This is a genomic window from uncultured Thermosynechococcus sp. (genome assembly GCF_937958135.1).
Taxonomy (GTDB): Bacteria; Cyanobacteriota; Cyanobacteriia; order Thermosynechococcales; family Thermosynechococcaceae; genus Thermosynechococcus.
The window spans coordinates 1-56,458 of sequence record NZ_CALGOG010000005.1; the positions used below are offsets into that span (position 1 = coordinate 1).

The following is a 56,458-nucleotide window of genomic DNA, read 5'->3' on the forward strand; positions in this document are numbered from 1 at the left end:
GTGAACCCAGCCCATCCCCAAGCGAGTGATACACCGCTGGAAATCAAAGAGACGCCCTTTCGCACGATCGGTGCTGCCTTGGCCTGGGCGCAGAGGCGCGATCGCCCCACGGACATTTACATCCACGGCGGCATTTATCGGGAGGCTTTGGGAACAATTCAGCAGCGGCAAACCCCCCTGCGGCTGATAGCTAAGGCGGGCAATCCCGTGATTTTGCGCGGCAGCCAACAATGGTCAGACTGGCAAGAAGTCTCTACCACGCCGGCAGTGACAATCTACCGTCACCCTTGGACCCTGGCTTGGGGATTCTCCGGCAACCCTTGGACGGATTACGGCGTTGATCTGCCCTTGCTAGCGCAGCGGGGCGAACTGGTTTGGCGACAGGATCATCCCCTGCGGCAGCAACTCCGCTTCGAGGAATTGCAGGGGAATGATTTCTATGTGGATGAGAGGGAGCAGCAACTGTATGTGGCCTTGCCAAGGGGCATCTCGCCGAGCGAGCTAGAGGTGGCCGTTCACCGCGAAGCCTTGCGCATCCTAGACAGTCGTCTTATTAGCTTGATCGGGTTGCGCTTTGAACACTATGGCGGCACCTTTACCCAAGCAGTGCGCATTGAACGCAGCCGTGAGATTCTGGTTCAAGACTGTACCTTTTGGGCGAATAACTGGGGCGGGCTGGAAAGCCACCAGAGCGATCGCCTGCGGGTGGAGCGAACCCAGTTTCTGCAAAATGGCTGGCGGGGCATGGCGGGTGTCTATCTACGGGACTTTACGGTTCAGGAGGTGCTAGTTCAAGGGAATAATTGGCGAGGGGCTTGGGCAGGATTTTACACTTGGGATGCAGGGGATAAGTACTTTCACCTCCGCCGAGCTGTCTTTGAGCGCTACCGCGCCGTTGGGAATCAAGCAGCAGGTCTGTGGCTGGATACTGACAATCAAGACGTGCAGATTCGGCGATCGCAGTTCGTTGGCAATGCCGTTGTTGGTCTTTTTCTAGAGGCAGGCGCAGGACCAGTCACCATTGAGGACTCATTGATTGCCTATAACTACAGCGTTGCCCCCAACTACCTGCAGACCCCCGGCATTTTTGGTTGGGCAGCGGCCCATGTCACCCTGCGCCGCAACTGGATTTGGGAAAACCAAGGGGCACAAATTGGGGTGCGGGATCCTTCGCCCCGCACGGTGACACTGCCCGAAACAGGGAAAGAAGTCACAATTGTGTCCCAAGATTGGCACCTAGAGGGGAATTGGATTGGTAGCCACCAAGAGCAACTGCTGACTACCCTCAAGGGGCAACCTTTTTTGCAAACCCTGAGATTGCAGGATAATCACTGGTGGAGTGAGGCTCCCTATCCCTTTCGCATAGAAGGGGAAAATATCAATTGGCACCAGTGGCAGAAACAGTACGGCAATGCCAGCGATCGCTGGCTCACCCCCTAAAGGCGATCGCGCAACTGATTCACCATCGCTTGGGCAGAGGCCTCATCAACAAACATCCCCAGTTGAATCTTGGTTTGCTTGCCATCCCCGACCAAAAAGGCATCGGGCACGAGAGCTTGGACTTTTTCTAGATCAGCAGGTTCTTTGTAGGGAGCGAGGACATAGTAGCGACCATTGGGCATTTTTTCGACAGAGAGTTGTATCCTTTGGTCAGGTTCAGCCGAGGCAGGGGTGGGAGAGGCACTCGGCGAAGGACTCTGGGCAGGTTCCAACTGGGCAAGGGTACTACGATTCACTTCCGGAAATTCCCGCGCGGTCATATCAGGCCCTACGGGCGGTGTCGGTGCTGGCGATTCAGGAGCTGGACTGGCGGGGGAGGGCAATTCGCTGACAATCGGGAAAGGCCGGCGGCTAAACCACCACAGGGCCGCACCACTAAAGCCCGCCAAAATGCCTACCACAATTAACCAGCGTTGCACCAAATGTTGATTATTGCTCTCGCGCCGCTGCAACCAAGGACGCTCTCGGTGTTGCCGTACCTGTTTGAGCAGCTCACGGGTGGAGGGAAAGGGAGACTTTGTTGGGTTTGGCGTTTGGGGGACAGGGGGATCACCGGCGTAGGATTGGGGCAAGAGTTCTGCTAAATCTGTGGGGTCAAACGCGAGAAATGGATCAGGGAGCACCTCATTTGGGCGTTCATCAGCGGCCGGCGCAGTTTCTGAGGTTACCGCCAAAGAACCGACAACGGGAGGAGCGGCTGATGACACAGGCTCTGGGGTGGATGCGGCAGGGACACTCGGTTCTGGGGGCGTTGCCGTTTTCGGAACAGGTGGGGCTTCAAAGGGGGAGTGGGTCTGTACCATGCGATGGCAGCGATACTGGGTGAGTTCTGCCTCTAAACTAAGGTTGAGGACAGCCAAAGCCGCCTGCAAACGTTGGCGATCGAGGGTGGCAGAGGTCATGGCAATCGCTCCGAAATCAGTGCCCAACAGTCCCTTTCCTTAACGCACCGCGCCGATGGATTATGCAGCAAACTGTGCAGGTTCGCCAAAATGGCACAAACGCCCGCTATTGAGTGTTTGCATTCCCGCCTATAACCGTCCCCAAGGCCTAGGGCAAGCCGTGCGCTCAGTGGTGGCGCCCCTGCCCCGCGAATACCATAGCCAGGTGGAGATAGTGATTACCGATGATTCCCCTGCGCCAGCCGCAGTTGCAGATCTACTTGCTTCATGGTCAGGCCGCTGGAACTACCAGCATAATCCGCAGCGCCTAGGCATGGTGGCCAATTGGAACGCGAGCTTGGCCAAAGCCTCAGGGGAGTTTATTCTGCTTTTGCACGATGACGATTACCTCCTGCCCCAAGGAATCACCACCATTCTGCAAACCCTCACCCAGTACAGCCGCCAGTTTGATGTCTTTCTTTTTGGGGTGCATTTGGTGGATCAGCAGCAGCGTTGTCTGCGACGGCAGATGCCACGGCAGCAAAAATGGCTCTCCCCGGCGCAAGCCCTTAGTCAATTGCTGCGGCATTCTTCATTTGTGCGCTTTCCCGCCTTAGTCTGGCGGCGATCGCTCCTCGACGAGGTCGGCTATTTTGATCCCGCCTACGGCGAAGCCACAGACCTCTATCAATGGCTACGCTTCTTTGCCCAGAAGGGAGTTTATACTGTTCCCCGCGCCACTGCTGCCTATACGATTCATGATCAGGCCCTGACAATGGGAATGTTTCAGGCCGAGACTTTGGCCACCCTGGGGCGGATTTTTACAGCCGCTGCCGATTTACACCTTCTCTCACCCCAGAAACTACGGCAGTGCCAGTGTGACTTTTTTCACCAGTTTATCTTGGCGGGAACTTGGCGCTTTTTACGCCGACGGCAGTGGCAACGGGCACAGGCAGTGTACCGGCTTTTTGAGCGGCCAGAGGTCATCGCATTGGGGCGATCGCCCCGCTGGCAAGGTTTGCGTTGGCTGTTTGGCAGTTGGCTTTGGTTGCGAGCACTCTTGGACTAACTGAGGTTGACCGCCCACCGCACATAGGGAAGTCGAGCTGCGACTTCATGAATTTTGTCACGGTTCGCCAAAAGTTGACCACAGGCATCCCATTGACCTGAAATGAACATTTGCCGCGCACTTTCTGCCATCGTTAGGGGAATGACTCGATCCCCTGCTGTCAGGGTTCGTGTGTGCAGATCAAGGGTCAGTTCGGTACTGGGCTGATCCTCCAAGAGGGTTTGCAGCGCTTGGATCTGTTCGGGGGTACTTGTCAGACAAGGAATTCCTATGGCTAGGCAGTTCCCGGCAAAAATTTCGGCAAAGCTTTCGCCCACAATGGCTTGAATCCCCCAACGGGCAATCGCCTGGGGCGCATGTTCCCGACTGGAGCCACAGCCAAAATTGGCATTGACGACTAGAATCTTTGCTCCTTGGTATTGGGGCAGGTTAAAAGGGTGATCTGACGCCCGGCGATCGTCGGCAAACACGTGTTCCCCTAGGCCGTCAAAGGTGACACAGCGGAGAAACCGTGCCGGGATGATGCGATCGGTATCAATATCGTTGCCCCGCAGCGGGAGGCCACGACCGATAATGCGTTCAATCTTACTCATAGGCTTATCTTACTGGATTCCGCAGCTTGTAAGGGCGGGCTGGGGAGAATTGCCCTGGAGCAAGTTACTCAAGAGTAAAGTTGGTGGTTGAGCATGGGGCCAGGCAAAGGCATGGCGAAAGGCTGCTTCTTGGCAGGCTTGCAACTCCTTGAAGTTGAGGATGTCGTGAGTGAGCAAGTTTTCGTACTCAAAGGGCAGCCGCACATTGTGCAGACCGGCATTATCGGTACAGATGGCCACATCCACTCCCGCTTCAAAACAGCGCTCAAAGACCAGCCGCAGTTGCGCGTAGCTCTCAAGCGTACCCGTTTGAAAATAGGTTGTCGGACACACTTCTAGGCATTGACCTGCGGCGGCCACTTCTTTGAGCAGCTCTGGATAGCGCAGGGGAATTTGAATACCATGGCCAATGCGTTGCAGGTATGGCAGCAGTTGGGGATAGCAGCCATTCACCGTTTCGTAGAGGTGGCCGGTGGTTTTCAGGCCGCGATCGCGGGCATAAGCATAGAGTTTAATAAATTCCGCCATGCGATCGCCATAGACACTATCCCCCCCCGCCAAATCAATGCCGCAGACAAACTGGGGAAAACTCGCCGCCAGATCCACAATGGCACGGTTGACCGCATAGGGGAGTCGCGTGTGCATGCAGAGAATTTGGCTCGTGACAATGGGGTACTCCGGCACTTGGCAAGCCAAACCCACCGTCTTCACAATGTCCGCCATCTGCTCAATGCGCTCGCTCTCAGAGCGCTGCGGATCCGTGCGCAGATAGGGAGTATAGCGCAGCTCTAGATAAGCCAAGTTTTCAAAAATATAGGCGCCGCGAATTAGACGAAAAATGAAATAGGGCAATGCCTGTGGTGTTTGCACACTCTCCACAAGGGTGTGGAGTTCGAGGTATTCTTCCAGGGACTGGCGGGGGCGAGTATAAAAGGTTTCAAAGTCCTCGTAGTTGGGAAAGCGATCGGCGAGGGCGCGATCGTTCCGCTGAAAATACCGCCAAAGAATCCGTGGTACAACTGAGCCACCCAAATGCCGATGTAGTTCTGCGTACAGTGCCATACGTGCTCCTTGAACTGGCCAAAACGTCACCAATACCCAAGCCGGCCAGAGGGGTCCATGTCCACACCTCAGCCATAGAAATCGAAAACAGAACAAAAACAGCGATGAACGCAGCAAAGAAGGGTTAAATTATTCCAATGTTAACAAATTTTACAAAGATGGCGCAGGGAACGAGGGGCGCAAACGCTAGGATCATCTCGATCTTCAAATGGTTGGGTATCGCAAATGTGGCTTTTGCAACGGCGAGGACGGTTGCCCTATGCTCTCTCAAGCGGCAATGTAGTCACAATTGCTTTAGAACTATACCGTCATCAGGGCAATCGCTATTTTCTTTTGAGCCTTTTTGCCCATGCGTGGTTTTTTTTGCTCACCATTGCCGCCGTGCTGATCGGGGCCGTAGCGCTAATTATGGGTGGGCTTCTTGCTAGGACGAGCAATGATGTTACTCCGTTTCTCTTAGGCGCAGGCATCAGTATCCTGGCGGCCTTGCCCTTGTATCTTTTTGGTTGGGCACGACTGATGGCCGGTGGTGCGCTGCTTTCTCGCCGTATCTATGCCGTTCTCACTGCCCTTGAGGAATCAGAATCGGAAGCCCGCCGCCGCATTTTTCCAAACATGCTGAATTACTTGCTGGCCACGCTGATTGTGGGTTTCATTTTGCTCATAGTTTACGGGGTCTTGGGGGCGATCGGTTACTTAATCTATTTGGTCGGTGCGCCTTTAGTGCAATTGCTGGCGCAGAATATCCAAACTGAACCCACAAGAAACCTCTTCTTCTTAACTTTTTTGCCGAGCATTCTGTTACTGGTGCTCCTTGCGTTGTTGGTGATTGGCTACTTCATGGCACGGCTCTCCCTTGTTGATGTCGTCTTAGCCCTCGAACCCGGTTGTACGCCCCTCAAATCTGTTCAGCGCAGTTGGCAACTGACCCAGGGACAGGCGTGGCATACCCTAACGGTGTTCTTTGTGGCTTCCCTTGCCACGATTCCCGCGAATCTCCTTGGCAGCCTCATCAACAGCGTGGTGATTATTCCCGTCGCTGGCCTGTTTGTAGCGGTTTTACTCCTGCCCCTCTGGCAAGGGATCAAGGCAGTGCTCTACTGGGATCTGCGGGTACGCAATGAAGGAGCAGCGTTTCAAGTCCGCCCTGAGGCAGTAAATCCCCTGCGCTGGTTGCGACGGGTTACACTACGCACACCCGAAAGTATTGAGTTGGACTTTGCCCTTGGGGGAATCGGTAGCCGGATTCTAGCTTGGCTCATTGATCAGGTGATTCTCTACACAGCACTTGTACTCTTTTCGCTGGCTGCAGGGTACCTCTACTTTTATGCCCTTTACCCGTGGCTGATTGAGGTGCTACCCGCCGGTGGTCAAAGTATTGGAGCTTGGAGTTTGGCTATTTATCTACTTGTGACGTTTGCCCTCTACAACGGCTACTACATTTTCTTTGAAACCTACTGGCAAGGGCAAACCCCCGGCAAGCGCTATGCAGAAATTCGGGTTGTTCAGGATAATGGCCGCCCCATTGGTTTGCGGGAAGCCACGTTGCGCAGTCTGCTTCAGCCTATTGATTTTGCTTTTTTTGGTATAGGGGCATTCCTAGTGGCGTTATCTCGATCGGAAAAACGCTTAGGAGATATGGTGGCAGGTACCCTTGTGATTCAAGATGAACAAGCAGTGCGGTTGGCTCCTAAAGCTACACCCCTTCAGCAATCACAGGCGGCTTGGGTACAGGAGTTGCGATCGCTCGCCCACTGGGAACAGATGACTCCTGAACACTATCTGCTGGTACGGAACTACCTCAACAGTCGCGATCGCCTGAGTCCTGCAGGTCGCTATCAAGCGGCTCAAGAGCTACGCCAACAATTAGAACCCCTGTTGCTGCCAACATATCCTGCCAACTGGCCTACCCTCAGTGCCGAGGATTTCCTAGAAGGTCTATACATTGCCTATCGTCAACGATACCAGTCATCCCCCTAGTGTGAGGCCGTTATGCGCTGGCTGCTGACCCTTAGTTGTAGTCTGACCCTTTTGGGCGCCTTTCCCCTGTTCATGGGTCGGGCGAGTGAACCGACAGTTCAGGCTGTTGCTTCTCTCCCTCAACGCTATCAACTGCTGGGGTTATCCTTTGAAACGCCCCTACCGTTTTCGCCGCCCACCTCATTTGGTGAAAATGGCGTTGCTGTGGTCTATCCCGCCAACGCCCTACCGGGAGAGCACAAGCTAATGGTGGCCTTAATGAGCTTACCTAAAACAAGCGAGGTGCTGGGGGGTCTCTCGGATCAGGAGTTGCGCAGTTGGCTACGGTTTACTCAAATGGGTGGCTCCCTCTCAGCCGCTTCTGGGCGGATTGAGCGACAGATTTTGGGGCGGCGAGTAGGTGGTGAAGTGTTTTATGATCCAACCCCTCGACCGATGCACCAAGAGTTATATTTAATTCATCTCCAAGGAGGGCGGCGGTTGGCTCTCCTCTTTGAAGCGGAAGATCAAGTGCCCTTGCCTGTGCTGGAGCAAGTCTTTAACCACGTGGCAGCCTCGCTGCAGGAATTACCCCCGCGATCGCGAGAATGGCAACAGAGTTTTGAAGGGGGGAAACATCCTTGAGCCTAAGGGCATTCCCCCAACAGTTGAAATGACCGGAGATTTGCCCTGTAGCCCAGATTGCTGGCAGCGCCGCAACGGAAACCCTGCGGGTCAATTCTCTCCATTGGCGATCGCCCGCGGCTGGGTTGGATCATCAGCTCCATACCCAAGCCCCCCTCTTGCCCTGGATTTAACGGAAATTTTCCGCGTGTTCCTGGTGGACAGGGTTGTCATTGGCTCAACGAACCGAATGCAGTGGCACTCCGGCAACTCCTTTGAAGAAGCCGAGATCATGGGTGGCTGAGGGATGGGGGTCTCCGCCAGTTTATTAACTTTACGAAGTTCGTAAGGGTGAAACTCCAAAGCACCCAGTAACGAATTACGCCGTTCTGCAATACCTACGCTAACCATTACCGGCTAAAGCAATCAACGACCACCACGCATCGCCGCCTTGTCCTTAAGCTGCCGCCGGAACTCGAAGAAGCCCATCTCAGCAATGGACTGCGACAGGGGCCGATTCTTCAGCATGCCGCGCACATTCAGACTCTCGACGCAAATCCTATCGAACCGGCGCGTGAGAGCGGACGTGAACCATGCAACCGCACCGGCCTCCTCGCCTTCTCAGGGTGGATTTTTCTTTGCCGACGGATCTATTCAGATGGACAAACCCTTGATTTTTGCGTCGAATCCGCCGGAGTTGCTCTGGGAGGGGGTTTGAGCATTTTTAGTCATCTCGTAGAAAATAATTTACCCCCCCTTGCAAAGGATCCCTCGGAACAGGGGGTTGCAATCCGCTCAGGGAGAGGCTCTATTAAAGATGCTCTTGCTTTCCTTCGGGGAAGCTGATTAAAGGGAAACTTTTCTCCTTGCCAAGAATGGCAAACTGCGGTGCTAGAATTGTAAAGCCTTGCTTTTTGCATCTGTCAAAAGGCCATTTGTCCGAAGGGAGTTGACCGCAATGATTACCCGCAACTACGAAACGCTTTACATTATTCGTCCCGACGTGGGCGAAGAACAACTGGAACAAACTATTAACCAATTGCGCACGTTTTTAGAAGAACAGGGCGCCACGAAGCTGAAGGTGCAAAATCGCGGTAAGCGTCGGTTTGCCTACCCAATTAAGAAACTGCGGGAGGGTTACTATATCCTCATGACCTACACTGCTCCTGGGACAGCGATCGCCCCCCTAGAACGCGCTATGCGTCTCAATGAAAACATTCTCCGCTTCATGACGATTGTCCTAGAAGCAGAGACCGCCACCGAAGAACCAGAGGAGGAAAATCCTGTTCTCGCCCGCGCCTAGGACAGCACACTGACTGCAACTCATCTGCAAAGGGGGCATCATGGCACCATCTTCCAGCTCTTGGATGTGCGATGGCGTACCTAAAAACGGTAAGGCCTACCCCCATGCCGGTGGTGCCCACCCACCCCATGAAAACTTCGGCCCCGATTGTGTGATATGTGGACTGCCCCGTGAGGCCATGAATCCGCTGAGTGGTACTGGGGCAACTGGGGCGGGAAAATCGAAAGTGCCGTTAGTTTCTGTGGCCCTTGGGGTGGCCTTATTATTCGTGGGGGGCATCGGCTTTCTGGGGTATCGCATCTTTGTGGGCAGCCGCAACGGCAATACTTTACTTCCGACGGCAGGCACCGGCAGCGGCAACCAATTGGTGAGCAAAACCACTGCTCGCAACACGGCCTACATCAGTCAAGGGGAGCGCATCCTCATCAGTGAGCCGAATCCCCAGCGAGCAGCCCTCAAGCAGGAGGCAGCCCTTGCCTTTGATCGGGGAGATTGGGCACAGGCGATCGCCAAGTATCAAGAACTGGTGAAGATGGATCCCAATGATCCAGAGGCACGGATTTATCTGAACAATGCCCGTGCCCGCCAAGCCGGTACGCCGATGACGCTGGCCACCGTGGTTCCCATTGGCACTAGCCCCGACACTGCCAAGGAAATCCTGCGGGGAGTAGCCCAGTACCAAGAGCGCTTCAATGCCGCTGCCCCTAGGCGTGCTCTCGAAGTTGCCATTGTCAATGAAAACAGCCCTAACGGCGTGATCAGTCTAGCCGAGGATTTGATCAACAGTTCCATCCAGGGGGTACTGGGTCATGGCACCGATGCCAATAGTCGGGCGGCTTTACAGGTTTATGAACAAGCGGGGATTGCCGCCCTTTCTCCCCTGACCACAAATGTCACCCCCCAAGGGAACGGCAAGGTGCAGGTGCAAACCCTTCCTCTGAATGAAAAAGGGCGGCAACTGCTGAATACCTACCTTGACAATGCAGCGAATACCCTTGCCGAAGCCGCCGCAAAAAAAGTGACCAATGCTAAAGTGGCGGTGCTGTACAACAGCGATAGTCCCTATAGTAATGAGTTAAAGACCAAATTGGTGGCAGCCTTACCTCGGTTTGGTGCGCAGGTGGTGCAACAGATTGATGCAGCCGCTGCTGGCTTTAATGCCAAGACAGCGATGACTACAGCGCAGCAAGCGGGAGCCAATGTGGTGATTTTAGCCATGAGTCGAGCACGGGTGAATGAGGCTGTTGCCTTTGCTATTGCCAATCAAACCCAGACAACCCCTGTGCAATTGTTTGGGAGTGATCAACTCTATAGCCCGGATTTGCTGATCAAAGGGGATAGCGCCATCAACGGCATGATTTTAGCAGTGCCTTGGAGTACTAACCCCGGTGATCCTTTTGCTCAGCAGGCTGCCCAGGCTTGGCGGGGGCAGATTAGTTGGCGTACAACCACTGCCTACGATGCAACGCAGGCGCTAGCTCAAGCAATGACCCAAGGGGGCGATCGCGCCAGTACCCAACAACTGCTTCGCCAAGGAGTGCAAATTCAGGGGGAAACCGTCAGTGGGACGTTTGATCGGGTTCCTCTGGTTCAGGCGGCACCCGGTCCCAATGGCCCCAAGGGGTCCAACTACCAGTTCAACGCTCTCAGGAGCATCTAAACCTCTTCAAGAATGCTAAGCTATTGCCCGTTGGTATTTTAGGAATCTCCATGACTGCAAAAATTGGCATTATCGGCGGCAGTGGTCTCTACAAAATGGACGCCCTTACCGATGTCGAAGAGGTGCGCTTGACCACTCCCTTTGGCGATCCCTCCGATGCTTTTATCTGCGGCAAGATTGCTGGGGTTCCTGTCGTCTTTTTGGCGCGCCATGGCCGTGATCACCATTTGCTGCCGACGGAGATTCCCTTTCGTGCCAACATCTATGGGTTTAAGTCCCTGGGGGTCGAGTATCTGCTCTCTGCCTCGGCGGTGGGTTCCCTACAAGAACAGGTAAAGCCCCTCGATATGGTTGTGCCAGATCAATTTATTGACCGTACCCGCAACCGCATCTCGACGTTCTTTGGCGATGGCATTGTAGCGCATGTTGGTTTTGCCGAGCCGGTATGTCCTGCCCTGGCCGGCATTCTGGCGGATGCGATCGCCGATCTCAACTTGCCCGATGTCACTCTCCATCGTCAGGGCACCTATGTGTGTATAGAAGGTCCTGCCTTCTCCACGCTAGCAGAGTCCAACCTGTACCGCCTGTGGGGCGGCACTGTTATCGGCATGACGAATCTACCGGAGGCCAAATTGGCTCGCGAAGCAGAGATTGCCTATGCAACGCTGGCGCTTGTAACGGACTACGACTGCTGGCACCCAGAGCATGACTCGGTAACGGTGGAAATGATTATTGACAACTTGCAGCGCAATGTCAGAAATGCCCAAGCCATTATTTGCGAAACCGTCAAACGTCTTCATGCCAATCCGCCTGCCTCTAAAGCCCACCGTGCCTTGAAAAACGCGATTCTCACTCCCCTTGACAAGGTACCCGCCGCAACCAAGGAGAAACTCCACCTACTCTTGGCAAAGTATCTCTAGGTTAGAGACTCTCAGCCCCTCTGATCACTGTCAAACCCAAGGGGGTTCCACAGTTGCGGATAGGTGGTCTTGGGACTGAGACAGCGACAGCGGCTGAGGGCAGTGGCAAGGTCTTCGATCTTAATCGGTTTACTGATGTAGTCATCCATGCCCGCCGCAAAGCAGCGCTCGCGATCGCCCGCGAGGGCATTCGCCGTCATGGCAATAATCCAAGGGCGTTGACCAGGAGGCCATTGGGCACAAATGCGTTCAGTGGTCTCAAGACCATCCAGCTTGGGCATTTGCACATCCATGAGCACAACATCATAGGGGCGCTGTTGGAGGGCTTCAAGTACTTCGAGGCCATTGGCTGCCACATCGGCACGGTAACCCAGCCGCTTGAGAATATGCAACGCCACCTTCTGGTTAACAGCATTGTCCTCGGCCAGGAGAATCCGCAGCGGGAAGCGACTGCCCAAGGTGGGATCAATGCTTGTTGTTGTCAGGGCAGGCTCACTTGCCGATTCCCTGCTGAGGGTCTTAATCAGAGTTTGACGTAGGGTGAGGGGGCGGATTGGTTTGGGCACGTGAGCCGTGATCAATTCCTTGCGGCTAGCGGTCTGCAGCCAACTCAGGGGAGTGAGCAGGATAATAGGCTGTTGCTTGAAGCCATCCCCTGATTGCAATCGTTCTGCCAACTGAAGCCCCGTCATTTGGGGCATATTCAAATCAATGACCGCCAAATCCCACTGGGGCGGTGCCTCCAGAACGCAGTGCGGATCACCATACCCGACAGGAATCATACCCCAGTTTTGTAGCAGTGTGCAGAGATTCTCACGGCTGGCCGCATTGTCATCCACAACCAAGACATGCTTGCCTTCTAAGGCAGGGTGAGCCGCCGGCGGCACATAGGGTTTTTGCCCTTGGGCGAGGATCGTAAAGGTAAATGTTGTGCCCTGACCCTCAACACTCTCAACACACATATCGCCGCCCATCAACTGACAGAGGCGCTTGCTAATGACCAGCCCTAACCCGGTACCGCCATACTCGCGTGTTGTGGAGGCATCCACTTGGCTAAAGGGTTTGAAGAGCCGATCTAGGCGATCGCTGGGAATACCAATGCCCGTATCCTGAACTTGAAATTGGAGAAAATCCTTACCCTCTTGCCTGGCCACTCCCACATGCACCACCACTTGGCCTTCGTGGGTAAACTTAATGCCATTGCCCACCAAGTTCACGAGAATCTGCCGCAGCCGTGTCACGTCCCCTCTGATTTGGGCAGGAGTTTCCGGCGTACAGGTGTAGAGTAACTCTAACTCCTTCTCCTCGGCTTTGCTGGCCAATAAACTCAGGACGTCCTCTACACACTCGCGTACATCGAAGGGCTGCTGCTCTAGTACCAACTTGCCCGATTCAATTTTGGAAAAGTCAAGAATGTCGTTAATAATCGTTAATAATGTCTCACCGGCCTGGTGCAGGGTTTGCAAAAAGTCCCGTTGCTGCTCATTGAGGGGCGTATCTAAGAGCAAGTTGGTAAAGCCCAAAACAGCATTCATCGGTGTGCGGATTTCATGGCTCATGGTGGCCAAAAATTCACTCTTGGCACGGTTGGCGAGTTCCGCTTGCAGGCGCGCCTGTTCAAGTTCTTGGTTTTGCTGCGCCAGCAATTGTCGCTGCTGCTGTTCGTGGCGCAGGAGTTCCGCTTGGGCGATCGCAATCCCTACTTGAGCGGCCACCGCCTCTAGAAGTTCGATTTCCTCAGGGGTCCACTGTCGCCGGCGATCGCACTGGTGCAGGCCAATAATGCCGTTGGGCACTCCTTTATAGGACGTACGAATGGCCAGCATGGACTTGATTTCAAACCGGCGGCATAGTTTCTCTGCATTGGCTAGGAGAGGATCTTGGGTCACATCATGGGAAACAACGGCGGCATCACTTTCTAGGACTTTCAAGGCGTGGGGGTTATTTTCCACAGGAATATTCACCCCTTTCATTGAGGGGTAGCCCGGTTGCAAATATTCCGCCACATCGGGAATACACGGCGGTGGTCCCGGCTCGTAGCGGTGAATCAAACAGCGACTGACCCCAAAAGCACGACCAATTTCGATGACAGTTGTCTCAAAGATGGTTTCTGGATCGAGGCTCTGGCGAATCTGTTCGGTGATTTGATTCAAGAGCAATGCCCGCTGCATTTGCTGCTGTAGTTGCTGACGCTGGCGGGTCTCCTGTTCGAGCAGTTGCACTTGGGCAAGGCCAATCCCCACTTGGGCCGCTACGCTCTTGAGCACACTTTTAATAGCCTCTGTCCATCGTCGGTGGCGATCGCACTGGTGCAAAACGAGTAACCCATTGGCTTGATTGCGATAGGCTGTGCGAACAATCACCGCAGACTTCACACTCAGGGCTTCGCAGTACTCATGGAGGGCAATCAGGCGATTGTCGGTAGTGACATCATCGCAGCTAAAGACTTCGTCCGAGGCAAAGACCGACTCCAAAAATGACCCCCGTATCTGTGCCAAATCAAGGTCGCACTCATTGACGGAGGCCACCCCCGGCGCACAATACTCCGCCACCAGTTCCATGGGTGAAGGGGCATTCTCTTGATACACAAATAGGAGGCAACGACTGACATTCAGGGCTGTCCCCACCTGCTGGACGGCTGTGCGACAAATGTGTTCGCGCTCGATTTGCTGGCGAATTTCCTCGGTAATACGGTTGAGAATCAGCGTGCGTTTTACCTGCTGTTGTAAAAAGAGCTGTGCCCGCTGCCGTTCAGTGACATCACTTTGAATGCCGATGTAGTGGGTAATTTCACCAAATTCGTTATAAATCGGTGAGATGGCAAGCTCGTTCCAAAAGGGCTGGCCGTTTTTGCGGTAATTGCGCAGAACCACCCGGCAGGATTGGCCTTTTTTAAGCGCATTACGAATTGCTTCGGCCCCCGGTTGATGGCGATCGCGCCCCTGAAGAAAGCGGCAATTTTTGCCAATGACCTCCGCCAAGCGATAACCGGTGATGCGTTCAAAGGCAGGATTAGCATAGATAATGGGATTATCCGGTTGGCGGTAGTCGGTAATTACAATGCCATTGGTACTGGCAATAATCGCTCGCTCCCGCAGTCGCAGTTCCGCCTCAATTTTTTTCTTGTCGCTAATATCAATGGCCAACTCCAAGAAGCCAATGAGTTGCCCTTGACCGTCATGAATGGGGGTGACAGAAAGGGATACAGGAAAGCGAGAGCCATCCCGTCGTATCAGTGTCCACTCCTGCCGATCTGCCAAGTCTCGTCGTGCCCGTGCCACGAGCGTCTCAAACCCCCCAGGGATGGATTCCCCCAGTTGGGCACTTAAAATCTGAGCGTATCTTTCCAGCTCTTGGGGATCATGGAAGCGTTCCGGAGTGGCTTGACCCGCTAATTCTGAGGCAGGATATCCCAGCCATTCTTCGGCAGCTCGATTCATGAGCGTAATGATGCCATCCGGGCGGGTAACAATGATGGCGTGATTACGACTGTTAAAAATAGCCTCCTGTAGGCTACTCAGCCTCTGGATATGGGCTAGGTGCTGCCGGGTCACCTCCAAGTGGCGGCGAAGCTCCAGTTCGTTGACGACTTGCCGACCGAGGGTGCGCAAGGTTTGCTGTTGAACTGGTGTTAGCTCACGCGGCTGGTAGTCCACCACACAGAGGGTGCCAATGCCGTAGCCACGGGGAGTTATTAAGGGCATCCCGGCATAGAAGCGAATATAGGGTGGCCCTGTGACAACGGGATTATCGGCAAAACGTGGATCAAGACGGGCATCGGGGACAATCACCAACTCTGATTGCAAGATCACATGGGCACAGAAGGCAATGGAGCGGGGGGTTTCACAAATCTCAATGCCCACTTTCGACTTAAACCATTGCCGCTCGCGATCAATGAGGCTGATGAGAGCAATGGGGGTTTGGCAAATGGCTGCTGCTAAATTGGTAATCTCATCAAAGATTGGTTCCGGAGGCGTATCTAAAACTCGATACTGCTCAAGGGCACGTTGCCGTTCCGGTTCATTTGCTGGCAATGGAGCAGCAGGCATAGCCCAAAAGTCCCGCCTTTTCGTTGCAGAAAGTCTTCTCCCATTATATGAATTGCCTAGGGTCTCAAGAGAATTCTCTCGTAGGCGGCAAGTCCGCCCTCTCTCTCTGAAGGCGGTGACAATAAAAAGGGTGTAGAACCCCTGCCTACACCCTCGCTGAAATGACTAGGGGCAGTGTGCTCTTAGCCTGCCCACCCCTTGGCCGCCTGATCCATCACATAGGCAGCCACATCCCGAATTTGCTCCTCGGTGAGACGACCGCCAAAGGCCGGCATGGCGTTTTTACCGTGCTGCACTTGGTAGATAATGGCCTCCTCGGAGTACATGCCATATTGCTCAAGCGCTTCTTTTTTCAAGGTTTTGTTAGCCATCACCACATTGCCGCCACCCATATGGCAGGCTGCGCAGTTGCCGCTAAAGACCTTAGCGCCGTTGGCCAAATTAGCCGCGAAGGCGACAGGGGTAAGGCTGACAAATAGAGCGCTGGCGATCGCGAAAATGCGCATGAGTAGCTTTTTCAAGGGAGTTCTCCTTTCCTAGAATGCGTCAGGGTCTGGGTAAAGTGCCAAAAATCAAGGGGTGTAAGACTCACCAAAAGTTAGTGTAGCAAAGTTCCCAATCTAGGGGGCGCTGTCTGGAAAGCGTTCTACGCCCCAACCGGGAGCCACAGCGGCTGCTCGCAAAATAAAGGCAGCTAACGCCTCAAGCTGTTCCGTCGTTAACCAGTCCTCACTTACGCGGCGGCAGGAATAGCTTTCTTCACTGCCATCGTAGGACATGGGCGATCGCTGGAAAGCAACGAGGCTGGCAATCGTATCCCGTGGCGGTGTTGCCCCCTTTAGATCTTTTAGGGAAAGTGACACCAAAGGATTGGGTAACGTGCTGCCACCGACATGACAGTTTTTGCAGTTTTCCTCAAAGAGCCGCTTGCCACGGGTCAGATCCGCTGCTGTGAAGGTTTTGGTCTCACCGCGATCATTGAGGGGTAATTCAACCGTGTCCGTTACCTTGAGGTATTGGATCACATAGTTATCTACCCCGGCGGCTGCCAGTGCCGTTGCCGGCGCGATCGCCCAGCCCAGCAGCAGAATCAAAAGACCGCCGCAAAGCCAGCCGAGAGACCGTTGCCAAAAGTGAGGTTGGTACATGGGTATTGGGAAAATCCTTGTTATGGGTCATCAATAATAAACTTTGCCACCGCCCCATTTATCCCCCAAGATTTTGGGTTCAACGAGGATGTAGCCGGCGATCGCCCCCAAGTCTTTCTCCGTCAGGTTGCGCATTTTCGGGAAAATGTCGGCACTGCGCAGACTGGGGTGAACCTCCGCAATTTCTTGCTCACCGTCGTAGGTGGTGGGGTTCTTCATGTAGTCCACTAGGCCTTCAATGGTATCCCGTGGCGGCGTGGCGAGGGCGAGGGTTTCTGTGCGCAAATCCAAGCTGGGGTTCGTTTTGGTGATCCCCCCCACATGACAGGAGGCACAGGCATACTGGAAGAGGCGCTTACCCTCTAGGTATTGTTTTTCCGTCAGCGTAATTGTTTTGCCCTCACTGTTGAGGGGAACGGTCAAGACTTCAGGGGTCAGTTGAGCGGCCAGTGCTGTGCCCGTGGCCAGTTGCCAGAGGCAGAGGCAGAGAGCGACCGCAAGCCAAACGCATTTTTTTAACATAGTTCTCCCAATAAGCAGGTCTTACGATTGCGGTGTGTCTGGTTGATCCTTGGTGGGGACAGAGTTCGTTAAAGCCAAAATAATGGCTTTGGCATCCTCAAGGGGCAAGCGTGTTTGCGGACCGCTATAGCGAATACCAAGGCGATCGCACCATGCACAGACCGTTTCGACCGACACGCCGTAGTCCGCTGCCAGATCGGCGATCGCAATATCCACGAATCCCATGTTGCCCCTCCCCGCTTGGGATCAAGACCAAGTATCATTATCATGCCATTGCGCAGCTTCTTTACCAAAAAGCCACCCCTTTACAAAGACAAGTACCGGCACGGCGTACACTGTTGATGTGGCCATTAGATGGAGTTGTCCATGAAACGAGTCTTGGCAATTATCCTAGGGGGCGGTGCCGGCACGCGTCTCTATCCCTTAACCAAGCGTCGAGCCAAGCCTGCGGTTCCCCTTGCTGGCAAGTATCGCCTCATTGATATTCCTGTGAGCAATTGCATTAACTCCGAAATCAACAACATTTACGTCCTGACCCAATTCAACTCCGCCTCCCTCAACCGCCATATTGCCCGTACCTATACCTTCCCCGGCCTGACGGGCGGCTTTGTCGAAGTCTTGGCAGCCCAACAAACTCCAGAAAATCCCAACTGGTTTCAAGGCACCGCCGATGCCGTGCGACAGTACCTGTGGCTGTTGGCTGATTGGGATGTTGATGAGTACCTCATTCTTTCGGGAGATCACCTCTACCGCATGGATTACCGGCTGTTTGTGCAGCGTCACCGCGAAACGGGTGCTGATATTACCCTCTCAGTGTTGCCCGTGGATGAAAAGGCCGCCTCTGGCTTTGGCTTGCTCAAGGTAGATAGCACAGGCCGAGTCATTGACTTCCGCGAAAAGCCCACGGGGGATGCTCTACGGGATATGCGGGTGGACACAACCCGTTACGGGCTTAGTTTGGAGGAAGCCCAGCGCAAGCCCTACATTGCCTCGATGGGGATTTATGTCTTCAAGCGGCAAGTACTCATTGATTTGCTAGAACAGATGGCCGATGCCACTGACTTTGGCAAGGAAATTATCCCCGCTGCTGCCCGTTCTCATCTTGTCCAGACCTACGTTTTTAATGGGTATTGGGAAGATATTGGGACGATTGGAACCTTCTACGAAGCCAACCTTGCCCTCACCCAACAACCGCAGCCGCCCTTTAGCTTCTACGACGAAAACGCGCCCATCTACACCCGTCCGCGGTACTTACCCCCCAGTAAGATGCTGAGTTGCACAATTACGGAATCCATTATCAGTGAGGGCTGCATCCTTAAAGAATGCCAAGTCCACCGTTCCGTCTTGGGGGTGCGATCGCGAGTGGAATCGGGGTGTGTTATTGACCATTCCCTGTTGATGGGAGCAGACTACTACCAAGATTCAGCGCAGCGCCACCAGCTGACTCTGCAACACAAAATCCCCATCGGCATTGGTGCCAACAGTGTGATTCGCAAGGCAATTGTGGATAAAAATGCCTGCATTGGCCACGATGTCAAAATCATCAACAAAGACCATGTTGAAGAATCCAACCGTGAGGATCAGGGATTTTATATTCGCAGCGGTGTCGTGGTGATTCTGAAAAATGCCGTGATTCCCGATGGTACCGTTATCTAAACCATAAGGAAGTTTGAATTGGCAAGCGGGGAAAACCTGTGTAGCATATCAAAAGGTAAGGTTGAGCATTCACCCCTTTAGCGGAACTTCCATCTATGCCCACGATAGAGACTCGCACAGAACCCATGGTCATCAACATGGGGCCGCATCATCCCTCCATGCACGGGGTTTTGCGGTTAATGGTGACCCTGGACGGCGAAGATGTCATTGACTGCGAGCCGGTGATTGGCTACCTCCATCGCGGGATGGAGAAAATTGCCGAAAACCGCACCAACATCATGTTTATTCCCTACGTGAGTCGTTGGGACTACGCCGCAGGGATGTTCAACGAGGCGGTTACTGTCAACGCTCCCGAAAAGTTGGCGGGGATTCCCGTACCCAAACGCGCCAGCTACATCCGCGTGATCATGCTGGAGTTGAACCGCATTGCCAACCACCTGCTGTGGCTGGGTCCCTTTTTGGCGGATGTCGGTGCCCAGACGCCCTTTTTCTATATCTTCCGCGAGCGGGAGTACATCTACGATCTCTTTGAAGCGGCGACAGGGATGCGCTTCATTAACAACAACTACTTCCGCATTGGGGGGGTAGCTGCCGACCTCACCTATGGCTGGGTGACGAAGTGCCGCGACTTCTGTGATTACTTCCTGCCCAAGGTGGATGAGTACGAGCGCCTCATCACCAACAACCCCATCTTTGTACGGCGCTTACAGGGGGTGGGCAAAATTAGCCGTGAGGATGCCATCAATTGGGGGCTATCGGGGCCGATGCTCCGTGCCTCCGGGGTGAAGTGGGATCTGCGCAAGGTGGATCACTACGAGTGCTATGACGACTTTGACTGGGATGTCCCCGTGGCCACAGAAGGCGATTGCCTTGCCCGCTATATTGTCCGTATTCAAGAAATGCGCGAATCGGTGAAGATCATTCGCCAAGCCTTAGATGGTCTTCCCGGTGGCCCCTATGAAAACCTAGAAGCCAAGCGCATGCTCGAAGGCGCCAAGTCAGAGTGGAATAGCTTCGACTACCAGTACCTTGGCAAAAAGCTTGCCCCCACGTTTAAGATTCCTAAAGGAGAGCACTATGTGCGCGTTGAATCGGGGAAAGGGGAACTAGGGATTTACCTGATTGGGGATGACAATGTCTTCCCTTGGCGCTGGAAGATTCGGCCACCGGATTTTAATAACCTGCAAGTGCTGCCCCAGTTGCTGAAGGGGATGAAAGTGGCGGATATTGTGGCTATCCTTGGCAGTATTGACGTGATTATGGGATCTGTTGATCGCTAAGAAGTGCACTGCAACTTTTGATGCCACAAGGGGAGGCAGCGATGGCTGTACAACTACCATTCTTCACCTCCACAAACTTCAGCGGCCTTTTGAGTAACCGGTTTTGGCAAAATGCATGGCCACTGCCGCCCCAAAACCAACTGAAGCGAGGTGCGCTGGTTCCAGATGGGGAATTACCCGCTGTAGGGCTAAACGCGCCTGTTCGCCTTTCGGCTGTGTGGCAAGAGCAGCCGCTGCTGCTGGTGTTTACTCGTATCTTTACAGAGCATCAATACTGCCCGCTGTGTTATCCCTATCTCAAGGCCCTAAATGAAAACTATGAGACCTTTCAAGGCAAAGGGGTGGCCGTGCTGGTGGTGACTAGTACTGATGCCCAGCAAAGCGAGAAAGTTAAGGCAGAGATGGGCTTAAAGATGCCTCTACTCTATGACCCCGGTTGCCACGTCTTTCGTCAGTACCGCACCGGACAAGCTTTGGGGGCACCGCTACCTGCGCAGTTTCTGATTGATCAAGAAGGCAAGCTCCGCTACAAGCATCTCTTCTCATTTCTAGAACCCAATGCCCCCCTGGAGCGCTTGTTTCAGGAAATTGATGCCTTAGCCAATAGGGCAACAGTCACCACAGCAGCCTAGGAGGGATCAAAACTCGCTAGGATAGAAGGTGTCTCCTTGGGGCTGTAGCTCAGTCGGATAGAGCGAGCGCCTCCTAAGCGCTAGGCCGTGCGTTCAAATCGCACCAGTCCCGTTCTTTCCCTTAAAATAAAAAGCAAATCTTTTTGATGTTAGTTTTGCATCTGTGGTAGAGCGATCGCCCCCGAATTCTCTCCTAAGGGAACTTCAAGGCACAATTGACGACCTTGAGGACTATCAAAGTGCCCTGAGCTATGAGGCCGCCAAGCGTGCCCTGGAAAAATTACTGTTTGAATGCAAGGCGACTGGAACCGCAAAAGCCCCCCTCGCCCGCGCGATCGCCGATCTCGAAGAAATGCTCCACAAGCTCCACTATGGTGTGGTGCAAATTGCCGTCTTTGGCATGGTGGGGCGGGGAAAATCCTCCCTGTTAAATGCACTGCTGGGGGAACCCTACTTTGCCACAGGCCCCATTCATGGGGTCACTCAGGAAGAAGCCAGTGTCCTTTGGCAAATCTCTGAAGCGCAGCGGGGCAATCCTATTCGCCTGATCGATACTCCTGGGTTGGACGAAGTCAACGGCGCAGCACGGGAACAACTAGCGCGGGAGGTGGCTGCCCAAGCGGATTTGATTCTCTTTGTGGTTGCCGGCGACTTGACCCGTCTCGAATACCAAGCCCTCAGTGAATTGCGGCAGGCCGGAAAGCCAATGATTCTAGTCTTTAACAAAGTGGATCAGTATCCGGAGGCCGATCGCGAGGCGATTTATATTAAAATCCGCGATGAGCGTGTTAAGGCACTCCTTTCCCCCGAAGAAATTGTCATGGTGGCAGCAGCCCCCCTTGTGCCCCAAGTGCAGCGGGATAGCCAAGGACGGGTTCAGGTGAAAATGACCGTTGGTGCTCCCCAGGTGGAACCCCTAAAACGGAAGATCTTGGAAGTGCTAGAGCGAGAAGGAAAAGCCCTGATTGCCCTCAATTCCATGCTCTTTGCCAAGAAGGTGAGTGAAGAATTGGCCCGCTACAAGCTGGCCTTGCGAGATCAGGAGGCCAACCAACTGATTTGGAAAGGGGCAGTGACCAAAGCCTTGGCGATCGCCCTCAACCCCATCACCGTGCTGGATATGGTCAGCAGTGCCGTCATTGACCTGACGACGATTCAACTGCTCTCGCGGCTGTACGACATTGAACTCACGGATGCAGGCGCCCAGGATCTGCTCCAAACCATTGCCCTTGCCATGGGCAGCATTAGCTTAGGGGAATTTGCTGTCAATTTGGGACTGAGTTCCCTCAAAGGACTCTTGGGATTGGCTACACCCATGAGCGGTGGCATTGCCCTGGGTCCTTACCTCTCCGTGGCCATGACCCAAGCAGGGATTGCCGGCTTGTCTTCCTACACAGTGGGGCAAGTGGCCAAAACCTACTTTGCCAACGGTGCGGGCTGGGGGCCTGCAGGACCCAAAACCGTTGTCCAGCAAATCCTCAGTCAACTGGATCAGCGCCATATCCTCAATCGGCTGAAGCTGGAAATTCAGCAGCAGTTATACCCCAGTGGAGTGGTTCCTTGGGCAAGACGGGCTGCCCCATAGGCGGCCTCCGTGTGAGGCGCAACGGCCACCGGCACCCCTAGGTATTGCTGACGCAGCGCTAACCATGCTCGATTGCGCGCACCCCCTCCCGCTGTCCAGACCCGTTTTAAGGGTGACGCCCCCAAACGCTGTAATTGCCTATAGCCTTGGGCTTCAATGCGACTCAGACTTTCAAGGAGTCCCTGCAGAAAGAGGCGAGGGTCGTCGGGGCGCGGCTCTAGGCGAGGCTCTAGGTGGGGATCGTTAATGGGGAAGCGTTCGCCCCGCTTCAGCAGGGGATAGTAGTCCAAGCCGGTGGGCTGATGGACATCTATTTGGGCACTGAGGCGTTCCAATTCCTCCGGGCTAAAAAACTGCGCCAAAATTGCTGCACCACAGTTGGAGGCGCCCCCCACCAGCCAGCGATCGCCCAAGCGATGACTGTAGATGCCGGTTGCTAAATCCTCTACCCTAGAGGCACTCAACAGCTTCAGCACAAGGGTTGATCCCAAGGATGTTACCGCTTCGCCCACCTCAGAGGCACCACTGGCTAGAAAGGCAGCAATGCTATCGGTGGTACCGGCACACACTTGGCACTCTGGAGACAAGCCTAAGTCCGTTGCCGTCACCTTTCCCAGAACCGTACCGGGGGGAACGACCTTAGGGAGGAGGGGCCGTAACGGCGCAAGCGTCGGGTGGTTTAACCAATCAGGGTAAGCTTCCTTTGCCGCGTCATAGCCCAACTTTAGAGCATTGTGCCAGTCGGAAATGCCCAGTTGACCGTGGAGCAAAAAGGCCAGCCAGTCCGCTTGGTGTACCAAAACAGCACTGGCGCTTGGGTAGTGGCTTTGGAGCCACAACAGCTTGGCGAGACTACTCGTCGCACTCAGGACAAGGTGATCCGCGGCTAAAATCTGCCGCAGCGTTTGAACATGAGCTTGGGCGCGATCGTCGTTGTAAAGGAGAACAGGTGAGCAGGGTTGCCCCTGTGCATCACAGAGGAAAACGGTGCCAGAGGTGGCATCAATGGCAATCCGCTGAATTTGCTGCCGAATGGCGCTTGGAATATCCAAAGTCAATGCCCGCAGCGTCGCTGCCCATTCTTGGGGCTGATCGGGTTGGTGAAGCGGACGACGGGAGGTGGCCAGAATGTTCCCTTCAGGATCAATGGCGATCGCCCGCGCCCCTGAGGTACCAAAATCAATCCCCAAGGTGGTAGTCATACCGATAATTATTGCAGTAGCGTAAAGAGATTGCTATCCAGCTCATAACCAAACATGGCAGCCATCCCCTTAACCTTTTCAGCCGCAGGATAGCCCTGTCCCTGAAGCCACTGCCAAAGGGTAAACACTTTAGTCATTACAAAAATATCCAGGGCTTGGGGGTTGAAGATAATGCCCTGCTGCGGATGAAATTCGTGGGGCACGAGCATTGCCCCATAGCGCACGAGTTCTCCCGCCGACCAATCCAGTAAGTAGGGTAGCCATGGGTAGCAGACATCGGCACGAATGAACCAGAGGCGCACGGCCGGCAATTCCGAAAGTTCTAGATCAGGTTCATCCGCCGGTCGGGGATAGTCAATCTTAAAACGCAGCGCTTGGTGATGAGCTAAAAGTCGCTGTTCTGCAATCAGGGGATTAAGGACATGGTGCAGGGGAGATAAGTCCAGACGATCAATCTGATCTGGTGTTAACTCGATCGCGATCGCCACTCTCTATCTCTCCCCAGCGGCCAGTTATTTAGAGAACCTGCTGGACTTCCGCAATTTCGGGAATGGATTCCTTTAATTTACGCTCAATGCCCATGCGCAGCGTCATCGTCGAACTGGGGCAGGAACCGCAGGCACCCTGTAACCGCAGCCGTACCACCGGCCCTTCAATTTCCACAAGTTCGACATTACCGCCATCGGCCATCAAATAGGGGCGGAGTTCATCAAGGACTTTTTCAACGTTTTCTTGACTCAATTCAAGGGTTGCAGCCATTGTTACTGTCCTTGGCATATCGTTCACATTACTCCTTAGTTTAGCATTGAGAGGGGCGATCGCCCCTTGGGAATTCCAAGGGGTGCCAATGGATCTGGCTCTAGGGAAATCTCTTAAACAGTGTTAGGAACAGTAACGCTCAGGGATACAATATTAGCTTGGTGAACTGCACGGTAGGACATGATTTCCAGTAATGATTTTCGCCCCGGTGTAAGTATTGAGCTTGACGGTGCCGTTTGGCGAGTCGTTGAATTTTTGCACGTCAAACCTGGGAAAGGCTCGGCCTTTGTGCGTACAAAGCTAAAGAATGTGCAAACGGGCAACGTGATTGAGCGCACATTCCGCGCTGGCGAGACTGTTCCCCAAGCCACCCTTGAAAAACGCACGATGCAGCACACCTATAAAGACGGTGAAGACTATGTCTTTATGGACATGGAAAGTTATGAAGAGGCTCGCCTCACCGCTGCACAAATCGGCGATCGCGCTAAGTACCTTAAAGAAGGTATGGAAGTCAATATCGTTAAATGGGGTGAGCAGGTTCTCGAGGTAGAGCTACCCAACTCCGTGGTTTTAGAAGTGGTGCAAACCGATCCGGGTGTTAAAGGGGATACCGCCACCGGTGGATCAAAACCCGCCATTGTCGAAACCGGTGCCCAAGTCATGGTACCGTTATTTATCTCCGTAGGTGATCGGATTCGCATTGATACTCGCTCAGATACGTATCTTGGCCGCGAATAGGAGTAATGGGTGTGGAGCTTGACCTCAACCAAGTGCGCGAACTGCTGTTAATGTTTGACCAAACCAGCGTCACCGAACTCAACCTTAAGAGTGGTGAACTGGAACTTCAACTGCGCAAGCGTGAGCAGATCAGCAGCAACCCCGCTGTGGTTGTGGCTCCAGCTCCCCCCTCGGCCACCACATCCACGCCTGCCCCTGCTCCAGAGCCGACGCCACCCCCTGCCAACCGCAAAACTGTGGATATTGTGGCGCCAATGGTGGGAACATTTTATCGTGCCCCCGCTCCCGATGAACCCCCCTTTGTGGAAGTGGGGGACACAGTCAAAAAAGGCCAAGTGGTTTGCATCATTGAGGCCATGAAGCTGATGAACGAAATTGAAGCCGAAGTCAATGGCCAAGTGGTGGAAATTCTGGTGCAAAATGCTGAACCCATTGAGTATGGCCAACCCTTAATGCGCATTTTGCCTAACTAAATATCATTTTTTTCGGCAAGAGAGGCAGATGCTAATTGCAAAGATATGTTAAGGATTGAGGAGTTTAAGGCCAATAATTCAATGCTTTCAAGCCTTTGTGCTCTTGCCGAGACCCTAATTGAAAAATTAGAATCTAGGAATATCCACCACCACTGCCCGACGAGGTTGGCCTGTGCAAGCAACTGGAGCATACATTCTTATTGATACCCTATGCCGTCACGGCGTTAAGCATATTTTTGGCTATCCTGGTGGAGCAATTTTACCGATTTACGATGAACTTTATCGTGCTGAGTCCGAAGGGAGGATTCAGCACATTTTAGTGCGCCACGAACAAGGGGCAGCCCATGCCGCTGATGGCTATGCTCGTGCCACAGGCCAAGTGGGAGTCTGTTTTGGCACTTCAGGACCAGGGGCAACAAATTTAGTTACAGGCATTGCCACGGCCCACATGGACTCCATCCCGCTGCTGGTGATCACCGGTCAAGTGCCTCGCTCTGCCATTGGCACCGATGCCTTTCAGGAAACAGATATTTTTGGCATTACGCTGCCCATTGTCAAGCACTCCTACGTCGTGCGCGCCGCCAAGGAGATGGCACGCATTATTACCGAGGCAATCTATATTGCCACCACCGGCCGTCCGGGGCCTGTGCTTGTGGATATTCCCAAGGATGTGGGACTAGAAGTCTGTGAGTACGAACCCCTTGAGCCGGGGCAGGTCAAGCTGCGGGGCTATCGTCCCACCATTCGCGGCAATGCCCGTCAAGTTGCCCAAGCAGTTCAACTGATTCGTGAAGCCAAACGCCCCTTACTTTATGTGGGGGGGGGCGCGATTACAGCGGGTGCCCACGAGGAAGTACTCAAATTGGCAGAGCTATTCCAGATTCCGGTGACTACAACCCTGATGGGGAAGGGGGCATTTCCTGAGTCCCATCCCCTTTCCGTGGGCATGCTGGGAATGCATGGCACTGCCTATGCCAACTTTGCCGTCAGTGAATGTGATCTGCTCATTGCCCTGGGGGCGCGGTTTGACGATCGCGTGACGGGTAAACTGGATGAATTTGCCTCCCGTGCCAAGGTAATTCACATTGACATTGATCCTGCGGAGGTGGGGAAAAACCGCGTGCCCGATGTGCCGATTGTGGGTAGTGTCAAACCCGTGCTTCAGCAAATCCTCAAACAGATTGAAGACAGCGGGGAACCTGTGGAACCTGCCACCCAAGCATGGCTAGAGCGGATCAGAATCTGGAAAGAGGACTATCCCCTTGTCGTGCCACAGCCTAGCGGTGAACTCTCCCCCCAAGAGGTGATTGTGGCCTTTGGGCGCCACGCTCCCGATGCCTACTACACCACGGATGTGGGTCAGCACCAGATGTGGGCGGCACAATTCCTGAAAAATGGCCCTCGGCGGTGGATTTCCAGTGCGGGCTTAGGTACGATGGGCTTTGGGATGCCGGCGGCCATGGGCGTGAAGGTGGCATTACCAGATCAGCAGGTGATCTGTATTAGTGGCGATGCCAGTTTCCAGATGAATTCCCAAGAGCTGGCGACATTGGCGCAGTACGGCATTGCCGTCAAGACTGTGATTATTAACAATTTCTGGCAGGGAATGGTGCGGCAGTGGCAACAGGCCTTTTATGAGGAGCGCTACTCCCATTCCAGTATGGCCAAGGGGATGCCCGATTTTGTCAAGTTGGCGGAAGCTTACGGCGTCAAGGGGTTGCGGGTCACAGATCGCCATAATTTGGATGCTATTGTCGAAGAGGTCTTGGCCTACGATGGTCCTGTGCTCCTAGATGCCCATGTGACCCGCGACGAAAACTGCTATCCAATGGTTGCCCCTGGTAAGCCCAATTCGCAAATGCTGGGTTTGCCGGAACGCAAGGTGCTCGAAAAGGCTGCCGAATTGATCTACTGTGCCAACTGTGGGGCAAAAACCATCTCTACCCATCGCTTTTGTCCGGAGTGTGGCAGTAAACTCTAAGCCTTTGGACACCCTTGAGCAAACAATCGCCTCGGCAGCGGCTGACGAAAATGAAAGAGAATCGCTTTCTGGCGGCGATCGCGGGGTTCGGGCCCCCGCCCCCAGAGGGTCTCAAAGGAGAAAAAGGACACTCCTAGTCCTGAGCGCAGGGCAGCCTCCACTTTAGCATCCACCAGTTCAATGGGCACAGGATTGGTACGTAGCCCCGTGAGGACACCGACGGCAGTGGGAATTCTTGCTTGAGCATGCAGGATTTCCGGTTGCGTTAGCTGCTGCACAAAGCTAGGCAGATTGTAGCGATAGACCTGCACAATCACTTCATCAAGGAGTCCAAGGGCGATCCACTGGGGCCAATCTTGGAGAAATGTTTGGTAGGCGGTGGGCAATGTGGTCGGTGCAACGGAAAAAATGGCATTGGGAAATTCCTGCTTTACCCGCTGCCGCAACCTTTGCACAAACGCGGTAAGTTTGTCCGCGCGCCAGCGCATCCAGTCCGGATCGCGGGGATTATCGGGAACGGGCTTTTTAGTTTCCTGCTGATAGAGGGCACGGGTATAGGGATCGTAGCCAAACTCCACGGGCAGACTGAGGTGGTCATCAAACTGCACACCATCCACGGGGTACTGCCGCAATACTTCAAGAACAATGTTGGTGAGAAATTCTTGGACTTGGGGATGAAAAGGATTCATCCAAGCTACTTCTCCCGCTGCCGTCAAGCGAGTCGTTTGACCATTGACCCCTTGGGTGAGCCAGTCGGGATGGGCAAGGGCGAGTTCTGAGGTTTCCGGCACCATGAAGCCAAATTCAAACCAAGGAATGACTAAAAGGTTACGGCAGTGCGCCTGCTGGGTGAGTTCTGCAAGAATGTCGTAATCTTGAATCCCCCGCAGCACAAAGGGCTGAATGCCTAGATTTCTGGCCGTGGCACTGGGGAAACCGACATAGCCTGAGTTCCAGACAACAGGATAGAGGGTGTTGAAGTTCAGCCGCTGTAGCTCATTGAGGGTTGCCTCCAACTGAGGGCGATCGCGCAGGAGCGGTAAATCGTTGGTTGTCAGCCAAACGCCGCGAATCAGGGTTGAGGGTTGTGCCTGTATCGGCCAAATCGTCCAGCAAAGACTCCAAAAGAAGAGAATGAGCAACAACCAAACGCGATGACGCAGCATAGGCTACAGCCCTAGGGAACGCAGATGCCCTGCCTCGAAGGGAAGAACTCGGCTACACATAGTCTGCTTCAAGGCTCCACTGGGGCGGCATGGCCAGGCTTCCGGCGATCGCCATCCTGTGTTGTTCTCTCTCCCGCTGTAGCTTGGGAACAGCGGCACGGAGAAGGATAAAGGTTGTTTTGCCAGAACCATTGTTACCAATAATGCCAAGGCGATCGCTCACCTCTACCGTCAGATTGCTCCCCTGAGGCAGCGAGGGAATTGCAAACATCCCCGATTTCTAGCAGGGCAGTCTCAGCTTAGAGGGTCAAGGCTTGGGGATTGGTTTCAATGAGTTTCGCTAAATCTTGAAGGAAGGCGGCTGCATCGGCACCATAGATCACGCGGTGATCACAGGTAAGATTCACCTTCATCTGCCGTTTCACTCCCAGTAGGCCCTCCTCTGTGGCCACTACCGTCGGACGGGAGGCTCCCACGGCCATAATTGCCCCTTGACCAGGGGTGAGAATGGCATCGAAAAAGTCAACGCCAAACATGCCTAAATTGGAGAGGCTAAAGGTGCCCGTGCTGTACTCCTCGGGTTGCAGTTGCTTAGCGCGTGCCCGCTCCACCAAGTCCTTCCACGTCCGCGAGAGGGTATAGATGTCAATTTGATCGGCATTCTTCAGCACCGGTGTAATCAGACCACCCCCTGGCATTGCCACAGCAACGGCAATGTTAATGTCGCGGCGGTATTGAATCCCCTGCTCTGTGTAGTAGGCATTCATAATCGGGTGTTTTTGCAGCGTCAGGGCGATCGCCTTGGCAAGGAGCGCCGTCATCGTCACCCCTTTGGCCTTAATTTGCTGGTACAGCCGATCCAGTGCCTCCGTGGTAATTGTGTAGGCCACATGGAAGTCAGGAATGCTAAGGCTGGCCACCATATTCCGCACAACGGCATTTTGTAGCGTTGTCAAGGGCACCAAATCCTCTTTCGCCACAACTGGAGCCGTGGCAGCGGATGCTGGGGGGACAGGGGCAGGGGGCGTCGCCACTGGTGTAACAGGCGGTGCGGGTACACCGATCAAGGCTTCCACATCGGCAGCGGTAATCCGACCATGGGGACCCGTTCCCTTAAGCGTCTTCAAATCAATGTGGTGTTCCTTGGCCAATTTGCGGGCGCGAGGCGAAGCAATCACTCGCCCAGTCGGCGCAGTGGGAGCACTGGGGGGAGAAGCTACTGCGACAGAGGTTGTTCCTGAGCCGTTACTTGTAGCCGCAGAAGGAGCAGCCGTAGAATCTGTCGCCGCCCCAAGGGACTTGGCCTTTGCCTGAGCCTCGGCAATTTCTGCTTCTGTTTCTGCCACCAGACCAATGGTGGCGCCGACGGGTGCCACTTCGCCGGCCGGTACGGTAATCACCGCCAAATAGCCATCGTAGAAGGACTCCACATCCATATCGGCCTTGTCGGATTCCACAATCAGCACGGTTTCCCCTTTGGCCACCTTATCGCCGGGAGATTTCAGCCAAGAGACAATTTTCCCTTCGGTCATGGTGGAGCTGAGGGCGGGCATGAACAGTTCACGAATCATAGAGGCTGCTATCCTTGGTTGGCAATCGAGAGGGAGTTAAATTCACTGGAAATGCAACTTAGAGTGTGCCGCGAATTTCTTCAATGACACCATTGCGCAGGAGAATTTCCACCTGCATTTTTTGGATCAGGTTGTCTCCTTTGGTGACATAAAAGAAGTTGTCCACTTGACCTTGATCCACTTCCTGCCCCATTTCTAGGCGTTGCACCTGATCCAATTGTTGCAGAATCCTATTTTTTTGCTGTAAGAGTTCTGCTTTTTGGTTGTTGGCTTGCCCTTGAACGTCTTGAATACGGGCATTAATTACATCGGCTGCTTCATTGCTTTTACGCAGCTGGTCAATCACTTGCTGCAGTTGAAAGTCCAACTGCTGAATTTGGCCATCCACTTGATTCAGTTGGGCTTGAAGCTGCCTTTGGGCATCGTCTTTCCACTCAGGAGTGACAATTGCTTTCACCAGAATCTGGCGCCGCAGGAGCAGTTTAGTATCCATAGGGTCTCTCATGGAGATTACTCAAACATGGCGTTAATCATATCGCGGTAGCGATCGCTCACGACATGACGACGAATTTTTAGAGTTTGGGTCAAAAGACCATTTTCTATCGTAAAGGGTTCGAGGACAAAGCGAAATGTGGCAATGCGATCATCTGGGCGATAGCCAGGGCGATTTTGCACTTCCCGCAGCAGTTCCTGGCGGTAGAGATCAACAATCACTTTGCTCTCCAGGGTCACTACTTCACCGGTACCTGCCGGTGCCGGTCGGTGCGGCAACGCCAAGCGGTATCCCTTAGCCGTGACCCACTGCTCCAGCGCCTCCAAATTGGGCACAATCAGTGCACCCAGCGCCTTTTGATCTTGCCCCACCAGCATGATTTGATCAATATAGACACTGCGGACGCAGGCATCCTCAATGGGTTGGGGTTCAATATTTTCACCGTTGCTCAGCACAATCGTGTCTTTTTGCCGTCCCGTCAGCACGAGATCCCCATTGGGGGTGAGGTAGCCCAAGTCACCAGTATCAAACCAGCCTTCAGCATCCAGAACTTTAGTGGTGGCTTCAGGTTTGTTATAGTAGCCGCGCATCACTTGCGGACCTTTAGCCATCACTAGCCCTTTTTGCCAAAAATCAACGGGAGCTTTGGTGTCTGGATCTACAATCTTAATGGCAGTATCGGGAATGGGTCGGCCAGCCGATCCCCGTAGATTAGCCCAAGAGCGGCGAGCGGTTAGCACCACAGCCGTTTCTGTGAGGCCATAGCCCACCAGCACCTCTAAGTTAATGACCTCGTAGAAGGTATCCAAATGGGGAGCGAGGGCGCCGCCGCCACTAATCACCTGTTTAATCTCACCGCCGGTGGCTTCGCGAATTTTGCTATAGACCCGCTTCTCCCCCACTGCGTAGAGGGGCTTCAGGAAGAAGGTTTGCAGGCGGGCAAGAAATTTTTGCCAACGACTAGGGTGGGGGTTGGTTAGGCTCAGTCCTGTGAGCAGTCGCCGTTGCAGGACATATTGCTGGCCGACACTGAGGAAAAACTGGGCAAGGTATCGTTTGAGGGGCGGGGCATCCCGCAGTTGCTTTTGCAGCCCTTCATAAAAGCCTTCCCAGATGCGCGGTACTGCAACCATGTAGTGGGGTTTGCAGCGTTTTAAGTCATTCTTGAAGTGGCGCAGGTTGGTGTAGGTTTGGCTACAGCCACAGGCAAAGAGAAAGTACTCGACAACTCGTTCGTAGGCATGCCAAACGGGCAGGATGCTGAGGATGCGATCGCCCACCTGCGGCTGCACAATGGCCCAGAGATTGACAATTTGACTGAGCAGTCCCCCATGGGTCACCATCACGCCCTTGGGTTGACCCGTGGTACCGGAGGTGTACATCAGTGTTGCTAAGTCATCGCGGGTTATGGCTACCGCCCGCACTGTGCCGTACTGTCCTTCGCTAAAGACTTGACCAAAGTTCAAAAGCCGCAGAGGAAAATGCTCAAGCTCCGGCGCTTCCGCACTCAGCAGAACAACGGTTTTTACCTGTGTCTCTGCTAAGCCATCCTGAAGTTTGCGCAGGGTAGCCAAGTTTTCAATCAGTAGGAGGGTTGAACCACTGTCGCACAAAATGTAGAGAAGCTCTTGGGCGTCAGCGGTCCCACTGCGAACGACATTAATGGCACCGGCCATCATGCTCCCTTGATCGGCAATCAGCCAGCGGGGACTATTGTCAGCAAATAAGGCCACGCGATCGCCCGCAGCAACACCCAGGGCTTGGAGACCGGCGGCAAAGCGTTGGATGCGTTGGTAGAGTTCACTGTAGGTAATCCGGGTGGCGGGGTCTTCGTAGGGGGCATCAAGGGCCACGACATCACCATGGCGTTGCGCCAATAGGGGCCACATTTCCGGTAGCGACTGGAGGGTTTTGTAGGGCAAAAAGTGATCGGGTAACGGCGCATCCTGGGGTAACCCGCCAGGGGGAGTGTAGGTGTAGGCTGCACTCGTCATTCATCTGACTCCAGACGCAACACCTAGATAATAAGCCCTCAATAGCATGGCTCATGCAGCTTTAATAATTTCAATATGAGATTATGGAGTTAGGGACTTTGCAAGCAGTGCTATGGTGCCTTTTGTCCTTGCCTCAGCCTCCCCAGCGCGACGCCAGTTGCTGCAACAGATTGGCCTCAACCCAATTGTTCAACCAAGTGACTTTGATGAATCGGTTATTCAAGCCGCAACGCCGACAGAACTCGTGCGATTGCTGGCACGGTGTAAAGCAGAAACCGTGGCTCAAACCTACCCACCCCCGGCCTTAATTTTGGGCTGCGACTCTGTATTGGTGCTGGGGGGAGAAATTTATGGTAAGCCTGCCTCAGCAGAGGTGGCGATCGCCCGCTGGCAGCGAATGCGCGGTCAAACAGGAGAGCTGCTCACCGGTCATGCCTTGATTGATCTGGGGCAGGGCCGCACCTGTGTTGAGGTGGAGTCCACCCAAGTCGTTTTTGCGGATATTAGCGATGCCGAAATTGCTGCCTATGTCGCTTCTGGTGAACCTCTGGCCTGTGCAGGCTGTTTTGCCCTTGATGGCCAAGGCGGTGCCTTTGTCGAGAAAATTATCGGTACCCCCAGTAATGTGATTGGCTTGAGCCTACCCCTACTGCGGCGGATGCTGCTGAGTTTGGGATATACGCTTCAAGCTCTGCAAAGCGAGAAATAAAAAATTAGCCTAGACAAGTCTAAATGCTTAGGGTATGCTAGGAGATTGCGAGTTAAGGAACTGTCATGAACGCCCAAGACATTATTCGCTCGATTGAAGCGGAGCAAATGAAGACTGACTTGCCCGTGATTCAGGTGGGCGATCGCGTTCGCGTCGGAGTTAAAATTCAAGAGGGCGGCAAAGAGCGCGTTCAGCCCTACGAAGGAGATGTAATTGCCATGCGGGGTACAGGAATTAACCGCACAATCACGGTGCGTCGTGTCTTTCAAGGGGTGGGCGTTGAGCGCGTCTTTTTGCTACATTCGCCACGAATTGATAGTATAAAAGTAATCCAGCGGGGGAAAGTTCGCCGTGCCAAGCTCTACTACCTGCGCAACCTCGTGGGTAAAGCCTCCCGTATCAAAGCACGGTTTGATCGCCCTCTGTAAACAGTCTTGCGTCCTTAGTTCAGTTGGTAGAACGTCGGTCTCCAAAACCGGATGTCGGGGGTTCGAGTCCTCCAGGGCGCGTTCTCTAAACTCAATTAAACTCAATCAAGGCAATCTATTAATCTATCCTTGCTGTGTGGGTAAAGCCACTGGCTTCTGGCGATCGCTCCCCTGAAACTGCAGGGCAGTGCGTGCCAGTTCCAACAATTGCAGTTCAGGGGGATAATGCCGTTCCTGCTTGAGACGTTGAATGTCCTGTTTCCCCAGTTGCCAGTGCAACCGTTTGGCCAGAGCCAGTAGAATATCGCCGCGATCAATGATGCCGGCCACCGCATCCGCAGGGGTTAAAACCGTAACAAAGCGTTGCTGTTGCTCCTCTAGGGTACAAACGGTCTTGGCGAGGGAATCGGCTTCTTTAACGGTAGCGATCGCCCGCAGGGGGACGGCTAATTCCTCCACAGGAGTAACTTCCCAGTGGCTGCGCTCCACATGGTTCAGGGCGTGGGGATCCAAATAGCCCCGATAGCGCCCCTCCGTGGCCACAAAGTAGGCCGTGGGCTGGCGATCGGCCAACAGCAGATAGCGATCGGCAAACTCCCGCAGCGACAGCGTTCCCTCAATAACGCGAAAATCCCGTGTCATGGCATCAGCCGCCGTCAGGGTGAGCAGTGCTTCTTGAAGCTGGCTGAGGCGATGGTAAAGCGTGGCATTTTGCAGGGCAAACCAACCCAACAGCGCCAACCACAGCCCATTGCCACTGCCAAGGAGGGTGACAAAGAGACCAAAACTAATGGCCAGCCAGCCCAAGACCTGTCCCGATCGCGCTGCCCAGCGCATCCCCTGAAAGCGATTGTCCGTTAATTTCCAAACGGCGGCCTTGAGCACTTGACCCCCATCGAGGGGAAGACCCGGCAAAAGGTTAAAGACCCCCAAGACAAAGTTGATATTGGCCAAATGGTGCAATAGTTCGTGAAGGAGATCCTCCCGCGGCAGGGTTGCGGCTGTCCCCTGTAACAGGAGAAAGAGGGCAAAGCTGACCAACGGCCCGGCGATCGCCACCTGAAACGCTTGACCGGGGGTATTGGATTCTCGCTCAATAGCCGCCATGCCCCCAAAGAGAAAAAGGGTAATCGAGCGCACCGTAATCCCTTGGGAGCGCGCCACTAAGCTGTGTCCCAACTCGTGAAGGAGCACCGAGGCAAACAACAGCAGCGAGACCACAAACCCGATTAGCCATACCCCTGCCCCCCACTGTGGATAGGTGGCCTGCCAGTCACTGCCATTGAGAAATGTAAACAACAAAATGACGAAAAACCACGAGCGATCAATATACAAGGGAATGCCAAAGACACGCCCCACCTGCCAACTTTGTCCCATGCCGACCTCGGTGCATTGTGCTCTCTCTCTATTATCGCCTCAGAGTCTAATAGCGTGGGGCTTAACAATAATTCATGTCTCAAATGTTACCCTTTCCCCTTTGTCCTAAGATAAAGGAAACGCTGCTAGAGGAGCATGTGGTGTCCCAAGCTGCCTTACTGGTGTCTGCCAATGGCTATATGTTAGACGTGACCTTTGATTTCCTTTGGCAGAGGGTGCAGGAGTTTATCTCCTATTTGCTGGGGGCATTGTGTCTCGCGCTGCCACTGAGTCTTTTCCTGAGCCTGATTGGCTACTGGTTCAGTGTCACCTTTGGAATACCAGTCCTACCTTTTGTTTTGATTGTTGTCTAGTGTTGTGGGGAGCTGCGTATGTGGGGTTTACTCATTACTTGGATTGTCACCAGTATTAGCTTGTTTATTGTGTCGCGCCTGCCGTTTCTGGGCGTAGAAATTGATAAATTTGCAACGGCCTTGTGGTCAGCGATTGTTTTTGGCCTGTTGAATGCCACCTTGGGAGCAGTTTTGAAATTCTTCGCCTTTCCTTTTATTTTTCTCACGTTTGGCTTGGTTGCGCTGATTATTAATGCAGCCATTTTTGCCCTTGCCGCTGCGTTTGTAGAGGGGTTTACCCTACGCAATGGCTTTTGGAGTGCCCTCTTAGGCTCCATTGCCCTCAGTCTCGTCAATTCAGTTTGCTTTAGCCTACTCGGTCAGGCAGGTCTGCTGTAGGGTAGCTGAATAGCCGCGAGGGGTAATCAGCCAATCCCGAAAGCGGCGGGTGCTGGCATTGCCAATGAGCACCAAGCTGAACATATCCGCCGTTTCCGGTTGGAAGGCGCCAAGGGTTGTGAGGGTAATCTGCTCCTCAGGGCGGTAGGCGGCACGAACGATTGCGACTGGGGTTTGGGGCAAGCGGTATTCTAGAAAAATGGCTTTGGCCTTGACCAGTTGGTGCTGGCGATCGCGCGAACGGGGGTTGTAGAGGGCAGTTACAAAATCCGCTGCCGCCGCTGCCCGTAGGCGCTGCTCAATAACCGCCCAAGGGGTCAGGCGATCGCTGAGGCTAATGGTGCAAAAATCGTGCATTAGGGGCGCTCCTAGACGAGCCGCCGCAGCATTGACGGCACTCACTCCCGGAAACACCTCCACTGGGAGGTCGTTAATCCCTGCCTCTGCCAATAGCTCCAGAACCAGCCCCGCCATGCCGTAGATGCCACAGTCTCCGGAAGACACCACCGCCACATTCAACCCCCAGCGGGCCAGATCAATCGCTGCTTGGGCGCGTTTTCGCTCTTGGGTAATTCCATAGGCCGCCACCATCTGTCCGCTTCGCCGCAGGGGAGCAAGCAATTCGAGGTAAAGTTCGTAGCCCACAAGAATATCGGCGGCCAAAAGGGCAGAGCGTGCTGCAAGGGTCAGTTGGTCTAATGCTCCTGGCCCAATACCAATGAGGCTAAGGGAACCTTGACGGGGAATGAATTCTCGCTGTGCTTGGGCAATGGCGATCGTCACCGCACCGGGTTCCCCCCCTTGACGATAGATCTGTTTGGGTACGATTAAATGCCCCCCATCACTCGCTAGAACTGCTGCGGCTTCAGCCACACTGGGGGTTCCCATTTCTGCCGCCACAATTGCCGAGGGGGTGGGGACGGCAACACGCGCCAATTCTTGGGCGGGAAACCAGCGGCTTGGCCAATCATGGGCTTGAGCCACCTGATATAAACCCACTTCATCGGCTTTGCGATCAATACTGGCAATACCCGCGATCGCCAGCGGGCTTAACCCGGCTTGGGCAAGGGTCTGATCAATGGCCTGCTGGATCAGGGCTGCCGAGGTTCCCCGTTCACAGCCGATGCCTAGCCACAGTACCCGTGGGTGCCAAGCCACACTTGAGGTGAGGGAGGAGGGTAACGCTCTTTCCGTAATCCAAATAGCATTTTCTGCAGGAGGAGCGCTGACAAACTCAACGGCTTGAGGGGGATTCAAAGCCGTACGCCACAGAGAACTCCCGCAGGTTTGATAGACGCGCAGCGGCTTTCCTTGCGCCTGTTGGCGGGCAATGGCATTCCAGTCTCCCGCTCCCCGTTGCCACCCCAAGGCCGTCCCCCAGCAATCCACGGCAAAATAACCTTGGGCATGACTTGCTCCTGTGAGAATCGGCGTTGCCCCAATGGCGGCACTGAGGACTTGACACAGGCGATCGCCCCCCGCCCCATGCCCACCGAGCAAACTCACCATCCACCGGCCATCCTCAGACAGGACGCAAACCGCCGGGTCTTGCCTTTTGTGGGTCAAAAGGGGGGAGATCAAGCGAACCACCGCACCGCAGGCCAAGGTAAAGATCCAAGCCCGATAGTGGCACCAGCATTCTTGCAGATGAACCGCCAGGGGGCGAGCGTAGGTTTGTACCCCAGGGTGCTCTAAATGGCTGGGTACCCAGATGCTCAGGGGAATCCCTGCGGCAACAATCCGTTGGAGTTGCAACAGTCCTTGACTCGTGGGGGCGATCGCCCCAATGGGTTGGAAATTCTCTAGCAGTGGCATGAATTAAACATCAAACTGATAGCGCACCGCCCCTGTTTCTGGATCATTGAACACATGGGCATAGCCGAGCCGCTGAGCCTCAAACAGTAACTCCTCAACCTGCTTGGCATCAAAACCGGTGTACAGAGCAGCCTGCGCTGCAGAGAGAACTCCCCCCTGCTCTTTGGCCACTTGGAGTAAGCGGTGCAACGGGGTTGGGGTCGAGCTAGGAGCCTCAGCCTGTTCTGCCAGTGCTAAATACCGCCCCTTCAAGTATGTATTGCGCTGATCTACCATCCCCGGAATCAAAAACAAATCAATGAATTGGGCAAACCCACAAAGGCCAAAGGTGATCAGGTACACAATCCCGACCACCGGCTGACCGACATAAAAGCGCTGTAGACCACAGATTCCCATTAGGCCGGCGCACCAGAGCAGATAGGCCACTCCCACGTTCAAGAAGCTTGGCGGGGGCTGACCTTGGAGAGGATAGGTTCCACGGCGGCGGAATGAGCCCATAACTTTCTTTTAGGAGGATTCTACTATTCCTCATCCTAGCCTAAGTTTTTCCAGAAGCACTGCAAGGATGGGCGATCGCCCCCCAAAAGAGGCTCCTAAAAATTCGGCTGATGGCGAATCAAGTTCAAAAACTCCTCACGGGTCTTTTGATCCTCCCGAAAGACCCCCAGCATCGAACTGGTGACCGTCCAAGAGCCGGGCTTTTGCACACCGCGCATCACCATGCACATGTGGCTGGCTTCCATGACCACCGCCACACCCTTCGGATCGAGAACCGTTTCAATGGCCTCGGCCACTTGACGGGTCAGGCGCTCCTGCACTTGCAGCCGCCGCGCATACATTTCCACAATCCGCGCCAATTTGCTGAGGCCAATCACCCGCTGGTTGGGGATGTAGGCCACATGGGCTTTGCCAATAAAAGGCAACATGTGATGCTCACACAGGCTAAAGAAGTTAATGTCGCGCACTAAGACCATTTCATCGTGGCCTTCATCAAAAATCGCGCCGTTGACAAGGGCTTCAAGGGATTGACGATAGCCACTGGTGAGAAATTGCATGGCCTCAGCAACCCGTTTGGGGGTTTTGAGCAATCCCTCGCGATCCGGATCCTCACCCACATTCAGCAAAATTGTGCGCACTGCGGCCATGATTTCTTCCTTGGCAACCTCTGGGGGGGGTGGGTGGGGAACCGCTTCTTTGCCTTGGTGGGTGTTGCGATCCGGCAGGATCGCCGGCGTGGCCGCTTTACCGTTAATGATTGAATCGGGCATATTGAACGTTGTCATAGAAAGAGTGACAAGTATAAGGACAAAAGGAGCTTAGAGGGTTCCGCCAAGGGGCATGACCACTAGCTCTTCAACAAAAGCCGTTTGCGGCAATTGAGTCGTGTACAAAATCGTGTTAGCAACGTGTTCAGGGGTGAGCATCCCCGTGCGGTCAAAGTCTCCAGCTACACCTTCCCAAATGGGGGTATCAACGGCGCCGGGACAGATGGCAATCACGCGGATACCGTGGGCGCGTTCTTCGGCCGCCATTGTTTTGGTTAGAGCCATGAGGGCAAACTTCGAGGCACAGTAGGCGCCCCAGTGGGGAAAAACTTGGCGTCCAGCAATTGAAACAACATTGACTATCGTACCGCACTGGCGCGAGCGGAATTGCGGCAGCACTGCTTGGGAGCAAATAAGGGCACTGGTGAGGTTGACATTGAGCATCTGCTGCCAGTCCGCCAAGGGTTGATCAATGAGGGGAACGGTTCTGGCCATGCCGGCATTGTTCACCAGCACATGGACATCCCCAACCCTAGCGAGAATCTCATCAAGGCGCGATCGCAGGGGTTCAGGATCGCTGAAGTCCACGCTAAAGGTATGGGCTTCAACCCCACAGGCCACCACTTGGGCATGGACGGCAGCCAGTTTGGCGGGCGATCGCCCCAACAGCACCACATGAAATCCCGCTTGGGCAAAGGCAATAGCTGTGGCTGCCCCAATGCCGCTGCTGGCGCCGGTAATTAAAACTTGCTGGCTCATACCGCTTCGCTAAATACCCCCATGCGTCGGAACTTCTGGTAACGCAACTCCCGCCGTTCACTACTGCTGAGGGTCTGCACTTCAGCTAGATTCCTTAGCAAAGCCGCTTTCAGGTTTTCCGCTGCCTCTACGGGGTTGCTATGGGCCGCCCCCACCGGTTCCGGCACAATTTCATCAATAATCCCTAGCTTTAGGAGGTCGCGAGCCGTAATTTTCAGGGCTTCCGCCGCTTGGGGCGCTTTTTGGGCATCGCGCCAGAGAATAGCAGCGCAGGCTTCTGGGGGCGCCACACTATAGACGGCATGTTCAAACATCAGCAGGCGATCGCCCACCCCAATGGCCAAGGCACCGCCAGACCCGCCTTCGCCAATCACGGTGCAAATAATCGGCACCTCAAAGCGAAACATCTCCCGCAGATTATGGGCAATGGCTTCCCCTTGGCCAAACTTTTCCGCTTCCACCCCCGCCCAGGCCGCTGGCGTGTCAATAAAGGTGAGGATGGGCATTTGAAAGCGGTTGGCGTGCTCCATCAGCCGCAGGGCTTTGCGATAGCCCCCCGGCGACGCCATGCCAAAATTGCGCGCCACATTGTCCTTGGTATCCCGCCCCTTTTGCTGACCTAACATCACCACCGGCCGGCCATTCAGTCGCCCAATCCCTCCGACAATAGCAGGGTCATCACTGCCGCAGCGATCGCCATGGAGTTCAATCCACTCTTCACTAATGGCTTGAATGTAATCCAACGTGCTGGGACGGCGCGGATGGCGAGCCACCTGTAGCGTTTGCCCAGGGGTCAGCTTACTGAAAATTTCATAGCGCAGTTGCTTAGCGCGCTCCTCCAATTCACGGATTTGCTCCGAGACATCAACGCCAAACTCCGAGGACTTATCCCGCACCTGCTGAATTTGGGCTTCTAGCTCCACGAGGGGCTTTTCAAACTCCAACAGAAGCGTGCGACGTTCGTTTGCCATAGGCGATTGGATTCCTTTTGGTTTTACTGAGGGTTCAACAGGAGTGGCTTAAATCCGTGTTTGCGGGAGACTTCGCCGATTTGCTCCATCTTTTCGACGGTAATTTGATTGCGTCCCCAAGAAAAATTGGTGTGCCAGCCCTCAAAGTCTAACAGCATAGCCTCGGCAAAACAGGCAAACATCTGCCGCGAGGGCACTTCCATATTCACAATTTCCATAATTTTCCAGTCAATATCGAGGGCGTGTTCGACAATGCCACCGTTAAGGACATGAATCTCTGGGTGCTGGATTTTGGTGCCCATATTTTTGGGGTAGCCGCCATCAATCATCAGCGAGGGGCGCTTTAACTGCTCAACGCTCAGCTCAATTCCTTTGGGCATACTGGCCACCCAAACCACAATATCCGCCAGGGGCAGTGCGTCCATCAGGTCGAGAATTTTGCCCCGTCCCAACTCGGCTTGGAGATCTAGCAGGCGATCGCGATTGCGGGCCACCAGTAACAGGTCTTGGACATCCAAGCGACGATTCAACCAACGGCAGACAGCACTGCCAATATCTCCCGTCGCCCCACAGACAGCCACAGTTGCTTGACGCAAATCAATCCCCACTTGCGGCGCCGCCTCCTCAATTTGTTGGCAGATGATATAGGCCGTGTGGGTATTGCCCGTTGTGAAGCGGCGAAAGTCTAGCTCAATGTTGCGCACATGGGACATTTTCTCCAGATTAAAGTTCTCAAAGATGATCGAGGAGAAGCCCCCCAAGGCTGTAATGTCAATGCCGTGCTTTTGGGCATGAGCCATGGCGTTAATGATTTTGCGAGTCGCTGCCTTTATCCGCTGGTTGGCCAGCATTTCCGGCAAGAAGCAGGACTCAACGTATTTGCCGTAGATAGTTTTGCCCGTTACACTCGTCACCGTAATCTCATCGACGATCTGGGGCGGCGCCATACACCAAAATTCCAAGCCCTGATCGGCATATTCGGGATAGCCTAACCGATAAGCCACAGCTTGGGCGTGCTCCAGACTTGTCAGATGACCAATTAATCCAAACATACAAACGGACGGTGACTAAAATGTAACGATATATTAAGTCACCATTATGCCGCAGTTAGGCCATACACCGACATCTTCATAATTTCGCGGGTGGTAAAGCCAATATTCTCCAGGGCGCCGCTGTACTGAATCATGAAGTCTTCTACGAGGGCATCTTTTTCCATCCCGAGCACTTTGGCATCCGCTTCCACTTGGTTGAGCATCTTCCAGACTAAGGGCAGGTTGGCGCGATTAGCTGCTTCGATTTCTGCTTTGACCGTCTCGAAGTTTTCCTTCAGCCAGATTTCGCCAAAGTTGAGGTGGCTGTATTCATCCTTGACCACACCCTCAGTAATTTTGCGGGCAAAGGGATCCGCCATTGGAATGTAGATGTTGTAAGCGGCGATCGCAAAGCACTCAATGATTAGAGCCTGAATAAGAAGGCAACTGGCAATTTTCCCCTCTGCCAGTGCGGCTTGGAAGTTTCCACGCAGTTGGGCAAAGAATTCTTGGGCAAAGCCCATGTCTGGCGTCACGCTGAGGTTGCGACCACAGGCTTCAAACCCCTTTTTGTGGCGGGCTTCCATTTTGGCAAGACGGGTGAGTTCTTCTTGGTGTTGTGGCAGCAGCTTGGCTAGGTCAATGTAATTGTCGTGAGCTTGCTGTTCACCTTCAATGACAATGGCGTTGATGCGACTGTAGGCATCCCTGTAGCGATCGCTATGGTAGTCCAACTCGGGTGTAGCGGTAGCCGTTGTCATTGTGAACTCTCCTAAGCAATTTATTAGAGGTTATTGAGACATCAGAGTTTCTGTTATCATACCGCAGCAGCGATCCCTTGACGAGGGGCAGCGTGGCAGAGATTTTTGAGTTCCTGAATAGGTGAATCTCTATGCACCCATAGGGCTAAAAGCTCCCCCGATTGTTTGGAGGGGGTGTAGGAGGCGCTACCGCCTGGATAGGACCATTGTAGTCAATGCGAATCATCGGATTGCTGGGGTCGGGATTGACCGTGACGATACTTTCAATGGTTGGCGGTGCCGCAGGTGGCCCCCCTAGAAAGCGAAAGGTAAACGTCCCATCGCCATTGTCCACGTAGGGGGATTGACTGGCAGGCCCAAACATGGATGCCTCAGCGCGGTAGCGACTCAACCCGCCATTGGCTCGCTCTGCTGCCTGCCGTGCCCAATTCCGTGCCCGCTGTAGGACGGGATTATCCACCCCAAAGGGATTAAAGGTTTTCCGGGGCGGTGGCTCTGTCTGTGCCAGCACCGGACTTATACCTGTCAACGCGCACGTTAGAATTAGGCTGAAGGTCAGGGGGCGAAAAGACATCAACGAAAACTCCACTCCTAAACTTTGCTTTGGCAGTTACGTACTCTTTAGGGGACGAGCAACTCAATGTTTCAGTTCCAAGAGCGATGAGCTAACCATTGTATTCTTGCTTTTGTAGAGAAGTCCGTAATAGACGGATGCCTCGCCCCTATTGATACAATGGGGAAAGTGATAGGCTAAAACGATTGAACGCACAGCAGTGCGCCATCTACAGTCTAAAGGGCATAACCTGAGTCAACACTATGAGTGATGAAACCATAACCAATCCTGCTGCTGAAGCCCAAAAAGGCGAAGTTACTCCCGATGTTGTTGAGAATCGTGCAGAAGCCGCCCCAAGCGAAGAGGCTCAAGCGTCTGAAGCGGCTTCTCCGGATACTCCTACGGATGCAGCGGAATTGCTAGAGAAAATTGCTGCCCTTGAAGCTGCCAAGGCGAGTCTTTCGCAGGTGGTGGAGGAGCGCAATAATCAATACATGCGCCTTGCCGCTGACTTTGAAAACTTCCGCAAACGCACCCAGCGGGAAAAAGAAGAGCTAGAGCTACAGATCAAGTGCAGTGTCATTGCGGATTTACTGCCTGTGGTGGACAGCTTTGAGCTAGCCCGCACCCACATTCAAACCGAAACAGAGGCGGAAGAAAAAATTCACCGCAGCTATCAGGGGGTTTACAAGCAACTGGTGGAGTGCCTCAAGCGCATTGGTGTTTCGGCCATGCAGGCCAAGGGCAAGCCCTTTGATCCCAATCTCCACGAGGCAGTGCTGCGGGAAGCAACAAATGAACACCCGGAAGGCACAGTAATTGAAGAACTGAAGCGGGGGTATATGCTGGGCGATCGCGTGTTGCGGCATGCCATGGTCAAAGTGGCTGCTCCCCCTGAAGAGGGGGGTGCTGGTGACACGAATCCCACCAATGATGTGACGGACGTATAGGGGCACTTCAAGGGAATGCCACGCCACTACTACATCACCACCTTTGGCTGCCAAATGAACAAGGCAGACTCCGAGCGGATGGCCGGGGTCTTAGAAGCCATGGGCCTAGAACCGGTCGCTGAACCGGATGACGCCGATGTCTTGCTCTACAACACCTGCACGATTCGCGACAACGCGGAGCAGAAGCTCTATTCTTACCTAGGGCGGCAGGCCAAGCGCAAGCATCAAGACCCCAACCTAACGCTGATTGTGGCCGGTTGCCTGGCTCAACAGGAGGGAGAGCAACTGCTGCGGCGAGTTCCTGAGGTGGATTTGGTGATGGGGCCACAGTATGCCAATCGCCTTGGTGAACTGCTGGAGCAGGTGTGGCAAGGGCAGCAAGTGGTGGCAACGGATCCGCTGCACATTGTGGAGGACATTACCAAACCCCGCCGCGATAGCACGGTCACCGCTTGGGTCAATGTGATCTACGGCTGTAATGAACGCTGCACCTACTGTGTGGTGCCAGCAGTACGGGGACAGGAGCAATCTCGCCGCCCCGAAGCAATCCGCGCTGAAATTGAGGAACTGGCGGCGCAAGGTTACAAGGAAGTGACGCTCCTCGGCCAAAACATAGATGCCTATGGCCGCGATTTGCCGGGAATTACCCCAGAGGGACGGCGACAGCACACGTTCACGGATTTGCTTTACTACATCCACGATGTGCCTGGGATTGAGCGGATTCGCTTTGCCACCAGCCATCCCCGCTACTTTACGGAGCGCCTGATCCGCGCCTGTGCCGAACTTCCCAAGGTGTGTAAGCATTTCCACATTCCTTTTCAGTCGGGAGATAACGAGATTCTCAAGGCAATGGCGCGGGGCTATACCCGCGAGCGGTATCTGCAACTCATTGAAACCATTCGCCGCTATATGCCGGATGCCGCCATTAGTGCCGATGCCATTGTGGGTTTCCCCGGCGAAACGGAAGAGCAGTTCCAGCGCACCTTGGATTTGGTGGCAGAGGTGGGTTTTGACCAACTGAATACGGCAGCCTATTCCCCGCGTCCAAATACGCCAGCGGCCACTTGGGAAAATCAGGTGCCCGAAGAGATTAAAGAAGATCGCCTGCAACGGCTGAATCATCTGGTGGCGGCGATCGCCAAGGAGCGCTCCCAACGCTATCTCGGACGGGAAGAGGTGGTGCTGGTGGAGGGAGTCAATCCCAAGGATTCGCAACAAGTCTATGGGCGCACCGATGGCAACCGCCTCACGTATCTGCCCGGCGACATCGAAACCTTACGGGGACAACTGGTGCGGGTTCGGATTATCGAGGCACGAGCCTTTAGCCTGAGTGGCGTGCCCCTTGCAGAGCATTCGTTGGTTGGCTCTTAGATCGCGCAAATGACTTCCTTGCGGCAGAGGGTGGGATCGACGTAGGGCAACATCGGTTTATCGCCGACATAAATCCCCAGTCCCTGGGCGGTGCGAATCAAAAAGCTATCGGGATCCACATGGCGCGGGGATTTAGCGACCACATCGGCAATGGGGACGGTCGCCACCTGTCCTGCCTGCCATGCCACCATCCGATCAAATGTCCCCTGGGCTGCAAGATCTACAGCAGTATGCCCCATGCCTGCTGCCAGTAGCCGATCCATGGCCATGGGAGCACCCCCCCGCTGAATATGACCCAGCACCGAGACTCGCAATTCAATCGGGACGGGACTATACTGGGCAATTTTGTCGGCAATATAGTGGGCAATACTGGAATAGTGGCAATGGTTGGCGTCTTGCTCTAGGGGTTTGGCCCCTTCGGCAACCACAATGAGGGCAAATTTACGTCCCCAGCGATCGCGCAACTTCTGGAGATGCTGGCAAATACCTTCAATGGAGTAGGGAATTTCTGGAATCAGGATGATATCGGCGCCCCCAGCAATTCCTGAATAGAGCGCCAAATGACCAGCGGTACGCCCCATCACTTCCACCACAAATACGCGGTCATGGCTAGCGGCGGTGGAGGTAATCCGACTCAGGGCTTCGACGACGGTATTGACAGCGGTGTCAAAGCCGATGGCGCGATCGGTGAGAGCCACATCGTTATCAATGGTTTTCGGCACCGCAAGGAAGTTCCAGTTTCCCTTCTGGGCCAGTTGATGCAAAATTTTCAGGCTGCCATCGCCACAAATGGCAATGAGGGCATCCAAGCCCAACTCATTGTAGCCGGCAATAACTTCATCGGCATGGCCAAGGGTATCGCCCTTATTGATTGCTCCGAGAATTGTTCCTCCCATGTTGAGCAATACATCCATGCCACCGAGACCCTCTGCATTGAGGGGAACTGCCTTACGCTCAATTAGCCCTTGGGTGGCGTGGAGAATGCCCAGAACCTCCCAACCGTAACTTAAGGTGGCATGGGCAACAATGGCACGGATGGCCGTATTTAGACCTGGGCAATCTCCGCCACTGGTGAATACACCCAGTCGTTTGCGGCTGCTACTCATGGATGATTTACTCCCTGTGTGAACAGTTGTTGTGGCTTGAAAGCCGACCTCTGCGCCTAACAAGGGTAATGTCAACATCCTAGCGAAGCTCAATCCTCCTTGACTGCATGAGTTAAGAGGTCGCAACATCCGTAGGCATCCCTGAACTTTGCAGAGGGGCGTAGCTGATTGAGGGATCGATTAGACTAAATGATCTATGGAAATTCCTCACCTACACCCCGAGACCATTGAAGCGGTGCGCCAAGCGGTCAACATTGTGGATGTGGTGGCCGAGCATGTTGTTTTACGCAAGCGGGGGCAAGAATACGTTGGCTGCTGTCCGTTTCACGAGGAGAAAACCCCCAGTTTTACCGTAAATCCTATCAAGGGAGTTTACTACTGTTTTGGCTGCGGTGCTGGGGGCAATGCCATCACGTTTCTGATGGAGCTGCAAAAGCGCTCCTTTGCGGAGGTGGTACTGGAACTTGCCCAACGGCATCAGATTCCGGTGCGCACCCTCGATAGTGAGCAAAAACAGGCACTCCAAGCTCGCCTTTCCCTCCAAGAGCAGCTCTATGGGATTCTGGCGATCGCCACCAGTTTCTATGAACATGCCCTGCGGCAACCCATCGGCCAAGCGGCGCAAGACTATTTACGGCGGCAACGTCATCTGCAGGAGGACACGATTCAGCAATTTCGCCTGGGCTATGCACCTGCGGGTTGGCAAGGACTCTATACGTACCTTGTGGAGCAAAAGGGATACCCTGCCCGTTTAGTGGAACAGGCGGGCTTAATTGTGCCCCGCCAGACGGGAGATGGCTACTACGACCGCTTTCGCGATCGCCTGATGATCCCGATTATGGACGCCCAAGGACGGGTGGTGGGGTTTGGCGGTCGTACCCTCAGCAACGCAGAGCCGAAGTACCTCAACTCCCCAGAGACCCCCATCTTTAACAAGGGGCAGCTCCTCTTTGGTCTTGATAAGGCACGCCAAGCCATTGTCCAAAAAGACCAAGCCATTGTGGTTGAGGGCTACTTTGATGTCATGGTGCTGCACCAAGCGGGCTTTACCCAAGCGGTGGCCAGTTTAGGCACTGCCCTTAGTCAAGCGCAAATTAAGTTGCTGCTGCGCTATACCGAGTCGAAGCGAATTATTCTCAACTTTGATGCCGACCTCGCGGGACAGCGGGCTGCCGATCGCGCCATTGGCGAGGCTGCGGATTTAGCCTATCGTGGCGATTTGCAACTGCGCATTCTCACCTTACCGGCGGGCAAAGATGCGGCCGACTTTTTTACAGAGGCCGGCGAATCCCTAGAGGCACGGCGCGATCGCTACCAAACTCTTTTGGATCAAGCGCCCCTCTGGCTCGATTGGCAAATTCAGACCATCCTGCAGCAGTACGATCTCGACCAAAGTGATCAATTTCAGCAGGCCAGCCAAGCCCTGAGCCAACTTTTGGGTAAGCTCCCCAACGCCACACTGCGCAGCCACTACATTCACCACTGTGCTGAGCTACTGGGACGCCATGATAGTCGCTTTGTCCTGCGCCTTGAAGAATCCCTGCGCCAACAGGTGCGGGGTCAACGCTGGCAGGGGCGATCGCAAAAATGGCAACGTCCAGGGGACTATAATTTGCGTCGAGCGGCGGAAGAACAGCTACTGCGCCTCTACCTCCACCGTGGGGAATATCGTCCCCTGATTCGGCAAACGCTGCAAGCACGGGAGATTGAATTTAGCTTCTCTCACCATCGCTGGCTGTGGCGGCAGATCTTGGCCATCGAAAAAGAACACTGTGCGGGTCTGCCTGCACCGGATGATCCCTATACCGCTGAGTGGCCCTTGCCTTCACCCACCGAGACGGGAACACAACTGACGGACTTGGATTTGGTCACGCATCTTTTTGATCGCCTAGATGAAGTAGAAGATGCTTCTCTAATCACTCCACTACTCCATTTAGACGAGACCACTGCCGTCAGTCTCGATCGCCCCGAATTGGTCATTCAAGCCGCCACCGCCGCCCTTGAGCGCATTGCCGTTGAAAAGCGATGTCGCTACATCCTGCAGTCTTTGCAGCAGACGGTTGCCTTGATTTTAAGTGAATCCTCCGCCAGTGAAGCCCTACGCCACTATTTGGATCGCTTACTCGCCGATAGCAACAGTGAGATTGACGATATTCCCGGTGTGGCACCAGAGCGGCTACGACACCTTGAACAACTTCGCCGTGACTACTACCAACATCGCCAATATCTCCAGCAATTAGATCAGCAGCGCTGCCCTTCCTTGGCGATGATCCGTGGCCATTCCGAGGACTCATTGTCCTAGGTAAGCTCTCAAGACTTCAGGATTGGTTTGAACCTCACTGGGAGGGCCATCCACAAGATTTCTCCCCTCTGCCAAGACCCAGATGTGCTGACATAGGGACATTACCACGTCCATATTATGTTCGATAATCAGAAATGTGACGCCCTCCTGATTCCAGCGGACAATGTGCTCGCAAATTTGATTAATCAAGGTCGGGTTGACGCCGGCGGCTGGCTCATCCAAGAGCACCATGCGGGGACGGTGCATCATCACCCGCGCCATTTCGAGGAGTTTACGTTGACCTCCCGACAAGGCACCGGCATAGTCATTGGCCTTAGCGGCTAGCCCCACAGACTCCAGAATTGCCCACGCCCGTTGCCGCAGTTCCTGTTCCTCTTGGCGGATGCGCAGGGGTTGTAGCCAAATATTCCATAACTTCTCGCCGGTTTGTAGGGGGGCAGCTAGGAGCATGTTTTCCAAAACTGATAGACGTGAGAGCACGCGGGGCACTTGGAACGTGCGCAAGAGTCCCTGAAGCGCAACTTGATGGGGCGGTAGATGACTGATGGGAGCACCATCAAAGATCACACGGCCTTGATCGGGAGTGAGGAAATTGCACAGGAGGTTGAATAGGGTGGTTTTGCCCGCACCGTTGGGGCCAATGAGACCGGTGATGCTGCCGCGCACAACTCGAATGTCTGCATGATCCACCGCGCGAATGCCGCCAAAACTTTTGCACAGGCCCGTGGCCACCAGGAGGTCTGAGGGCAGGACTGGACTAACACTGCTAGAGACGGACACAAGAGAAGGTTCATCGACCAAGGCTGAGTTCCTCCTTTTTGCCCAAAATACCTTGGGGTCGCCACATCATCAAGAGAATGAGGACAAGGCCAATCAGCATCATCCGCAGCGCCTCTAGGCGCCCACCATCTAAGGGAATAAAGCGGGTCAGTGCAGTGTAGGCCCAAAAGAGGGCGGCGCCCAAAAGGGTACCCATGTTATTGCCGGCGCCTCCCAGCACGACAATTGTCCATGCCTGAAATGTAATTAGGGATACAAAGCCGTCGGGGTTAATAAATGTGAGCTGCCACGCATAAAAAGACCCTGCCACTGCCGCGATCGCTCCTCCCAATAGCAGCGATTGCATTTTATAGGCGAAGACATTTTTGCCTAAGGCCTTGGCCACCTCTTCATCTTCGCGGATGGCCTTGAGGACGCGTCCCCAAGGGGAATGGATTAAACGCTCCAATTGCCACACCCCCAAGGCCAATACCAGGATCAACAGCCACAACAGCCCAGCTCGGTAACTAAAATCCCATAAACCAAGGGTCAAGGCTTTGACCACTAGACCTACGAGGGCAGCAGCTAAGGTATTCAGCGCAATGGCAAGCACCGCCGCTTTTTCTGGGCGGCAGTAATGGCTCATAAGGGCGATCGCCCCACCCAGGGTCACCAATGTCAACACAAAAGGAAAAGTGGCAATTCCCCCTCCCAAGCTCAAGGGGAGCAATGCTGCCCACAGGCTAAGGGTACCGGCAACCAGCAAAGCGGTATAACCAGGGAGCAGCCAAGGGGGGCGCGATCGCCCATACTGCCGCTCTAACCAGTGCCACCATTGCCATGCCGCTACTCCAACCACCCCCCAAAAGAGGGCAATCATTCCCAACTTGGTCGGCACATTGGGATTAAAGTGAGCAAAGGGCAAGGGAAACCCATAGACACCGCGCCCGCCGCGGGTCAACCAATCTTCATTGAGGGCAATTAAGCGGACAATTTCTGCCATGCCGATCGTCACAATCGCAAGGTAATCTTCCCGCAATCGCAGTGTGGCAATCCCCATTAAGAAGCTGAGTCCCATGGCCAATACCACTCCTGCAAGGACAGCAAAGAACAGCGGCACGCCAGCAATACCCAATAAAATCGTGGTGTAGGAACCAATGGCCAAAAAGCCAACGTGGCCAAAGTTAATCAGACCCGTATAGCCCCAGTGCAAATTCAGCCCCAAGCTAAAGAGGGCAAAGGTGGCCGTGAAGATGCCAAGGGAAATGAGATAGCCGACCATCTAATTTAGAGCGTTGAAAGGGCGGTAGAGCTACACGGCGCTGTTGCGATCGCGCCGGTAGAGGAAGGAACCAAAATGAATATATTGTACACACCAATACTTGCACCTGTCCCTACGGAACAATTCGTTGTTTTTCTGGCACACTGGGGAACACACATTCACAAACTAAGAATGGGTGTCTAAAGCTGTGACCACCCATTTTGAACGGCAACTACAACGTCTGCGCAGTGACTTGCTGCGACTGGGAACACTGGTGGAAAGTGCCAGTTACTTGGCCTACGGCGTCTTAATTGAGCGGCATCTCCTCAGTGTTGAGCCGTTGATCCAAAGGGAGCAGGAAATTGACCGCAGTGCCCAAGAACTCAATCGCGAGGCGATTGCCCTGCTGACATTACAAGTCCCTGGGGCTGAGGATCGGCGATTTTTGGTTATGTTGTCACACCTCTGCCGCGATCTGGAGCGGATTGGCGATTATGCCCTTGAAATTGGCTGTGCCGGTCAAACGCTGCTGCGCTATCCACCTCCACCCTACCTTGAGGACATCGGCCTAATGTTCCAGCGATCGCAGCTGTTGCTGTCAGAGGCGCTCTCAGCCCTTGCCAACTTAAACGTAGAGGCGGGACTTGCCTTGGCCAACTGCGACGATGCAGTGGATACCGACTACCAACGCCTCTATGGGCGACTCTCTGCCCCCTTGATGCCCGAAGAGTCAGTGGAATTGCGCTTGATCCTGCTGCTGGTCATTCGCAACCTTGAGCGCATGGGTGATCATGCCACAGCCATTGGCCGGCGCGTCTGCTTCATTGTGCGGGGCGAAGATTTCTAGGAGAAATTGAGGTTTTCTGCTCACTGTAGACCCAATTGCGTCCACAACCTTTGAGAATAGAACTAGTCCTAATTCATAAGTGTTGTCGTGCCTATGCTCGAACCTGAGGATGGGCGTGCTGGGAGGTAAGGCATGAGGTTAAGCCGTCGTTCTTTTCTGTACGGTGCTGCGGCACTGACACTAATGCCATGGATTTGGCAAACTGCAGGCGGCTCCTTGGCAGACTCTCTTCGCCCATGGCGAGCACTCCTGATTGGCATTAACCACTATCCACAGTTGGCGGGCGTGCCTCCTTTAGCCGGATGTCTGACGGATGTTGAACTAGTGAAAAACCTGTTGCTAGACAGCTGGGGACTGGCGGACGGTGACATTACGCTCCTGACGGAACAGGCGGCAACCCTCGATGCCCTCCAAGAAACCCTAGGCGTGCTGGGGCACGCTGACCAACCCCTGTTGGTTTACTTTAGTGGCTATGGCACGTGCTGGCAGGAGCAACCGGCACTGGTTTTGACAGATGCTACGGCAGCAGGCAAGGGCATCTTACCTCTTGCCGAATTGCTGCGTATCAAGGGGATCCAGGTATGGCTCGACACTCGCTTTAGCCCGCCCCCCATTGAAGGGGCGGCGTTGCGCTGGCGATTTGTCCCATTGCAGGCCGCAGAGACCCGTAGCCCAGTCCCTAAAGAGCATCTGCTCTGGGCAGATTTGGGGGTAGAAACACACCTGAATGGCGTCCCGATGGGACTTTTTACTGCTAGTTTTAGCCATTATCTAGCAGCTTTGGGGGGCGATCGCCCCTTGACAACCAGCTTCATGTACACAGCCGATGAACTGCGCTGGCAAACGGGGGCAGAAATTTATCTGGTCAGCGATGGACTTGCAGGGAAGGTCACCCTATCCCAGGGGTTTGATGGTGTGGTGCAGGAGACGGGGCAGGATCGCGCGGTTCAAGTCTGGTGTGGCGGTCTCAGTCCTTGGCTATTGGCCTATTGTCATCCCCACAGTCGCTGGAGTACTGCCGATGGTGCCACCGTTGTCAACATCGCGAGTTTTAATGGCCTGATGGCACAGGGAGTTAGCAGTCAGCCTCTGCAGGTGGGCGATCGCCTCTACGAACAGCAGCGACGTTTAGGGAAAAATCTCCGTTTGCAAGTGGCCCTCGACACCAAGCTGAGCAAAATTGAGCGAGTAGATGCCATCAATGCCCTAACCAATGAAGAAAAAGTTGCCGTCCTCAACAGCAGTGACCCTCTGCCGGATGTGGTTCTCACCAAAAGTGCAACAGTGGGCAGCTATGGACTGGAGTGGCCGGTGGGCACCCTACTTCAACAGAGTTGTAGTGGCACTAATGAAGCAGCTAAAGCGGGTATCCGTCGCCTGAATCCGCTGCTCAACGCGCTATTGGCGCAGAAATGGCTAACGCTAACGCTCAATCCCACCTCTAGTCAAGTGGCCGTGTGTACAACCCTCGAACAAATATCGCCGACGGCAACGTTGTTGAGCCGTCAATTCTCGACCCGCAGCCCCAACCCCCTCCCTGACGTCCTGGGCACCAAGCTGCCAGCCATGAACTTAGAAAGCCCTCTAACCTTGACTAGGGGAGATACCTGCCGTTGGAGTCTCTACAACTATGGCGATCGCCCCCTCAACATTGTCGCCTTTGCTTGGGATAGCAGTCAGGGGATGCTCCTCTTGCCGCTGCACCCCCAGTCCTGGCAGATCGTGGTGGCGCCGGGTCTAAACATTCCCCTCTACACGTGGACACTGAATCGCCCCTGTCAATGGCTGAAGGTCTTTATCATCAGTAGCCACCGCCCCCTTACCCGTTTTAGTCAACTCAGTAGTCAGCCCAGTCATTCAGAGCCATTGTGGATTTCTGGCGAGGATAGTCTTGCCCTGGTTCTTGGCCTACTAACGGATCTCAGCAGTGAACCGGAAGGGAATGAGTTTTGTTTGGATGTGCGAGAGTGGTGTACCCACGGCTTCACGCTGCGGGTGGTCTAGGCCAAGCGCCGCCGCAATAGGGGCTGAATCAGTAGGCTCATTCCTAGGGCAACAGCAAAGAGGATCAATAGGGCAGCCCCCAAGCTCAATGATCCCCAAGGAGCCACCATCACCACATCGCTCAACCGCCAATCGGGATGCAGATAGACATAGCGAATGGGTTCAATGGCCAAACTAAGGGGGTTGAGGCTGGCAATCCACTGCAACCAGCGGGGCATAAAGGAGAGGGGAACCAAGGCGGTACTGGCAAAGAGTAACGGTAGGTTAATCACAAAAATCACCGCTAACAATTCAATGTGCCCCGGCAAGGCAAAGGTGAGACCCAGGCTCAAAGCCGTCACGCCAAAGACCAAAATCAACACCGTGGCTAAGATGACCCCAATGCCAGCTAAGTTGGGCACTCCTGTGCCTAAAAGTACCCCCAAGCTGGCGATCGCCACCACCTGAATCAAACTCAAGGTGGTAATAAACAAGGCTGACGCAAGCACAATCGAAAACCGCGAGGCCAAAGGCGCCACCAACAGCCGATTCAAAAAGCCAAATTCACGGTCAAACATCACCGGCAACCCCGCATTGAGAGCACCACTAAAGGCGGTAAAGACAATGATGCCGGCGCAGAGAAACTGACTGTAGTTAGTGCTTTCGCCAAAGAGGCCCTGAGGCACATTCTGGAAGAGAGCACCAAAAAGAATCAGCCAAATCAAGGGTTGCACCACTCCCGCCACCAATGTTGAAGGGCGCCGTTGCAGTTGGATAAACAGGCGACGGGTTAAAGCTAAGGTTTCCTGAACAAATTCACCGGAGAAAATACCGGGAATAGCTGGGGCTGAAGCAGTGGTCATAACACAACTCCGAGATCAAACCTGCTTTCTAGGGTAGCAATGGCTCTAAATCTTGCCAGTGCCTTTCTTTTCACTCTTTTTCGGTTTTGCTGGCGCCACCTGCATTGCCCAGTTGCGGGTGAGGATCATGCGCGGATGAATTAAGCGATGCTGATCAATCAGCCACAACAGCGTGCGATCGCACACCCGCCACACCGCCTCCTGTAAATTTCGCTGAGCTACCCTGCGCAATTCCTCTAGCTCCGCTGTCTGACCCCGCCCCGGCTCCAAGCTATCCGCCAGAAACACGACACAACTTAAGGCATCCATGCCCGGTTGACCCAAAGTATGATTGGCCACGGCTGCCAAAACCTGCTCATCGGTAATACCAAACTGTTGCCGCGCCACCAAGGCACTCACATCGGCATGGAGCAAGTGGGGATCTGCTGCATCTACGTCCGTAATAGGTAGCCCCGCCTCCTGTGCCATCCTTAACAACCGCTGCGGGGGAAAGTATTTCGCCAAATCATGTAATAATCCAGCCCAAGCGGCGCGATCCACATCCAAACCGTGGTGTAGGGCCAGCTCCGCCGCCATCGTCTCTACCCGCAGGATATGTTGGAGTCGGGGTGCCGGCACATTTTCCGTCAGCCATGCTAAAACCTGCTGGCGATCCCACAGGGACTTTTTAGAATCAGGTGTTACAAGGGAAGTCATAGCCAAAGCCACAGCAGGGATGATGAAGTGCTACCCTTGTATCATAACGAAGGCGCTTTTCACAAGGCTGGGAGACAACCCTCAAAACATTGACATCCCCCCCGGCCGGGAATTCCTGCGGCGCTCAAGCCCAGCTTAAGTCGCTTTGGTAGATTCCTAGGCCGAGGGCGTATCCGCTGCTCATATCTCCCCAAGCGTCACTTCCGGCATGTCCTGCCGTAGGTCGGCGTGGTGGTGGCCGACAGCAAAGTTATAGAACGGCTGTGCCGATTGCGCTATCCTTAGCCCCCCAAACGGCGGGGCGTGCCGCCCGCTGGGTCAAACTTCCGTAATTTTACGGATAGGGTAAGGCAAAGAAAAAAGAGTATCGTAGAAGTACGGAGTCGTCCTGTCGAAACTACTGAATCATCCTAGCGGTGGGGGCACATTACCTGTAAGCTTTGACCTAAAACGGGGTATCCTATCCTCCTTCCCTTCCTGTTGAAGCTGCTATTCATCTCCTTGGCTGCCTATGAGTTACTGCTTAAACCCGAACTGTGTCAAACCAGACAACCCTGACGATGTAGAGGTTTGTCAAGCCTGTGGCAGCAAACTGTTGCTGAATGATCAATACAAGGCAATTAAAGTCTTAGGGCGGGGAGGATTTGGAACGACTTATCTTGCTGTTGATACAAAACTACCCGGCAACCCCAGTTGTGTGATTAAACAATTGCGGCCCGCTGCCACTGCACCCCATATCTTGGCGATGGCGCGGGAACTCTTTTTGCGGGAAGCAACCACCCTAGGCAAAATTGGCAACCACCCCCAACTGCCGCGTCTGCTTAATTATTTTGAAAATGGAGATGAATTCTATTTAGTCCAAGAATATGTGGAGGGTCTTACGCTTCAACAGGAGGTCAAGCGCTTTGGATCCAAGAGCGAAGAGGAGGTAAAGCAGGTCTTGCAGGAGGTGCTCCCCATCCTCGATTACCTGCATAAAAATGGGGTGATTCACCGCGACATTAAGCCCGCCAACCTCATCCGTCGCGATATTGATAAAAGACTGGTACTCATTGACTTCGGTGCCGTCAAAGACAAAGTGACCCAGGCAATGATAGAAA

General features: G+C 54.1%; 55 protein-coding genes, 2 tRNA genes and 1 pseudogene (1 of these 58 cut by a window edge). 27 read left to right on the plus strand and 31 right to left on the minus strand.

Annotated features, from left to right (window positions below; genetic code table 11):
- Window positions 1-1,440: right-handed parallel beta-helix repeat-containing protein (locus tag Q0711_RS00565; protein WP_298612529.1), on the plus strand; the 1,440-nt coding region annotated here is incomplete at its 5' end.
- On the opposite strand, the gene Q0711_RS00570 is transcribed toward Q0711_RS00565, so the two are convergent.
- Window positions 1,437-2,429, minus strand: a complete 993-nt coding sequence (locus tag Q0711_RS00570; RefSeq protein ID WP_299041268.1) for an SPOR domain-containing protein — start codon at window positions 2,427-2,429, stop codon at window positions 1,437-1,439. The two genes, Q0711_RS00565 and Q0711_RS00570, sit on opposite strands and share 4 nt — an antisense overlap.
- Before the next feature lie 82 nt (window positions 2,430-2,511).
- Between Q0711_RS00570 and Q0711_RS00575 the strand changes: the two genes are divergently transcribed.
- Entirely contained in the window at window positions 2,512-3,450 is a 939-nt protein-coding gene (locus Q0711_RS00575) for a glycosyltransferase (RefSeq protein ID WP_298612523.1), read from the plus strand.
- Here Q0711_RS00575 and leuD read toward each other — a convergent pair.
- Window positions 3,447-4,043 (minus strand): 3-isopropylmalate dehydratase small subunit, encoded by a 597-nt coding sequence (gene leuD, locus Q0711_RS00580; RefSeq protein WP_298612520.1) that lies wholly within the window; start codon window positions 4,041-4,043, stop codon window positions 3,447-3,449. The two genes, Q0711_RS00575 and leuD, sit on opposite strands and share 4 nt — an antisense overlap.
- A gap of 9 nt (window positions 4,044-4,052) precedes the next feature.
- Window positions 4,053-5,105: an adenosine deaminase gene (locus Q0711_RS00585; RefSeq protein WP_298977678.1), complete on the minus strand. Its 1,053-nt coding sequence runs from the start codon at window positions 5,103-5,105 to the stop codon at window positions 4,053-4,055.
- A gap of 225 nt (window positions 5,106-5,330) precedes the next feature.
- Here Q0711_RS00585 and Q0711_RS00590 point away from each other — a divergent pair, with 225 nt between their 5' ends.
- Genes Q0711_RS00590 through Q0711_RS11605 form a run of 3 tightly spaced genes read left to right on the plus strand, consistent with a single transcriptional unit; the run spans window position 5,331 to window position 7,992 of the window.
- Window positions 5,331-7,085 carry an RDD family protein gene (locus Q0711_RS00590; protein ID WP_298977675.1) on the plus strand — a complete coding sequence of 585 codons (1,755 nt, stop codon included), beginning with the start codon at window positions 5,331-5,333 and terminating at the stop codon, window positions 7,083-7,085.
- A 12-nt stretch (window positions 7,086-7,097) separates the two neighbouring features.
- Window positions 7,098-7,709 carry a hypothetical protein gene (locus Q0711_RS00595; RefSeq protein ID WP_299041270.1) on the plus strand — a complete coding sequence of 204 codons (612 nt, stop codon included), beginning with the start codon at window positions 7,098-7,100 and terminating at the stop codon, window positions 7,707-7,709.
- A gap of 28 nt (window positions 7,710-7,737) precedes the next feature.
- On the plus strand, window positions 7,738-7,992 hold the full coding sequence (locus tag Q0711_RS11605) for a CRISPR-associated endonuclease Cas1 (protein ID WP_298617749.1): 255 nt from the start codon (window positions 7,738-7,740) through the stop codon (window positions 7,990-7,992).
- Between the two features lie 125 nt (window positions 7,993-8,117).
- Here Q0711_RS11605 and Q0711_RS11610 read toward each other — a convergent pair.
- Window positions 8,118-8,276: pseudogene (locus Q0711_RS11610) on the minus strand (RNA-guided endonuclease TnpB family protein); the annotation flags it as partial.
- A 370-nt stretch (window positions 8,277-8,646) separates the two neighbouring features.
- On the opposite strand from Q0711_RS11610, the gene rpsF reads away from it, so the two are divergent.
- From rpsF to Q0711_RS00610, 3 genes are read left to right on the plus strand one after another with little or no spacing between them, the layout of a single operon-like run.
- Complete coding sequence (gene rpsF / locus Q0711_RS00600) at window positions 8,647-8,991, plus strand: 30S ribosomal protein S6 (RefSeq protein WP_298616021.1); 345 nt, start codon at window positions 8,647-8,649, stop codon at window positions 8,989-8,991.
- 40 nt (window positions 8,992-9,031) lie between these two features.
- Window positions 9,032-10,651 carry an ABC transporter substrate-binding protein gene (locus Q0711_RS00605; RefSeq protein WP_299041272.1) on the plus strand — a complete coding sequence of 540 codons (1,620 nt, stop codon included), beginning with the start codon at window positions 9,032-9,034 and terminating at the stop codon, window positions 10,649-10,651.
- A gap of 50 nt (window positions 10,652-10,701) precedes the next feature.
- Window positions 10,702-11,571, plus strand: a complete 870-nt coding sequence (locus Q0711_RS00610; RefSeq protein ID WP_298617338.1) for an S-methyl-5'-thioadenosine phosphorylase — start codon at window positions 10,702-10,704, stop codon at window positions 11,569-11,571.
- Between the two features lie 11 nt (window positions 11,572-11,582).
- On the opposite strand, the gene Q0711_RS00615 is transcribed toward Q0711_RS00610, so the two are convergent.
- The 5 genes from Q0711_RS00615 to Q0711_RS00635 all read right to left on the minus strand — a co-directional run bounded on the left by Q0711_RS00615 (window position 11,583) and on the right by Q0711_RS00635 (window position 17,515).
- Window positions 11,583-15,620: a GAF domain-containing protein gene (locus tag Q0711_RS00615; protein WP_299041274.1), complete on the minus strand. Its 4,038-nt coding sequence runs from the start codon at window positions 15,618-15,620 to the stop codon at window positions 11,583-11,585.
- A gap of 182 nt (window positions 15,621-15,802) precedes the next feature.
- Window positions 15,803-16,141, minus strand: coding sequence for a cytochrome c6 PetJ (gene petJ, locus Q0711_RS00620; protein ID WP_298615990.1), 339 nt, complete (start codon window positions 16,139-16,141; stop codon window positions 15,803-15,805).
- Window positions 16,142-16,240: 99 nt separating this feature from the next.
- Window positions 16,241-16,768: a photosystem II cytochrome PsbV2 gene (gene psbV2 / locus Q0711_RS00625; protein ID WP_298615993.1), complete on the minus strand. Its 528-nt coding sequence runs from the start codon at window positions 16,766-16,768 to the stop codon at window positions 16,241-16,243.
- 30 nt (window positions 16,769-16,798) lie between these two features.
- A complete protein-coding gene (gene psbV, locus Q0711_RS00630; protein WP_298615996.1) occupies window positions 16,799-17,290 on the minus strand; it encodes a photosystem II cytochrome c-550 in 492 nt (163 codons plus the stop codon).
- A 21-nt stretch (window positions 17,291-17,311) separates the two neighbouring features.
- Window positions 17,312-17,515 carry a translation initiation factor IF-2 gene (locus Q0711_RS00635; RefSeq protein WP_298615998.1) on the minus strand — a complete coding sequence of 68 codons (204 nt, stop codon included), beginning with the start codon at window positions 17,513-17,515 and terminating at the stop codon, window positions 17,312-17,314.
- Window positions 17,516-17,656: 141 nt separating this feature from the next.
- Between Q0711_RS00635 and Q0711_RS00640 the strand changes: the two genes are divergently transcribed.
- The 5 genes from Q0711_RS00640 to Q0711_RS00660 all read left to right on the plus strand — a co-directional run bounded on the left by Q0711_RS00640 (window position 17,657) and on the right by Q0711_RS00660 (window position 22,443).
- Window positions 17,657-18,946 (plus strand): glucose-1-phosphate adenylyltransferase, encoded by a 1,290-nt coding sequence (locus Q0711_RS00640; protein ID WP_298616000.1) that lies wholly within the window; start codon window positions 17,657-17,659, stop codon window positions 18,944-18,946.
- A 95-nt stretch (window positions 18,947-19,041) separates the two neighbouring features.
- Entirely contained in the window at window positions 19,042-20,226 is a 1,185-nt protein-coding gene (locus Q0711_RS00645) for an NAD(P)H-quinone oxidoreductase subunit H (RefSeq protein WP_298616002.1), read from the plus strand.
- 41 nt (window positions 20,227-20,267) lie between these two features.
- Window positions 20,268-20,858, plus strand: a complete 591-nt coding sequence (locus Q0711_RS00650) for a peroxiredoxin family protein (protein ID WP_298616004.1) — start codon at window positions 20,268-20,270, stop codon at window positions 20,856-20,858.
- A 38-nt stretch (window positions 20,859-20,896) separates the two neighbouring features.
- A tRNA-Arg gene (locus Q0711_RS00655) sits at window positions 20,897-20,970 on the plus strand.
- A 51-nt stretch (window positions 20,971-21,021) separates the two neighbouring features.
- Window positions 21,022-22,443 (plus strand): GTP-binding protein, encoded by a 1,422-nt coding sequence (locus Q0711_RS00660; RefSeq protein WP_298616006.1) that lies wholly within the window; start codon window positions 21,022-21,024, stop codon window positions 22,441-22,443.
- On the opposite strand, the gene Q0711_RS00665 is transcribed toward Q0711_RS00660, so the two are convergent.
- Genes Q0711_RS00665 through Q0711_RS00675 form a run of 3 tightly spaced genes read right to left on the minus strand, consistent with a single transcriptional unit; the run spans window position 22,386 to window position 24,404 of the window.
- On the minus strand, window positions 22,386-23,645 hold the full coding sequence (locus tag Q0711_RS00665) for an FGGY-family carbohydrate kinase (RefSeq protein ID WP_298616008.1): 1,260 nt from the start codon (window positions 23,643-23,645) through the stop codon (window positions 22,386-22,388). The two genes, Q0711_RS00660 and Q0711_RS00665, sit on opposite strands and share 58 nt — an antisense overlap.
- A gap of 8 nt (window positions 23,646-23,653) precedes the next feature.
- Window positions 23,654-24,133, minus strand: coding sequence for a CRR6 family NdhI maturation factor (locus Q0711_RS00670; protein WP_298616010.1), 480 nt, complete (start codon window positions 24,131-24,133; stop codon window positions 23,654-23,656).
- Between the two features lie 28 nt (window positions 24,134-24,161).
- Entirely contained in the window at window positions 24,162-24,404 is a 243-nt protein-coding gene (locus Q0711_RS00675; protein WP_297049579.1) for a NifU family protein, read from the minus strand.
- 180 nt (window positions 24,405-24,584) lie between these two features.
- Between Q0711_RS00675 and efp the strand changes: the two genes are divergently transcribed.
- The 3 genes from efp (at window position 24,585) to ilvB (ending at window position 27,596) form a co-directional block, all read left to right on the plus strand.
- Window positions 24,585-25,142, plus strand: coding sequence for an elongation factor P (gene efp / locus Q0711_RS00680; RefSeq protein WP_298616013.1), 558 nt, complete (start codon window positions 24,585-24,587; stop codon window positions 25,140-25,142).
- 11 nt (window positions 25,143-25,153) lie between these two features.
- Window positions 25,154-25,615, plus strand: coding sequence for an acetyl-CoA carboxylase biotin carboxyl carrier protein (gene accB, locus Q0711_RS00685; protein WP_298616023.1), 462 nt, complete (start codon window positions 25,154-25,156; stop codon window positions 25,613-25,615).
- A gap of 172 nt (window positions 25,616-25,787) precedes the next feature.
- Window positions 25,788-27,596, plus strand: a complete 1,809-nt coding sequence (gene ilvB / locus Q0711_RS00690; RefSeq protein WP_298616015.1) for a biosynthetic-type acetolactate synthase large subunit — start codon at window positions 25,788-25,790, stop codon at window positions 27,594-27,596.
- Here the strand turns inward: ilvB and Q0711_RS00695 are convergent.
- Genes Q0711_RS00695 through Q0711_RS00715 form a run of 5 tightly spaced genes read right to left on the minus strand, consistent with a single transcriptional unit; the run spans window position 27,593 to window position 32,820 of the window.
- Window positions 27,593-28,762 (minus strand): glycoside hydrolase family 10 protein, encoded by a 1,170-nt coding sequence (locus tag Q0711_RS00695; protein WP_298616016.1) that lies wholly within the window; start codon window positions 28,760-28,762, stop codon window positions 27,593-27,595. The two genes, ilvB and Q0711_RS00695, sit on opposite strands and share 4 nt — an antisense overlap.
- A gap of 52 nt (window positions 28,763-28,814) precedes the next feature.
- A complete protein-coding gene (locus tag Q0711_RS00700; RefSeq protein ID WP_298616019.1) occupies window positions 28,815-29,033 on the minus strand; it encodes a hypothetical protein in 219 nt (72 codons plus the stop codon).
- Between the two features lie 28 nt (window positions 29,034-29,061).
- On the minus strand, window positions 29,062-30,333 hold the full coding sequence (locus Q0711_RS00705) for a dihydrolipoamide acetyltransferase family protein (RefSeq protein ID WP_298617963.1): 1,272 nt from the start codon (window positions 30,331-30,333) through the stop codon (window positions 29,062-29,064).
- A 58-nt stretch (window positions 30,334-30,391) separates the two neighbouring features.
- Window positions 30,392-30,826, minus strand: a complete 435-nt coding sequence (locus Q0711_RS00710) for a YlqD family protein (protein ID WP_298617960.1) — start codon at window positions 30,824-30,826, stop codon at window positions 30,392-30,394.
- 17 nt (window positions 30,827-30,843) lie between these two features.
- Window positions 30,844-32,820, minus strand: a complete 1,977-nt coding sequence (locus Q0711_RS00715; protein ID WP_298611764.1) for an AMP-binding protein — start codon at window positions 32,818-32,820, stop codon at window positions 30,844-30,846.
- Window positions 32,821-32,932: 112 nt separating this feature from the next.
- Between Q0711_RS00715 and Q0711_RS00720 the strand changes: the two genes are divergently transcribed.
- The 3 genes from Q0711_RS00720 to Q0711_RS00730 all read left to right on the plus strand — a co-directional run bounded on the left by Q0711_RS00720 (window position 32,933) and on the right by Q0711_RS00730 (window position 34,038).
- Entirely contained in the window at window positions 32,933-33,529 is a 597-nt protein-coding gene (locus Q0711_RS00720; RefSeq protein ID WP_298611767.1) for a nucleoside triphosphate pyrophosphatase, read from the plus strand.
- 65 nt (window positions 33,530-33,594) lie between these two features.
- On the plus strand, window positions 33,595-33,957 hold the full coding sequence (rplS, locus tag Q0711_RS00725) for a 50S ribosomal protein L19 (RefSeq protein WP_298611770.1): 363 nt from the start codon (window positions 33,595-33,597) through the stop codon (window positions 33,955-33,957).
- A gap of 8 nt (window positions 33,958-33,965) precedes the next feature.
- Window positions 33,966-34,038 (plus strand) — tRNA-Trp (locus tag Q0711_RS00730).
- 42 nt (window positions 34,039-34,080) lie between these two features.
- Here the strand turns inward: Q0711_RS00730 and Q0711_RS00735 are convergent.
- Window positions 34,081-35,334 (minus strand): site-2 protease family protein, encoded by a 1,254-nt coding sequence (locus tag Q0711_RS00735; RefSeq protein WP_299041280.1) that lies wholly within the window; start codon window positions 35,332-35,334, stop codon window positions 34,081-34,083.
- Between the two features lie 74 nt (window positions 35,335-35,408).
- Between Q0711_RS00735 and Q0711_RS00740 the strand changes: the two genes are divergently transcribed.
- Complete coding sequence (locus Q0711_RS00740; protein WP_298617957.1) at window positions 35,409-35,687, plus strand: hypothetical protein; 279 nt, start codon at window positions 35,409-35,411, stop codon at window positions 35,685-35,687.
- An 18-nt stretch (window positions 35,688-35,705) separates the two neighbouring features.
- Window positions 35,706-36,065, plus strand: a complete 360-nt coding sequence (locus Q0711_RS00745; protein WP_298611779.1) for a phage holin family protein — start codon at window positions 35,706-35,708, stop codon at window positions 36,063-36,065.
- Here Q0711_RS00745 and cobJ read toward each other — a convergent pair.
- From cobJ to Q0711_RS00785, 8 genes are all read right to left on the minus strand, one after another.
- Window positions 36,039-37,880, minus strand: coding sequence for a precorrin-3B C(17)-methyltransferase (gene cobJ, locus Q0711_RS00750; protein ID WP_298611782.1), 1,842 nt, complete (start codon window positions 37,878-37,880; stop codon window positions 36,039-36,041). The genes Q0711_RS00745 and cobJ overlap by 27 nt on opposite strands.
- 3 nt (window positions 37,881-37,883) lie before the next feature.
- Window positions 37,884-38,378, minus strand: a complete 495-nt coding sequence (locus Q0711_RS00755; protein WP_298611787.1) for a TM2 domain-containing protein — start codon at window positions 38,376-38,378, stop codon at window positions 37,884-37,886.
- Between the two features lie 95 nt (window positions 38,379-38,473).
- Window positions 38,474-39,148 carry a GTP cyclohydrolase I FolE gene (gene folE, locus Q0711_RS00760; protein ID WP_298617954.1) on the minus strand — a complete coding sequence of 225 codons (675 nt, stop codon included), beginning with the start codon at window positions 39,146-39,148 and terminating at the stop codon, window positions 38,474-38,476.
- A 48-nt stretch (window positions 39,149-39,196) separates the two neighbouring features.
- Window positions 39,197-39,904 (minus strand): SDR family oxidoreductase, encoded by a 708-nt coding sequence (locus Q0711_RS00765; protein WP_298612354.1) that lies wholly within the window; start codon window positions 39,902-39,904, stop codon window positions 39,197-39,199.
- Window positions 39,901-40,875: an acetyl-CoA carboxylase carboxyltransferase subunit alpha gene (locus Q0711_RS00770; RefSeq protein WP_298612351.1), complete on the minus strand. Its 975-nt coding sequence runs from the start codon at window positions 40,873-40,875 to the stop codon at window positions 39,901-39,903. The genes Q0711_RS00765 and Q0711_RS00770 overlap by 4 nt, the downstream gene beginning before the upstream one ends.
- Before the next feature lie 23 nt (window positions 40,876-40,898).
- A complete protein-coding gene (locus Q0711_RS00775) occupies window positions 40,899-41,927 on the minus strand; it encodes a long-chain acyl-[acyl-carrier-protein] reductase (protein WP_298612348.1) in 1,029 nt (342 codons plus the stop codon).
- Between the two features lie 44 nt (window positions 41,928-41,971).
- A complete protein-coding gene (locus tag Q0711_RS00780) occupies window positions 41,972-42,667 on the minus strand; it encodes an aldehyde oxygenase (deformylating) (protein ID WP_298612345.1) in 696 nt (231 codons plus the stop codon).
- A 145-nt stretch (window positions 42,668-42,812) separates the two neighbouring features.
- Window positions 42,813-43,178 carry a hypothetical protein gene (locus Q0711_RS00785; protein WP_298612342.1) on the minus strand — a complete coding sequence of 122 codons (366 nt, stop codon included), beginning with the start codon at window positions 43,176-43,178 and terminating at the stop codon, window positions 42,813-42,815.
- Window positions 43,179-43,483: 305 nt separating this feature from the next.
- Between Q0711_RS00785 and grpE the strand changes: the two genes are divergently transcribed.
- Window positions 43,484-44,170: a nucleotide exchange factor GrpE gene (gene grpE, locus Q0711_RS00790; RefSeq protein WP_298612339.1), complete on the plus strand. Its 687-nt coding sequence runs from the start codon at window positions 43,484-43,486 to the stop codon at window positions 44,168-44,170.
- 15 nt (window positions 44,171-44,185) lie between these two features.
- Window positions 44,186-45,541 (plus strand): tRNA (N6-isopentenyl adenosine(37)-C2)-methylthiotransferase MiaB, encoded by a 1,356-nt coding sequence (gene miaB, locus Q0711_RS00795; RefSeq protein ID WP_299041285.1) that lies wholly within the window; start codon window positions 44,186-44,188, stop codon window positions 45,539-45,541.
- On the opposite strand, the gene Q0711_RS00800 is transcribed toward miaB, so the two are convergent.
- Window positions 45,538-46,647, minus strand: coding sequence for an ATP-dependent 6-phosphofructokinase (locus tag Q0711_RS00800; RefSeq protein WP_298612369.1), 1,110 nt, complete (start codon window positions 46,645-46,647; stop codon window positions 45,538-45,540). The genes miaB and Q0711_RS00800 overlap by 4 nt on opposite strands.
- A gap of 196 nt (window positions 46,648-46,843) precedes the next feature.
- Here Q0711_RS00800 and dnaG point away from each other — a divergent pair, with 196 nt between their 5' ends.
- Window positions 46,844-48,949 (plus strand): DNA primase, encoded by a 2,106-nt coding sequence (gene dnaG / locus Q0711_RS00805; protein WP_298612332.1) that lies wholly within the window; start codon window positions 46,844-46,846, stop codon window positions 48,947-48,949.
- On the opposite strand, the gene Q0711_RS00810 is transcribed toward dnaG, so the two are convergent.
- Both Q0711_RS00810 and Q0711_RS00815 read right to left on the minus strand, forming a co-directional pair.
- Window positions 48,938-49,750: an ABC transporter ATP-binding protein gene (locus Q0711_RS00810; RefSeq protein WP_366519070.1), complete on the minus strand. Its 813-nt coding sequence runs from the start codon at window positions 49,748-49,750 to the stop codon at window positions 48,938-48,940. The two genes, dnaG and Q0711_RS00810, sit on opposite strands and share 12 nt — an antisense overlap.
- A complete protein-coding gene (locus Q0711_RS00815; protein WP_298612326.1) occupies window positions 49,740-50,990 on the minus strand; it encodes a branched-chain amino acid ABC transporter permease in 1,251 nt (416 codons plus the stop codon). The genes Q0711_RS00810 and Q0711_RS00815 overlap by 11 nt, the downstream gene beginning before the upstream one ends.
- Window positions 50,991-51,177: 187 nt before the next feature.
- Between Q0711_RS00815 and Q0711_RS00820 the strand changes: the two genes are divergently transcribed.
- Both Q0711_RS00820 and Q0711_RS00825 read left to right on the plus strand, forming a co-directional pair.
- Window positions 51,178-51,816, plus strand: coding sequence for a PhoU domain-containing protein (locus tag Q0711_RS00820; protein ID WP_298617951.1), 639 nt, complete (start codon window positions 51,178-51,180; stop codon window positions 51,814-51,816).
- Window positions 51,817-52,032: 216 nt separating this feature from the next.
- On the plus strand, window positions 52,033-53,820 hold the full coding sequence (locus Q0711_RS00825) for a caspase family protein (RefSeq protein WP_299041288.1): 1,788 nt from the start codon (window positions 52,033-52,035) through the stop codon (window positions 53,818-53,820).
- On the opposite strand, the gene Q0711_RS00830 is transcribed toward Q0711_RS00825, so the two are convergent.
- Together Q0711_RS00830 and yqeK are read right to left on the minus strand one after the other, a co-directional pair.
- On the minus strand, window positions 53,817-54,662 hold the full coding sequence (locus Q0711_RS00830; protein WP_298612317.1) for an ABC transporter permease: 846 nt from the start codon (window positions 54,660-54,662) through the stop codon (window positions 53,817-53,819). The genes Q0711_RS00825 and Q0711_RS00830 overlap by 4 nt on opposite strands.
- 45 nt (window positions 54,663-54,707) lie before the next feature.
- Entirely contained in the window at window positions 54,708-55,358 is a 651-nt protein-coding gene (gene yqeK, locus Q0711_RS00835; protein WP_298612314.1) for a bis(5'-nucleosyl)-tetraphosphatase (symmetrical) YqeK, read from the minus strand.
- Window positions 55,359-55,869: 511 nt separating this feature from the next.
- Between yqeK and Q0711_RS00840 the strand changes: the two genes are divergently transcribed.
- A protein-coding gene (locus Q0711_RS00840; protein ID WP_299041291.1) for a serine/threonine-protein kinase crosses the window boundary here: on the plus strand, window positions 55,870-56,458 show its 5' end (the start). It continues 986 nt past the right edge of the window; the window shows 589 of its 1,575 coding nt (coding positions 1-589); the start codon lies at window positions 55,870-55,872; its stop codon lies off the right edge, out of view.

What these genes read in the sequence shown, in the direction of transcription:
- leuD (WP_298612520.1), bottom strand. Translation starts at nt 4,043, where the DNA reads ATGAGTAAGATTGAACGCATTATCGGTCGTGGCCTCCCGCTGCGGGGC.
- Q0711_RS00585 (WP_298977678.1), bottom strand. Translation starts at nt 5,105, where the DNA reads ATGGCACTGTACGCAGAACTACATCGGCATTTGGGTGGCTCAGTTGTA.
- Q0711_RS00590 (WP_298977675.1), top strand. Translation starts at nt 5,331, where the DNA reads ATGTGGCTTTTGCAACGGCGAGGACGGTTGCCCTATGCTCTCTCAAGC.
- Q0711_RS00595 (WP_299041270.1), top strand. Translation starts at nt 7,098, where the DNA reads ATGCGCTGGCTGCTGACCCTTAGTTGTAGTCTGACCCTTTTGGGCGCC.
- Q0711_RS11605 (WP_298617749.1), top strand. Translation starts at nt 7,738, where the DNA reads ATGACCGGAGATTTGCCCTGTAGCCCAGATTGCTGGCAGCGCCGCAAC.
- rpsF (WP_298616021.1), top strand. Translation starts at nt 8,647, where the DNA reads ATGATTACCCGCAACTACGAAACGCTTTACATTATTCGTCCCGACGTG.
- Q0711_RS00605 (WP_299041272.1), top strand. Translation starts at nt 9,032, where the DNA reads ATGGCACCATCTTCCAGCTCTTGGATGTGCGATGGCGTACCTAAAAAC.
- Q0711_RS00610 (WP_298617338.1), top strand. Translation starts at nt 10,702, where the DNA reads ATGACTGCAAAAATTGGCATTATCGGCGGCAGTGGTCTCTACAAAATG.
- Q0711_RS00615 (WP_299041274.1), bottom strand. Translation starts at nt 15,620, where the DNA reads ATGCCTGCTGCTCCATTGCCAGCAAATGAACCGGAACGGCAACGTGCC.
- psbV2 (WP_298615993.1), bottom strand. Translation starts at nt 16,768, where the DNA reads ATGTACCAACCTCACTTTTGGCAACGGTCTCTCGGCTGGCTTTGCGGC.
- psbV (WP_298615996.1), bottom strand. Translation starts at nt 17,290, where the DNA reads ATGTTAAAAAAATGCGTTTGGCTTGCGGTCGCTCTCTGCCTCTGCCTC.
- Q0711_RS00635 (WP_298615998.1), bottom strand. Translation starts at nt 17,515, where the DNA reads ATGGGATTCGTGGATATTGCGATCGCCGATCTGGCAGCGGACTACGGC.
- Q0711_RS00640 (WP_298616000.1), top strand. Translation starts at nt 17,657, where the DNA reads ATGAAACGAGTCTTGGCAATTATCCTAGGGGGCGGTGCCGGCACGCGT.
- Q0711_RS00645 (WP_298616002.1), top strand. Translation starts at nt 19,042, where the DNA reads ATGCCCACGATAGAGACTCGCACAGAACCCATGGTCATCAACATGGGG.
- Q0711_RS00650 (WP_298616004.1), top strand. Translation starts at nt 20,268, where the DNA reads ATGGCTGTACAACTACCATTCTTCACCTCCACAAACTTCAGCGGCCTT.
- Q0711_RS00665 (WP_298616008.1), bottom strand. Translation starts at nt 23,645, where the DNA reads ATGACTACCACCTTGGGGATTGATTTTGGTACCTCAGGGGCGCGGGCG.
- Q0711_RS00675 (WP_297049579.1), bottom strand. Translation starts at nt 24,404, where the DNA reads ATGGCTGCAACCCTTGAATTGAGTCAAGAAAACGTTGAAAAAGTCCTT.
- efp (WP_298616013.1), top strand. Translation starts at nt 24,585, where the DNA reads ATGATTTCCAGTAATGATTTTCGCCCCGGTGTAAGTATTGAGCTTGAC.
- Q0711_RS00695 (WP_298616016.1), bottom strand. Translation starts at nt 28,762, where the DNA reads ATGCTGCGTCATCGCGTTTGGTTGTTGCTCATTCTCTTCTTTTGGAGT.
- Q0711_RS00700 (WP_298616019.1), bottom strand. Translation starts at nt 29,033, where the DNA reads ATGTTTGCAATTCCCTCGCTGCCTCAGGGGAGCAATCTGACGGTAGAG.
- Q0711_RS00705 (WP_298617963.1), bottom strand. Translation starts at nt 30,333, where the DNA reads ATGATTCGTGAACTGTTCATGCCCGCCCTCAGCTCCACCATGACCGAA.
- Q0711_RS00710 (WP_298617960.1), bottom strand. Translation starts at nt 30,826, where the DNA reads ATGGATACTAAACTGCTCCTGCGGCGCCAGATTCTGGTGAAAGCAATT.
- Q0711_RS00715 (WP_298611764.1), bottom strand. Translation starts at nt 32,820, where the DNA reads ATGACGAGTGCAGCCTACACCTACACTCCCCCTGGCGGGTTACCCCAG.
- Q0711_RS00720 (WP_298611767.1), top strand. Translation starts at nt 32,933, where the DNA reads ATGGTGCCTTTTGTCCTTGCCTCAGCCTCCCCAGCGCGACGCCAGTTG.
- rplS (WP_298611770.1), top strand. Translation starts at nt 33,595, where the DNA reads ATGAACGCCCAAGACATTATTCGCTCGATTGAAGCGGAGCAAATGAAG.
- Q0711_RS00735 (WP_299041280.1), bottom strand. Translation starts at nt 35,334, where the DNA reads ATGGGACAAAGTTGGCAGGTGGGGCGTGTCTTTGGCATTCCCTTGTAT.
- Q0711_RS00740 (WP_298617957.1), top strand. Translation starts at nt 35,409, where the DNA reads ATGTCTCAAATGTTACCCTTTCCCCTTTGTCCTAAGATAAAGGAAACG.
- Q0711_RS00745 (WP_298611779.1), top strand. Translation starts at nt 35,706, where the DNA reads ATGTGGGGTTTACTCATTACTTGGATTGTCACCAGTATTAGCTTGTTT.
- cobJ (WP_298611782.1), bottom strand. Translation starts at nt 37,880, where the DNA reads ATGCCACTGCTAGAGAATTTCCAACCCATTGGGGCGATCGCCCCCACG.
- Q0711_RS00755 (WP_298611787.1), bottom strand. Translation starts at nt 38,378, where the DNA reads ATGGGCTCATTCCGCCGCCGTGGAACCTATCCTCTCCAAGGTCAGCCC.
- folE (WP_298617954.1), bottom strand. Translation starts at nt 39,148, where the DNA reads ATGCCCGATTCAATCATTAACGGTAAAGCGGCCACGCCGGCGATCCTG.
- Q0711_RS00765 (WP_298612354.1), bottom strand. Translation starts at nt 39,904, where the DNA reads ATGAGCCAGCAAGTTTTAATTACCGGCGCCAGCAGCGGCATTGGGGCA.
- Q0711_RS00770 (WP_298612351.1), bottom strand. Translation starts at nt 40,875, where the DNA reads ATGGCAAACGAACGTCGCACGCTTCTGTTGGAGTTTGAAAAGCCCCTC.
- Q0711_RS00775 (WP_298612348.1), bottom strand. Translation starts at nt 41,927, where the DNA reads ATGTTTGGATTAATTGGTCATCTGACAAGTCTGGAGCACGCCCAAGCT.
- Q0711_RS00780 (WP_298612345.1), bottom strand. Translation starts at nt 42,667, where the DNA reads ATGACAACGGCTACCGCTACACCCGAGTTGGACTACCATAGCGATCGC.
- grpE (WP_298612339.1), top strand. Translation starts at nt 43,484, where the DNA reads ATGAGTGATGAAACCATAACCAATCCTGCTGCTGAAGCCCAAAAAGGC.
- miaB (WP_299041285.1), top strand. Translation starts at nt 44,186, where the DNA reads ATGCCACGCCACTACTACATCACCACCTTTGGCTGCCAAATGAACAAG.
- Q0711_RS00800 (WP_298612369.1), bottom strand. Translation starts at nt 46,647, where the DNA reads ATGAGTAGCAGCCGCAAACGACTGGGTGTATTCACCAGTGGCGGAGAT.
- dnaG (WP_298612332.1), top strand. Translation starts at nt 46,844, where the DNA reads ATGGAAATTCCTCACCTACACCCCGAGACCATTGAAGCGGTGCGCCAA.
- Q0711_RS00815 (WP_298612326.1), bottom strand. Translation starts at nt 50,990, where the DNA reads ATGGTCGGCTATCTCATTTCCCTTGGCATCTTCACGGCCACCTTTGCC.
- Q0711_RS00830 (WP_298612317.1), bottom strand. Translation starts at nt 54,662, where the DNA reads ATGACCACTGCTTCAGCCCCAGCTATTCCCGGTATTTTCTCCGGTGAA.
- yqeK (WP_298612314.1), bottom strand. Translation starts at nt 55,358, where the DNA reads ATGACTTCCCTTGTAACACCTGATTCTAAAAAGTCCCTGTGGGATCGC.